We start from the raw sequence: 56654 nt of genomic DNA on the forward strand, positions 1-56654 counted from the left end.
GGCGGCGGTCCCGCCGGCCCCGGCGGCACCACCCCCCGCCGCCCCGGCCCCGGCCCCCGCGCCCGTACCGGCCGCCCGTCCGGCGCCGGCCGCCTCCGACACGGCACGCCCGCCGGCGGACGTGCTCGGCGAACTCGACGCGCTGGTCGGCCTGGAGAGCGTGAAGCGCGAGGTCCGGGCGCTCACGGACATGATCGAGGTCGGCCGCCGCCGGCAGCGGGCCGGGCTGAAGGCCGCCTCGGTCCGCCGGCACCTGGTCTTCACCGGCTCCCCCGGCACCGGCAAGACGACGGTGGCCCGGCTGTACGGCGAGATCCTGGCCTCGCTGGGCGTCCTGGAGCGCGGCCACCTGGTCGAGGTCTCCCGGGTGGACCTGGTGGGCGAGCACATCGGCTCCACGGCCATCCGCACCCAGGAGGCGTTCGAACGGGCCCGCGGCGGTGTGCTCTTCATCGACGAGGCGTACGCGCTGGCCCCCGAGGACTCGGGCCGGGACTTCGGCCGGGAGGCCATCGACACGCTGGTGAAGCTGATGGAGGACCACCGGGAGGCGGTGGTGGTGATCGTCGCCGGCTACACCGCGGAGATGGAGCGCTTCCTGACCGTCAACCCCGGTGTGGCGTCCCGCTTCTCACGGACGATCACCTTCGGCGACTACGCGCCCGAGGAACTGCTGCGGATCGTCGAGCAGCAGGCGGAGGAGCACGAGTACCGGATCGGGGACGGCGCCGCCGAGGCGCTGCTCCACTACTTCCGGTCCGTACCGCGCGGCCCGGCGTTCGGCAACGGCCGTACGGCGCGCCAGACGTTCGAGGCGATGGTCGAGCGGCACGCGGGGCGGGTGGCACAGCTGACGCACCCCAGCACGGACGATCTGACGCTGCTGTACGCGGAGGATCTGCCGGCGCTGCCGTAGGGCACTCCTGCGAGCGGGCGGGACCGCCGGGGACGTGCGGTGTCAGAAGTCCGGGACGTCCACTCGGCTCAGGAAACGTCCGGGCCAGGAGTACAGCGCGCCGCCGAAGGTGAGGTTGCGGGTGTAGACGCCCTCCAGCAGGACCGCCAGCCCGAGGTCCAGCCCGTCGCAGGCGCCGTCCCCGGTGCCCGTGATGCGCCGCGGGTGCCGCTCCGCCGAGCGCGTCATCGCGACGACGGCCCCCTCGCGCCGCAGTTCGTGGCGGAGCCGGCCACCGAGCGACCGGTACCGGTAGGAGCGCCCGGCGATCTCGATCCGCAGGGCGCGCCGGCCGGCCGCGACCGCGAAATGACGGCGTTCGACCCGGGCCGTCCACCCGTCGGCGGTCAGCGTCGTCCGGGCGAGGCGGGGCCGGTCACGGAAGTCGACGCCGGTGAAGCTCATGGGTGCGATCGTCTCTCCCGACACCCAGGCGGTGAGGGTGTCCCGGGTGAGGTCCTCCTCCGCCGGGCAGACCAGTTCGACCGTCCCGGACCCGGGCACGGTACCGGTCCATGTGTGCGTGGCCCGCTTCCGCAGACGGCCGCGGGCGGAGCCCGCGTGGACGAGTTCGAAACGGACGGTGTGCACGGCGTCGGGCCAACCTCTCGACAAGTGAGGCGGTGAGGTTACCTTCCGTCCGCCACGGGCGCGGAATCGAATGGTCAGCGCCTCGGCGGCGCCTCTACCCTGCGTTCCATGGGCACCGACATCTACGGCGGCATCGAGGTCCGCGACCCGTGCGCCGACGAGGACTGGTACGAATGGCCGGCCTGGCAGCGTGCCATGGACCTGTCCCCGCTGTACTTCGGCCGGGACTACGCGTCCTTCGCCTCTCTCTTCGGTGTCCGCGACGACATCGGCTGGGACCCGGTCGCCGCCCGCAGGGGGCTGCCCCCGGACGTGTCGTCCGAGATGAAGGAGGAGTTCGACAAGGCCGTCGGTACCGACCCCGTGGTGCACAGTCCGACCTGGGTGACCTGGGGTGAACTGGACCGGGCCGACCTGGACGCCGCTCCCCCGGGCGTCCGGGGCGTCCTCCTGCTGCGCCACGACCGTTCCCCGGCGCTCGAAATCCGTTACTGGATCACCGACCACTGGCCGTCCGGTGCCGTGGAGAAGCTGGGCGCTCCGCCGTCCCCGCGGAGCCCCGCCGACACCCCGTTCGGCGAATGGCGGCTGGGCTCCACACGGCTGACCTACGAGAGCTTCACCCGCCGGGACGCCGTGGGCCCGGGAACCGGCTGGGAGCATGTGTTCGCCGTCATGAAGGCACTCGCCGGGCGGTTCGGCGACGAGGGCGTCCGGCTGGTCGTGTACTTCGACTGAGGCCGCGGCTTCGGCAGTGGGCCGGTTCCGGGCTACGGGAACGTCTTGCGCCACCCCTGCCGGAGGAGGCGGTCCACCGCCCGGTCCAGCATGGCCCGGCCTTCCCCTGGGACCCACCAGAACGACCAGTTGACGTCGATCGTCAGCTCGATGAACTCGTCGTACTCCGGGCCGTCGGAGGGGCCGTCGGAATCCACCGTGCCGGGTGACTTGCCGACCCTCAGCAGGAACGGACACCACACGCCGATCCCCGGGGCGGTCACCCACACGCGACCGTCGGCACATTCGAAGGGGACGGAGACACGGCGCGCCTTGTTGTCGTAGTCGTCAATGCGCAGTTCGTCGTTCCCGAGATGCCGGTCGGGTTCGGGCAGCCTGGCCCAGGTGTGGCGTACGCGTATCTCCACCCAGGCCGGGCGCTTGCCCTCCGGTGCCTCGCACGGCTCGTCCAGTACGCGGTCGACAGCGCCGGGCATCGACCGCTCGTCCAGCGCCGCCACATCCATGAGCTGTGGATCCACATACATCGAGCAGTCGGGGGACGGCGCCTGCGGCGTTCTCAGGAACCAGTTCCATCGCGGTGGCCTGCCCTCGCTCCAGCCGTACTCGACGTCCACCCATGTTCTGGTCATATCGAGTGTCACGGGTCTGATGAGTCCCGCGCACAGCTCGGCCAGCGCTCGGACCGCATGGTGAGCGGTCGGTCGCTCTCGCTCGATCGGCTGCCGGCCGGGTACGGGGTCCCACTGAAATCCGTACTCCAGCACGATCGTTCGACTGTCGTCGAAGATGAAGTGCTCAGTCGGCTCCGGGCGCTCCGACGGCTTCGTGTCTCGCATGGACGTCGATTGTGCGGCAGCGGACAGAGCGGCGTGTCCGCCCCGCGTCAGAACAGCGCCTCGGGACCGGCCGGTTCGTCCCGTTCGGCCGGCCGCACCTCGGCGGTCGTCCGTGCGCCGGCCGGTGCCGGTTCCAGTTCCCAGCCCGCCAGCCGCCGCGCGTCCACGAGCACCGGACGGCCGTCCGTCGTCTCCAGGTAGACGTCGGGCCCGGCGACGGCGAGCACCCGTCCGGCGACGGTGCGTCCGGGCGAGAGGTCGACGACGCCGTGGCCGGGGCCGATGCGGTCCAGGTGGAAGGCGGCGTCGTGGTGTACGGGCGCGAAGGGGCGGACGTCCAGCGAGTCCGGCAGGCCGGGCAGGGTGCGGGCGCGCGCGTGGAGCGCCGCGAGTTCGGCCGCCCGGCCGTCGGGCGGGGGCAGCGGGTGGCGGGCGGCGCGTTTGGCGGCGTAGGGGAAGCGGTCGGGGATGCCGAGCGCGGCGCCCAGGACGGCCTCCGTCCGGCGGGCGGCCATCAACGGCCCGCGGCCGAGCAACGCGTGGGAGAGGGCGGCCTGTTCGAGGAGCCGGACGCCCTGCCGCTCGGTGGCCGTGATTCCGGCCTTGACCAGGCCCGGGGCGAACCAGGCGAGGTAGACGTCGTACGGGCGCGGGTCGTCGGCCATCGTGTCGGCGGCGACGGAGCGGGAGCGGTCCAGCCGGGCGCAGTCGGCGCACTGCGCGGAGACGGCCCCTGCCGCGGTCCCGGCGGCGGTCGGGCAGGGCGTGTACCGGCCGGCGCGGCGGACGCCGGTGCAGTGCCGCCGGCCGCCGGTGGTGAAGGCGAGCTGCCGCCCGGGCGGCAGCGGGGACGGACGGTCGCCGCGCTCCGGGTGCAGCCAGGACAGCGCGGGTCCCGCCGCGCTCCACCGCAGCCCGGCACAGAGCCATCCGGGTCGCCCCATGGTCTCCGTCGTCCTCCCGCCCTTTTGCCGCGCCCCTGACCCGTCCCAGCCTGTCACGGCGTCGGGGAGACGGGGACGACGGCCCTGGGCGGAGACGACGCACGGGCGGGCCGCGCTCCTCTGACCTCCTCCCGGGACCGTCCCTCCGCCGAATGGCGCCATCCGGGCGTCCCACCTTGCTCGTTCCGCTCCTCCCTTCACACTGGAACCGTGCTGCCGTCATCGCTGTCGGCGGCACACCGTCCGGGCCGTGCGGGCCGTGCGGCTCCCGGCCTTCCCAGGAGGAAGCCCCGTGGCTCTGCCCCGCGCCCTCGCGCCCGGTCTGCCGGAGCTGCTCCGCAGCCGCTGCCGGTCGACCGCCCCGGTGCTCTGGGTGGCCGTGGTGTTCGGGGTGCTCCAGCCGGCCGTGGTGCCGCTGTGGCTTCCCCTCGGCTGGGACGAGGCCGTCTACGCCAGCCAGGTCAGCCCCCGCGTCCCCGCCGCCTACTTCAGCGCCCCCCGGGCACGCGGCATCAGCTGGCTGGCCGCGCCGGCGGTCCTGCTGAGCGGCTCCACCGTCGTCCTGCGGGCCTGGATGCTCCTCGCCGCCACGGCCGGTCTGGCAGCGGCCTACTGGCCGTGGCGCCGCCTGCTCGGCGAGGCGCGTGCCGCGCTGGCCGCCGGGCTGTTCGCGGGCCTGTGGATCGTCGGGTTCTACGCCAACGAGGTGATGCCCAACCTCTATGTGGCCTACGGGACGACCGCGGCCGTCGGCTGGTTCCTGGTCGCGGCCGAGGGCGGCGGCCGGGGACGGGCACTGCCGGCCCTCGCCGTGTCCGTCGCGTGCACCGCGCTGTTCCGGCCCCCGGACGCCGTGCTCCTGGCCGGTGTCCTGCTCGTGGCCGCGGTCCTGCCCGCCCTGCGGCGCGGCGTTCGGCCGGCGGCCGCCGTCGCGGCCGGTCTGGCCGTGGGGCTGCTGCCCTGGCTCGTGGAGGCGTACACGGAGTTCGGCGGGCCCTGGGCGCGGCTCCGGCAGGGCAGCGCCGTCCAGGGCGGCATGGTCTGGACGAACGCCGTCGGCATGCACCTGAAGGCCCTCAACGGGCCTTTGCTGTGCCGCCCGTGCGACATCGAGTGGACCCACGGTCCGCTCGCCCTGTGGTGGCTCGCCACCCCGGTCGTCACGGTCGCCGCGCTGGTCATGGCGCGGCGCGGGGGCGTGCGTACGGCGCGGACGGGCCGGCTGGGCCGCCCGCCGAGCCCGTCGAGCCCGCTGAGCCCGCGCACGGTGCCGATGACCGCCGTCGCCCTGCCCGCCGCCTGTGCGGCCGTCGTTGCGGCGCAGTACCTGTTCCTCGTGGGCTACGCCGCGCCACGTTTCCTCCTGCCCGCCTACGCCCTGCTCGCCCTGCCCGCCGCCTGCTTCCTCGCCGGGCTGTGCACGGCCGCGTCCGGCCGCCGCCGTCCGGTCCTGGCCGTGCTGCTCGCGGCGGGGATCGCCGCGCACCTGCTCTCGCAGTACCTGGTGCTCCAGCGCAGGACCGCCGACCAGCGGGAGCTGCGCGCGGCCACCGGACAGGCCGCGCGGTGGCTGCACGGGGTGGGGCTGCGCCCGCCGTGCACGCTGGTGGGGCCGGAAGTGGTGCCCCTGGCGTTCCACGCGGGCTGCGCCTCCGAGGCCCTGAGCGGCAACAACGCCTCCATCACCGAAGAGGCACTGCACCGGGCCACCCGGACCCGGCACGTGGCCGCGGCGGGCCACAGCCCCCATCCGCCGCCGTACGCCCGGTCCTGGGCACCCCGCACGGTCCGCACGCCGGACGGAACGGTCTGGTACGTCTTCGTCGCTCCGGCGCCGCGCTGACCGCTCGCGCCGTGTCGGCGCGGTGGGGTGGGAGCGGTGGCGGTGGTGTGAGGAGCGCTGGGAAGGCCGTCCGCGCCCTCACGGCGCCATGCGACGGCGGACGGGCGGCGCGAGGTGACGGTGCGGAGGGCCCCGGCCCGAGGTCCCGGCGCAGCGCCCTCGCGACCCCGTGCCACGGGCGGCAGGGTGGAAGCCGCGCGGCGTGGGATGGCAGCGCGGAGGACCGGCCGTGGTCCCGACGCACCGGCCGGCCGCGGAGCCCAAGCCGGATCCCGGGCAGCGGGGTTGCCGACCGCGCCGCCACCGAACGTGCGTTCAGCCTGTCCGATGGTGCGGTGACGAGGCCCGGGCCCCCGACGGCTCCGCCATGACCCCTGCCAGGACCGCCAGGAAACGAACATCGCAGAGTGCCGGCCCCGGGCAGCCCCGGCCGGGCCCTCGAAGGCTGTGTCACCGGGAAAGGGGTGAGCCCTGGCGGCGACAGCCGCCTACAGGCGGTGAGACCGGAGCCCCCTCAGCCCGCCTCCGTAACTCCCCGCGCACCCCGCGCGGTCCGCGCCCCGCCCCCGGTCACTCCCGCGATGAGGGCCGCCATGGCGGCGAGCGCCGCGACGGTGGTCAGCGCGGCGGGGAGGGAGAACCGGTCGGCGAGGAGGCCGATGGCGGGCGGGCCGAGGAGCATGCCGCCGTAGCCGAAGGTGGACGCGGCGGCGACCCCGCCGGGCCCGGTGAGCTCTCCGGCGCGGCCGATGGCGACGGGGAAGATGTTGGCGAGCCCCAGGCCGGTCAGGGCGAAGCCGACGAGCACCGCCCACAGGGCCGGGGCCAGGGAGGCGAGCAGCATGCCCGCGGCGGCGGTCGCCCCGCCGAGGACGAGGGTCCGGGTCCGGCCGAGGCGTTCGAGCAGGGCGGTGCCGGACAGCCGGCCCGCGGTCATCGCGAGCGCGAAGATTGAGTAGCCCACCGCGGCGGTGCCCACGCCGACGCCGACGTCCTGCTGGAGGTGGAGGGCGCCCCAGTCGGCGAGCGCCCCCTCGCCGTAGGAGGAGCACAGGGCGATCAGGCCGAGGACGACGACCAGGCCGCGCCCGCGCACGGGCGGCTTCGGGCCGGCCGGCGCGGCGCTCCGGGCGGCCTCCGGCGGCCGGGGCGCCGGGTGGGAGAGCAGGGCGCGCCCGGCGACGGCGGTGACGACCAGGCCGACAACGGCGAGCAGAAGAAGGTGCCCGGTGACGGGCAGCTGCCCGGCGACGAGGCCGCCGAGCCCCGCGCCGAGCATCCCGCCGACGCTGTAGGCGGCGTGGAAGCTGGGCATCACCGGCCTGCGCAGCGCCGCGACGAGGTCGACGGCCGCGCTGTTCATGGCGACGTTGATGCCTCCGTAGGCGGCGCCGAAGACGAGCAGGACGAGGCCGAGGGCGAGCGCCGAGTGGGCGAAGGGCGGCAGGGCGATGCCGAGGCACATCACGGCCGCCGTGACGACGGTGACGGGGTGGCTGCCGAAGCGCCGGCACAGGCGTCCGGTCAGCATCATCACGGCGACGGCCCCCGCCGAGACGCCCAGCAGGGCGAGGCCGAGCGCACCGGCGGAGGCGCCGGTGCGCTCCTTGATCGACGGGATGCGGACCACCCAGCCGGCGAAGAGGAAGCCGTCGAGGGCGAAGAAGACGGTGAGTGCGGTACGGAGGCGGCGGAGCGACGGATCGGGCGGGGTGACACGCTGTTCCCCCCGAAGGGCCGTCCGTATTTTGTTTAGCGTCGGCACAAAGTCAGAATAGGGGTGTGACCCAGACTCGGACAACACGTTTGGAGCGCGGCCGCGCCGCCCTCGGCCCCGCCCTGGAGCTCGTCCACACCGGGCGAGCCCCCACGCGCGCCGTGCTCACCGCCGAACTCGGCGTGACCCGGGCGACCGCCGGTGCCGTCGCCGCGGAGCTGGAGGCGCTCGGCCTGATCCGGGTGGACGCCCGTCCGACGGCGACCGCCGGGTCGCAGGGCCGTCCCTCGCACCGGCTGTCCGTCGCACCCGACGGGCCCGTGGTACTGGCCGCGCAGATCCACGCGGACGGCTTCCGGGCCGCGCTCGTCGGCCTCGGCGGCCGGATGGTCGCCACCGCACCCGGCTGTATGACGGTCCCCGCCGACCCCGCCCACATCATCGACGCCGTCGTCGAGGCCGGTGCCGGGCTGCTGCGCGAGACCGGCCAGCGCTGCCTCGGCGCGGGCCTCGCCGTACCGTCCGCGGTGGCCGAGCCGGAGGGCACCGCCCTCAACCCGCTCCACCTCCTGTGGCCCGCCGGCGCGCCGGTCCGCGCGCTGTTCACCGATGCCCTGGCCAAGGCGGGCGTCCTCGGCCCCGGGGGCCTGCCCGTCACCGGCATGGCCGGCAACGACGTCAACCTCGCCGCCCTCGCCGAGCACCGCCACGGCGCGGGCCGCGGCGCCCGGCACCTGCTGTGCGTGGCCACCGGCCACCGCGGCGTCGGCGGCGCGCTGGTGCTCGACGGCCGCCTGCACAGCGGCAGTTCGGGGCTGGCCCTGGAGGTCGGCCACCTGACGGTCAACCCGGCCGGACTGCCCTGCCACTGCGGCAGCCGCGGCTGCCTCGACGTCGAGGCCGACCCGGCGGCCTTCCTCACCGCCGCCGGCCGCGAACCGGGCCCCGCCGGCTCCCTGCTGCACCAGGCGACGGAGCTGATCCGGACCGCGTACGACGACCCGTCCGTCCGCGGCGCCACCGAACTGATCGCCGACCGCCTCGGCCTGGGCCTCGCCGGCCTCGTCAACATCCTCAACCCCGACCGCATCGTCCTGGGCGGCCTCCACCGCGAACTCCTCGCCGCCGACCCCGACCGCCTCCGCGCCGTCGTCGCCGACCGCAGCCTCTGGGGCCGCAGCGGCAGCGTGCCCATCCTCCCCTCCACCCTCGACCACAACAGCCTCATCGGCGCGGCGGAGGCGGCGTGGCAGCCGGTGCTGGACGATCCGTTGGGGGTGCTGGGCTGAGGTGCGGGCGCGCCCGGCCGGCGCGGCCCCCGCCCCGGTCTTTCACATGAAGCCGAGCATCCCGGGCGAGTCGATATCCACGGTGATCACGCCGGGGGGATACGCCTCCTCCCGGTCGGTCAGCAGGATGGACATGCCCGCGAATTCCGCTCGCGGCATGGCGCAGTAGAGAGCGTGGCAGATGTCCGGACCGCCGTAGCCGTCGCGGACCATCACCCCCACGGTGATCGCCGCGATCGCGTCGAGGCTGTCGACGGCAACGGAGGACAGGGCAAGGACATGACGGGAGATGTCGTCGGCCGACTCCGCTTGCATCAGGCAGGTGGCGGGAACGATCAGCCGGTCTCCCCGCGATTTGGCCACGTTGCCCGCGAGCAGGTGCAACGCCTTGTGGCCCCGGGCGAGCGCCACTACGGCGCCCGTGTCGAGGATGATCACGCCGCATTACCCCGCGTGGCAGCCCGGACCTTCTCGGCGGCGATCTTGTAGATGTTGCCGAGAACATCGGGAGCCTCTTCGAACTCCTCGTCACTGATGTTGACGCCGAACAGACTGCGGATGACCTCCCGGTCGGCCGCCAGCCGCTCGGCGCGCTGAGCAGCAGTCGGCTGCTGATCGGCCAGCCGCTCCACCAACTGGCCGATACTCAACCCTTGTTCCTTCGCCAGCTCGGCGAGGCGGTCGCGCGTTGCCCGGGAGACTTGAATCGTCGTTGTCGCCATAGCGTCAATATAGCGACCCTACAGGCTTTGAGTCCGCCGATCGGCTTCACTGTTCAGCCCCAGAAATGGAAAGGCCGGAATCTGACGAGCACCGTGCCATGCCACCCCCGCCGGCCTACGCCGGCGACCGCTCCCGTGCCACCGCCGGGACGGCCCCCGCTCCCGCCGGCCGCAGCACCGCCGCCGGTTCCGCGAAGGCGGCGCCGCCGAGGGAGGTGAGCGTGGACGTCGGCCGCTCGAAGGCCACCGCCGGTTCGGCGCCGCGGTCCCGCCAGGGGTCCGGGGCGGGGGCGGAGGCGGGTACGAGCAGGGTGAACCAGACCGCCTTCCCGCCGTCGTGGCGCTGCTGCACGCCCCAGCTGGCGCTGAGCGCCGCGACCAGGGCGAGGCCGCGCCCATGGGTGCTGGTCTCGTCCGGAGCGCCGACGCGGGGCAGCCGGGGGTCGTGGTCCCGCACCGAGACGGTGAGCCGGTCGAGCATGAGGGCGATCTCGACCGTGCAGCGCTTGTCCGGTTCCGCGTGCTGGTGGACGTTGGTGAGGAGCTCGGTCACACCGAGCGCGGCCGGGTCGATGAGCGGATCGAGATGCCAGTAGCGCAACTGCGCAGATACGATTCTGCGCACCTGTCGGATCCGCTGCGGCAGGGCTTGGAGCTCGACGGTGCAGTGCTTGTTCACTCGGCTGATCACGGCTGCGACTCCCTGAAGAAGTAGGGCTAGCCTGATGCAGATACGTGTCGCGGTACGCGTCCGTTCCGGTCCGGCAGCACGGGGCCGGACCGCACGGCGGACACCGATCCGGAACGCGACCGTCGATGACCCTCAGTGATGCAGGTACGCCTCAAGGGTCGGCCTTCGCCGTCGCGCGCGCAACTCGTGCGCCCCCGTTGTGCACCCGTGGCGCCCCCGCCGCGCGCTCACTCCGGAGCGTCACCGCGCGCGGCCTCCACCGCCTCCAGGAAGCGGCGGACGACCGCCTCGGGGTCCTGTCCGGACTCCCCGAGGTCGAGCAGGTAGCGGTTGCCGTTGAGCGTGGCCCGGGCCCGGTCGCGGGCGGCGAACCACGGCTTCCTGGCCTGGACCGCGTCCACGGGCGCGCTGTCGATCTCCACTCCGTAGCTGGTCAGAAGCTCCAGGCGACCGTTGTGGATCTTCACCTGACCGGCCCGGGTGAGCGAGCGGAGAGACTTCTCGATCCGTACCCCTGTCGCCTTGAACTCCGGTCCCGCCACGGCGCACCGCCTCTCCGGCCGAATGGGTGTCTGCTGCGCAGTCTGCCCGCGGCCCGGCCCCCTGCACCAGGGGCCGTTGCGATCGTACGATCGCAGGGATCCGGTGGCGTCCGCACCGGAGCGACGGGTGACGGACCGCGACGGCCTGCCGAGCGGCACGAACGGCTCACCGCCCCGGGGAGGCTCCGGCGCGCCGGAACGGGACCCCGCCCCCGTTCCGTGCGACGAATCACCGGAGGCGCGAAAAGCGAACCGCCGGAGGCCCCCGCTGTCACCCCCGGGCGGCGGCCCGCCCCGGCGCGCCGTCGTCCGGTCCGCCGTCACCCGGCGCGCCCGCCGCGCCCGTGGCGCCGTCGGCGGCCAGGTGCCGGTCCAGGGCGCGCACGGCGTCGCGGAATGTCCGGCGCATGACGGGCCGCCCGAGGAGAACGAGGCAACGGAGCGGCAGCGGGGCGTCCAGCGCCAGGGTCCACCGGACGAGGGTGCCGCTCCCGGCGGGCGCGAGCCGCCAGTCCTCCAACACGGCCCGCAGCCCTGGCACGTTGGTGGCGTCGACCCGGTAGGCGTACCGCTCCGGCGCGTCGGCGGCCATCACCGTCTCCTCGAACCGGGCCCCGCCCATCAGCCGGATCTCCCGGCGGCGGCGCCCCGTGCCGTCGAGCGGCCGCGCCAGCGTCACGACGCGGTACCAGCGGGGCCACGCGGTCACGTCCTCGGCCAGGGCGCGGTAGACCCGCGCGGGCTCCGCCGCCGTCCGGGAGACGAAGGTCAGCCGCAGCGGCGCGCTCCCGGCGGAACCCGTCGCACCGGCGAAATCAGCGCCCACAGGGCGGAGTCTGCGCGCCATCGAGGAGCTCCCCAGGGGGTCGGCCGGCCGCGTACGCGCACACCTTAGCCCGCGTGTCACGGGTTGTCTGCGGCACGTTCACCGTGCGGGGAGAGGCCCGGAGAGACGCCCGGAACACCCCCCCACCGGCACCGCCCCCCATCGGCACCGCTCCCGTCAGGCCCGCCCGGCCGGAATCCGGTCCGCCGCGGCGACCAACCGCCGTGCCACCGGGTGGGTCCGTACGATCTCGGCGAGCGTGGTCGTCCCCCGGGTGACCCGGGCGAAGGCCCGCCAGGCCGGCCCGAAGCCGGTGACGGCGGCGTGGAACGCCCCCGGCTTGCGGGTGTACAGGGCGAGGATCCGGCGGCCCACGCCCATCTCGACCCCGAGCCCGGCCTTGATGGCGAACGCGTAGTTGAGGGCCTGGCGACGGGCGTCCACCGCGTCCTGCGCCTCGGCGATGCGCACGGCCCACTCCCCCGCCAGCCGTCCGGAGCGCAGCGCGAACGAGATGCCCTCGCGGGTCCAGGGCTCCAGCAGTCCGGCCGCGTCGCCGCAGACGATGACCCGGCCACGGGAGAGCGGCGAGTCGTCGGACCGGCAGCGGGTCAGGTGGCCGGAGGAGATGCTGGGCTCGAACCCGGCCAGCCCGAGGCGGGCGATGAAGTCCTCCAGGTAGCGCTTGGTCGCGGCGCCCTCGCCGCGGGCGCTGATCACCCCGACGGTGAGGGTGTCGCCCTTGGGGAACACCCAGCCGTAACTGCCGGGCAGCGGGCCCCAGTCGATGAGCACCCGGCCCGCCCAGTCCTCGGCGACCGGCGCCGGGACCGGGATCTCGGCCTCCAGGCCGAGATCGACCTGGTCCAGCTTCACCCCGACGTGTGCTCCTATACGGCCGGCGCTGCCGTCCGCGCCGACGACCGCGCGCGCCAGGACCGTCGTGCCGTCCCCGAGCACGACGGCGACCGTACGCCGGTCGGGCACCGCCGGGCCGTGCTGCTCGACGCGGGCCACCGTCATGCCGGTGCGCACCTCGGCGCCGGCGGCCTTCGCGGCCTCGACCAGGCCGGCATCGAACTCCGGCCGGTTGATGAGGCCGAAGAGCATCTTCTTGGACCGGCGGGTGCGCGTCAGCCTGCCGTTGAGGGAGAACGTGACGGCGTGCACCCGGTCGCGCAGCGGCAGTTCGAAGCCCGGCGGGAGCGCGTCGCGGGACGGGCCGATGATGCCGCCGCCGCACGTCTTGTAACGCGGCAGTTCGGCCTTCTCCAGCAGCAGGACGCGGCGTCCCGCGCCGGCCGCGGCGTGCGCCGCCGAGGCTCCGGCGGGACCGGCGCCCACCACGACGACGTCCCACACCGGCTCGCCGTCCCCCGGCACGTCGCGGCCCGTTTCCCGGGCTGTGTTGTCGCTGCTCACCTGTGCTTCCGCTCCCGCTCGTCCGCCGCCGCCGGCACCTCCGGCCGCACCGCCCGCATCCTACGGCCAGGCCGTGGGCCCACCCGCCGCCGGGAAGCCGCGGTGGCCCGCCCGGAGCGCCGTGGGACGCCATGAAAGGATCGACGGCGTCATCGCCCGTACGTACACCACAACGTTGTGCCTCCAAGGAGCGTTCCATGGACACCTCCCCGGCCCACCGGCCCGACTCCGCCGCCCTCGCCGCGACCGTCGCCTCCCTCCAGCCCCGCGCCCGGACCGAGCTGGCCGAACTGGTCGCCTTCCGGTCGGTGGCGGACGAGGCGCAGTTCCCGAAGAGCGAGTGCGAGGCGGCGGCGGAGTGGGTGGCCGGCGCGCTGCGGGGCGAGGGTTTCCAGGACGTCGCCGTACTGGACACGCCGGACGGTACGCAGTCCGTCTACGGCTATCTGCCCGGCCCGGCCGGCGCCCCCACGGTGCTGCTGTACGCGCACTACGACGTGCAGCCGCCGCTGGACGAGGACGCGTGGCTGTCCCCGCCGTTCGAGCTGACCGAGCGGGACGGCCGCTGGTACGGCCGCGGCGCGGCCGACTGCAAGGGCGGCTTCATCATGCACCTGTCGGCCCTGCGCGCCCTCAAGGCGCACGGCGAGGTGCCGGTCGGCGTGAAGGTGATCGTCGAGGGCTCGGAGGAGCAGGGCACCGGCGGTCTCCAGCGGTACGCCGAGGCGCACCCGGAGCTGCTCGCCGCCGACGCCATCGTCATCGGTGACGCCGGCAACTTCCGCCTCGGCCTGCCGACCGTGACCGCCACGCTGCGCGGCATGATGCTGATGCGCGTCGAGGTGAACACCCTGGAGGGCAACCTGCACTCCGGCATGTTCGGCGGCGCCGCCCCCGACGCGCTCGCCGCACTCATCCGCGCCCTCGACTCGCTCCGCGCGCCCGACGGCACGACCGTCATCGACGGCCTCGAGCCGCACGGCACCTGGGACGGCCTCCAGTACCCCGAGGACGACTTCCGCTCCGACGCCAAGGTCCTCGACGGCGTCGGCCTCATCGGCTCCGGCACCGTCGCCGACCGCCTCTGGGCCCGCCCCGCCGTCACCGTCCTCGGCATCGACTGCCCGCCCGTCGTCGGCGCCACCCCCTCCGTCCACGCGAGCGCCGCCGCCCTGATCAGCCTGCGGGTGCCGCCGGGCGTGAACGCGGGCGAGACGACGAAGCTGCTCGCCGCGCACCTGGAGAAGGCGGTGCCGTGGAACGCCCGCGTGACGACCGAAGTCGTCGGCCAGGGCGAGGCGTTCAACGCCGACACCACCAGCCCCGCGTACGTGTCCATGGCCGACGCCATGCGCGTCGCCCACCCCGGCGAGGAGATGCAGACCGCCGGCATGGGCGGCTCCATCCCCCTCTGCAACACCCTCGCCGCGCTCTACCCCGACACCGAGATCCTCCTGATCGGCCTCAGCGAGCCGCAGGCCCAGATCCACGCGGTGAACGAGAGCGTCTCGCCGGAGGAACTGGAGCGGATGACGCTGACGGAGGCGCTGTTTTTGCTGAACTACGCGGAGTCGAAGCGGTAGCCCCCTAACAGGGACAGGCACTTCGGCACATCGGGGCGGCTACGGGAGGCCAGTCGCCCCGGCTTGGTCCGGGCTCCATAGATCGGACCAAGCCGGAGTCAACCGCATCATCGTGCCCGAATTTCCACGGATCACCGATTAGCCCGATACACCTGCCACGCCAGGTAGGGGAAGAAAGCGTCCCGCATCCTGCGTCCGGCTCGAGGCAGTCTCCGAAAATCTCGAACCCGGATATCCAACTTGTACGGCCCCCCGAAGTTCCCGCTAGCCGGATCCCATCTCGACTCCGTGTCCGGAAGGGCAAAAACAAGGCACATCCACGAGGGCTGCGGCGAGGGCTCCGGATGATAGGGGACAACGAGGAATCCTGAGTGGCAGTCCTCGATCTCAGGGCCCTTTCTACTGAATCCGCCCCTGCGGGCAACCCCCACCATCTCATGCATCCTTCTTGCCGACGAGTACCTGAGACCAGCCGGCACAGGCCACCCCGAGGGCGACATGACCATGCGTGAAAAACGCCCATACATATCAGACTTCACTCGACTCATCCCAGCGGAAGATCGCCCAGCATAAGAATTACCGTCTCCCGGGTGATCCCTGGAGTGCGAGGATTATCCATTCGAGACAACGCCTCGGATATTCGATGATTCCCCTGGATTACCTGACCATCCGATACGGTAATAATGGACCCCAATTCATCGGGGTCATTTATAGCTTCAAGCAATTGCTCGTCTGTCTTACTGTGCAGCATTCTCATTTTCTCGGCATCACCGAGATCCGGCAAGCCGACACCTTCCAGGTCTTCCAACCTTACCGGAACCCTCTCGGCCCGCATCCTTGAATCGATTTCCTCGGGGGTGGGCGGCCTATCCCGAGAACCAAACAAGCGTCTCAAAAATCCTTTCTTCTCACCCTTCTCGCAGGACATCAGGCCCAGCGGGTCTGCCCATGTGTGCGGATTCTGTACGTAAGTAAGCGGATTCGGCCCTGGGCTCAAGCCCAGCGGGTCGGCAGTGACGTATCGAGCCGTCTCCGGGTCGTAGTGCCGTCGGAAGTTATAGTGCAGGCCTGTTTCCGGATCGAAGTATTGCCCTGGAAAACGAAGCGGCGTGTATGTCGTGCTCTGTGTGGGCCACGTGGTCGTCCCCCACAACGTGGCGCGCGAGCGCCATGCCGTCGCCCCCACCTCGTCGACCAGTTCCGTCGGCGTGCCGACCAGGTCCGTGACGATCGCGAAGAAGCGCCGGTCGATGTCGCGTTGCGGAGCGTCGGACGCCGAGATGCGTTCGGTCTGGGCCACAGGATGCAGGCCGTCGTGGTCCCAGGTGAGGGTGACGGGGTTGGGGAGGGCCGTGGAGGTGGTGGTCTGCTCGGCGAGGGTGGGGCCGTCCCAGGTGAAGTGGACGTGTTCCGCAATGTCGCCCGCCGGCGTGAGGCGCTGTTTGGCGATGCGGCGGCCGAAGGGGTCGTAGAGGTAGCGCCACGTGACCCCGTCCGGGGTGACGACCGCGGTCAGGCGGTCCTCCGCGTCCCAGGAGTACCGCCAGGTCTCCGGCTTCCGCGACAGGCGGGTCTTCTGGCGCAGGACGACGCGGCCTTGGGCGTCGTGTTCGTAGCGGATCCGTCCCGCGCGGACGATGCGCGTGCCCGTGTAGGTACGAGCCCCTCGCGCCTCCGTGCCTGGGTGTTCCGGGGGCCAGGAGGCCTGTGTCTGGTTGCCCGCGTCGTCGTAGGCGTAGCGCTCGGTCCAGCCTTGGGCGTGGACGGCGGTGACACGGCCCGCCGCGTCCAGGTCGAAGGTGCGGGTCCCCGTCGTCGAGTCGGCGATGCCGGTGAGGCAGCCGTCCGGGCGGTAGGTGAAGGCGCGGCGCTGGAGGGGATCGGTGCCGGGAGCGGACGTGAGTGTCTGGGCGGTGAGGCGGCCGGCCGTGTCCCAGTCGTGGGTGAGGGTGAGCCCCTGGCCGAAGTGGCGGGCGACTTCGCGGCCGGCCGCGTCGTGCTCCATCTCGAAGGTGTGGCCGGAGGCGGTCAGCTTGGTGCGCCGGCCCGCCGCGTCGTACGTCCAGGTCGTGACCGCGCCAGCCGGCGTCACCCGACGGGTGCGCCGGCCGAGCTTGTCGTAGGTGTACGCCAGGGTCCGGCCGTTGACGGTCTCGGATTTGACCCTGCCGAGGCGGTCGCGGGAGTGGACGAGCGTCACGTCCGGGCCGGCTGCCTCCAGGAGGCGGCCCGCCGCGTCGTGGGCGTAGGTGGTGACGTTGCCCGCGACGTCCTTCCGGGTGATCCGGCCCAGGGGGTCGTAGTGGTAGCCGATGGTCTCCCCGAGGCCGTTCGTCCGCTCGGTCAGTCGCCCCGCCGCGTCATGTGTGTACGTGAGCGTGCGGCCGTCGAAGTCCGTCTCCGAGGTCAGGCGCCCGGCCGGGTCGTAGGCGTAGGACCACGTCAGGCCCTGGGGGTTGGTGACGGTCCGGAGCCTGAGTTCGGTGTCGTGGGTGAAGGCGTGGCGGACGCCGTCCGGTGTGGTGCGGGCGGTCAGGAGGTCGAAGTAGGTGTACTCGTTGTGCGTCACGCCGCCCAGGGCGTCGGTGTGAGTGACGCAGTTGCCCTCGCCGTCGTACGTCCAGCGTTCCTCCGCCCCGTCCGGTGCGGTGCGTCGGGCGAGCAGGCCCTCGGTCGTCCAGGCGAGACGAGTGGTGGCGCCCATGGGGTCCGTGATGGCGACGGTACGGCCCAAGGCGTCCCGCTCGTAGTGTGACGTTCCCCCGAGGGGATCCGTCACCTCCGACAGGAGGCCCGCCGCGTCGCACCGCAGCCGGGTGACGTTCCCGAGGGCGTCGGTGACCGTCGCCAGGTGTCCGGCGTCGTCGTAGGTGTAGTGCGTCGTGGCGCCGGAGGGGTCGGTCAGCGAGAGGCGGTTGCCCGCCGTGTCGTACGACTGCCGCCAGATCGCGCCGTCCGGTTCGGTGATCGCCTCGGGTTGGCCGAGGGTGTTGTACGCCGCGCTGCTTCGGCTGCCGTCCGGCCGGACGACCGACAGCAGGTTCCCCGCGTCGTCGTAGGAGAACGCCGTGGTGTGACCGAGCGGGTCCGTGCGCGAGACCAGACGGTCGCGGCCGTCCCAGGCGTAGAGCGTCGTGGCGCCCGTGGCGTCCGTCTCGGCGACGAGTTGCGAGCGCGCGTCGAAGACATAACGGCTGGTGTGGCCCAAGGCGCTCGTGAGAGTGGTGACGCGCAGTCCGGTCTCCGGATCGGGCTCGCCGTACTCCAGGGTGCAGCGCAGGTGGCCCGCCTCGCCGGACTCGTACACGCAGCGGTCCCGGTCGTCGTACTCGTACCGGTAGGAACGTCCGTTGCGGTCCGTCCACGACGTGGGCCGGCGGCGGTCGTCGTAGGTGAAGCGGAGGGGCAGGCCGGAGGAGTTCACGACCTCCGTCAGGTTGCCGTCCGTGTAGCCGTAGCGCATCAGCTCCACTTCGCCCAGGTGCAGGGCGGTGACCCGGCCACCGTCCGTCGTGACGCGCACGCGGTAACCGGCATGGTGCGTGATGGCGGTCGGAACGCCCTCCTCCGTGTAATCGAAGGTGATCCAGTGGCCGTTGCGGTCGGTGATCTGGTCCAGCAGGGCGATGTCGTGCCGGTCGCCGCACGGGATCGGGGCGGAGAAGTGCCACGTCCGGTCACCGAGGCGGTCCGTGACCGTGTAGCCGCCCTCTTCCGTCGGTTCCAGTGGCCAGCGGGGCCCGTGCGACGGGAGGGTGGGGACGCCGGGAGCGGGGTGCGGGTAGGAGAGGATCGCGCCGTCGTCGCGGACGAACACCACGCCCTTGGCGTCGATTTCCAGCCGCTGGTCGACCGTGCCGGCCCAGGAGGGTCCCAGCCAGTGGCCCGCCCGGTAGCCGGACCCCACCCTTCGGGTGAAGGTCAGCGGGAGGGCACCGGGGAGACCGACGTCCGTCTGGGCGAGGAACATATGCCCCGAGGCCAGGTCGATCGGGTCGGTACCGCCGCAGTCGCGCTCGCCGTCCGCCTTCTTGGTGTTGTGCGGATCGGCCTCGGCCTGCTTGCGTGCCGCACCCGCCTCTCGTTCGGCGTCCTTCCCCAGCCTTTTGAGCCCTTGGGCGCCCGCGTCCTCCAGACCGTGCCGGGCCGCGTTCACCGCCGCGCGCCGCGCCGCCACTCCGCCGAGACCGGTGCCGCCGCTGGCCATCGCGGTCAGGGCGTCGAAGCCCAGCCGCCCGGCCGCCTCGGACGGGTCCTTGCCCCAGCCGGTGCCCAGGAGGGTCGAGGGTATCCGGTCGGGGTGGTTGGCCAGGGTCAGGATTCCGGCGCCCAGATCGGTCATGTGGTTGAGGTATTGCGCCGGATGCGTGACGTTGTACGGGTCGAGGGGCAGCACCGTCCGGACGAACTTCACCGTGTCCGCGGCACCTTTGGTCACTCCGCCCGCGAAGTGGGTGAGTTCGGTGGTGGATGCCGTCGAGAAGTCGTCGAGGTTCATCTCCATGCGGTCGGTGAACGCGGGCTTCTTCGGGGCGTGGGCCAGGGCACCCTTGACCGCCGTCGCCGCCGCCTCCGCCGCGCTGTTGCGCTGCGTGCGGGCGTTGGTCAGTATCTCCTGAGCGTGCCGCATCTTGTCCGCGCCGGCGTTGGGGCAGGAGCCGGGTGGCGTCGGACGGGGGCCCGGGTCCTTTCCGTCGTCGAGTTTCGCGTTGTATTCCTTGGCGGCCTGGTTGAAGGCTTCCGTCTGAGCCTTGTAGGCGTCGAACGCCTCTTTCTGCTCCCGCTTGCCTTCCTTGTAAAGGGTGATGGCATCCTTCGCCTTGCCCTGGGCCCAGGTGACCGTCTCCTCGTACCGGGTCAGGGCCTTGGCCGCGTCCTCGCACGCCTTCGCCGCGTGGGCCCACTGCGAGGGGTGCATGGCGAATTTCGCACGGAAGGCATCCGCACCCTTCCCCTTCCAGTGCTCGGAGTCCAGTCGCGCCATGCCGTCACGGACCCGTCCGAAGGCCGCCGCGAAGTCCGTCAAATGGGACGCCGAGGAGCGGATCTCCCCCGGTTTGCCGTGAACGAGCTCGTTGGCCTCCTCCGTCTGCCCGAGCTGCTGCTCATTGACGTGCGCGCCCATGCGGGAGGCGAAGTTGTCACCGAAGTCGTCCATGTCGTCGGCCAGGCCGTGCAGGCCCACCGCGTCGAGGCCGTCACCAACCTCGTGGGAAACGAATCTGACGCCTTTGCCTACCTGCTTCTTGCCTTCGTCCCAGAGCCCCTCGGCCTTGTCACCGACCTTGTCCACGCCCTTCTTGAGGCCGTGTCCGATGTCCCCCAGAAAGCTCATCAGCGCTCACCCACGCCGTAGACGCGCTTCATGACGCCCACCTCGTCCCGGTGGGATTCAACGGTGTCCTCGGCCAGGGCCACGCCGGTACGCAGCGAGTGGTCGAAGGAATCCTCGAAGGACTTTCCGCTGTAGTCCACGTGGGCGAAGTTCCCATGATCGGCGATCTCGTTCATCGACATCTTCTCGACCTGCTCGTCGGAGAGCGTCGGGTCGGCACCCAGCGCGGCGATCCCGACCTTCAACGTCCCCTTGATGTACTGGTCGTTCTCGTAATAGCTGCCGGCGGCCAGACCCACCCGGCGGGCGAACTGGTTCCCGTCGTGAACGAGAGACCGCACACCCCACTCCCAGCGTTCGCAGAAGGACTTCAGCGCATCCGCGAGGCCGTCGTGGCCCGTCTCCATTCCGGTCAGCCCGATGTCGGAGAATCCGCGGCCCGCCGCCGATTCCCCGATCATCCCGAGTTCCTTCAACTCGCCGAGGGCGGCCGTGAGCCCCTGGGCTATCTGTCCCAGTGCTTCGCGGTCCGCCTCCAGATCCGCACCGTTCACCGCGTTCCCCCTCCGGTGGTCACCACTGCCGTCTCGGGTACGACACCCGCCAACGGCGGCAGGAAGAACGGCCTGCTGCCGCCCACGTCCAAAGCCACTCCGGCCGGCTCTCCGACCTCTGGGATCACCACGTCCAGCAACCGGGCACCCCAGGTCGTCACGTAGTCCCACGCGGCTCCGTCGGGGTGCACCACCCCGGGCGGCTCCTTCGCCCGCGCCGCCGCGAACCGGGCCAACGAGGCCTCGTCACAGAAGGCGTGGATCCACCACACGCCCCCGTGCGGGACCGTCCACAATCCGCCACGCCCGTCGAGCGGTACGACGACCGTCGTGCGACGGAATGCCCCCAGGACTTCCGTCGGCTCTACTCCGCCCGCGTACAGGGCAGTTAACGCATCAGGCAATGTCAACACACCAGGCCCTCCCATCCCGAGAGAATACAGTGCGCACCGTTGACGTTATACAGAGTGACCATTTCTCTCCGGGATGAGGCGCGCGCCGACGCGCCCTGCCGTGTGACCGAGCCCACGTTCGCGCTGCCGCCTGTCACACGCACACTGTCCGAACCGTCAGTGTTCTGAGCGATTCGTCGCACGGAACGAGACCGCACGACCCATCCCGACACGACACACCCGAGCAGAACGGCAAGGATTGACATCCTCCCCCTCCTAAAGGAAGGGGATTCCTACGGCTCGCGCCGTGGGGTTTTCTGCTTCGTCGCCGACTGCCCGCCCGGAGTACTCCGTTGAGGTCTTACACCAGCTCCACAGACAGACACCGAGAGCCCCTCGGCCAGAATGTTCCTCGCCGCGTTCACGTCCCGGTCGTGGGTCGTCCCGCAGTCGCACGTCCAGGTGCGGACGTTCAACGGCATCTCGCTCTGCAAGGTGCCGCACACGGAGCACAGCTTGGACGAGGGGAACCACCGGTCCACGGCGATCACCTCACGCCCGTACCAGCCCGCCTTGTACTCCAGCATGGACCGCATCTCGGTCCAGCTCGCGTCCGAGATGGCTCGGGCGAGCGAGTGGTTCTTGACCATGTTGCGTACGGTCAGGTCCTCGATCACGATCGTTTGGTTTTCACGAACGAGTCGAGTGGTCAGCTTGTGCAGGAAGTCCCGCCTGCGGTCGGCGATCCGGGCATGGACCCTGGCCACCTTGCGCCGAGCTTTGGCCCGGTTGGCTCCGTCGCCCCGGGCCTTGCGCGAAAGGTTCCGCTGAGCCTTCGCCAGACGGGCACGGTCCTTGCGCTCGGACTTCGGGTTGGTGACCTTCTCCCCGGTGGAGAGCGTCACCAGACTGGTGATACCGACGTCGATACCCACAGCCTTCGCGGTCACGGGCATGGGCACGGGAATGTCGTCGCACAGCATCGAGACGAACCAGCGCCCCGCCGCGTCCTGCGACACAGTCACGGTGGACGGCGCAGCCCCCTCGGGGAGGGGCCGGGACCACACAATGTCCAGTGGACCGGCCATCTTCGCGAGGGTCAGGCTGCCATCACGGAAGCGGAATCCGGAGGTGGTGTACTCGGCGGACTTCCGCGACTTCTTCCGGCTCTTGAACGTCGGGTACTTGGCCCGCATGCCGAAAAAGTTGGTGAACGCCCCCTGCAAGTGCCTCAGCGTCTGCTGCAACGGAACCGACGACACCTCAGAAAGGTAGGCCAGTTCCTCGGTCTTCTTCCACACGGTCAGCATCGCCGAGGTGGCGTTGTAGTTGACCCGCTCCTGGCGCTGCGCCCAGGCCGCTACGGGCGGCGAGTGCCAGGTTGTAGACCTTCCGCACACACCCGAACGTGCGCGACAGCTCAGCCGCCTGCGCATCGGTCGGATAGAAGCGGTACTTGAACGCCCGCTTCACCCATGTCGTGGGCACGCTCACAAACTAGCCGCCCTGCGGCTTAAGATCAAACCTGCGGGTCAGAGCACTGCGGTCCGCCCTGGGGGCGAATCGCAGCTCGTTGCCCTGCTCCGCAGGAGTCCGATTCCTCCCCGCCCTGAAGGGCGGGGCTTCCTCGGAGGCACCCGATGAACAGCACGAACGACACCGAGTTCCTGGCGGAGCGCTTCGAGGAAAGCCGGTCACACCTGCGCGCGGTGGCCTACCGGATGCTGGGCTCACTCAGCGAGGCCGAGGACGCGGTGCAGGAGGCCTGGCTCAGGCTCAGCCGCTCGGAGACGGACGAGGTGGTGAACCTGGGCGGCTGGCTGACCACGGTGGTCGGCCGGGTCTGCCTCGACATGCTGCGCAGCCGTACCGCACGGCGCGAGGAGGCGATGGAGGACGGGCTGCGGCTGCCCGACCCGATCATCAGCAGCGAGGACGGCGTCGATCCCGAGCACGAGGCGCTGCTGGCGGACTCGGTCGGTCTGGCCCTGCTCGTGGTGCTGGAGTCGCTGGCTCCCGCGGAGCGGCTCGCGTTCGTGCTGCACGACATGTTCGCCGTACCGTTCGACGAGATCGCCCCGGTCGTGGGGCGTACGCCGGCCGCGGCCCGGCAGCTCGCCAGCCGCGCGCGCCGCCGGGTGCAGGGGTCGGCTCCGGTCCCCGACCCTGACCTCGCCCAGCAGCGCCGGGTCGTCGACGCCTTCCTCGCCGCCGCGCGCGGTGGCGACTTCGACGCGCTCGTGGCCGTCCTCGACCCGGACGTGGTGGCGCGGTCGGACAGCGGTTCGCTGCGTCCGTTCACCGTCGTACGGGGCGCGGAGGCGGTGGCCCGGCAGGCCTCGATGTTCGCCAAGGCCGCGGGGACGGCGCGCCCGGCCCTGGTCAACGGCGCCGCGGGCATCGTCGCGACGGTGGACGGGAAGCCCTTCTCGGTCCTGGCCTTCACCATCGTGCGGGACAGGATCGTCGCCCTCGACATCCTCACCGGGCCCGAGCGCCTGGGGCAGCTGGACCTGACCGTGCTCGGTCACTGAGCTCCGGGCAGCCGGATGGGGGCTTTGGGGACGTCGTCAGGGTGTCGTCAGGACGTCGTCAGGACGTCGTCGGGACGTCGTCAGGGCGTCGTCAGGGCGTCGTCAGGCGGTCGTCCGCGAGGTCGCGGGAGCCGTGCCGCCCGGTCCGGCTCCCGGCTCCCGGCCTTGCCCGCCCTCAGCACACCGGAGGCAATGGGCACGGACCGCCCGCCGCAGCGCTGCGGCGGGCGGGGTCGCGTCCGGCGCGGGCGCCCAGGACCCGTCTCCGTCACCCCACCGGAACGCCTGCCTCCAAGTTGAGCGGGCAGCCGCGTTCCCGGGCGCGCAGGGCCCAGCGGAGGCGGTTGAGCCGCACCGGCGGCAGGAGGGCGCCGGCCTCGTCCTCGGTGACGAACCGCCAGCCGCGCAGTTCGGCGCCCGGCAGCAGGAGGCGGCGGGCCTCGGCCTCGGTGAGCCGTCCGCCGTCGAAGAGGAGGCGGAGGCCGCCGAAACCGGGGGGCCGGGGCGGCTCCCAGTCGACGACCAACAGCCGGGGGACGTCGGGGAGTTCGATGCCGATCTCCTCGGCGACCTCGCGCATGCCGGCCCGCGCGGGCGCCTCGCCCGGCTCGACGATGCCGCCGGGGAACTCCCAGCCGGGTTTGTAGGTGGGGTCGACCAGCAGCACCCGGTCGTGTTCGTCGAAGAGCAGCACCCCGGCGGCCAGCGTCTCGGCCTTCGGCTCGGGGGTGTCGATGATCTGGCACGGCCCGGCGCTGCCGTCGCGCACGGCCTCGTCGACCCGTTCGGCGACCTCGCGCGGGGTCAGCCGGCCGGTGTCGACGGTGAACGCGTCGTCGCGCAGCCAGGTCAACGCCTCCCGGTAGGCGTCGACGTGGTCACGGGCCCACTGCCGGACGGCCTCGTTGCGGACGGGGTCGGCGGGGTCCTCCACCCGTCCGTCGATCCGTTTGCGCAGTATCGTTTCATCGCAGGTCAGGAGGATGTGCCGGACCGGGATCCGACGGGTGGCCAGCGTCCCGAAGATCTCGTCGCGGTACTCCTGCCGCAACAGCGTCATGGGGACGACGAGCACCCCGCCCACCTCGGCGAGCAGCGCCGCCGCCGTGTCGGCCACCAGGCGCCGCCAGATCGGCAGGTCCTGGAAGTCCTCGACCTCGCCCATCCTCCCGGGCGGCAGGAGGTGGTGCAGCGCCCCGCCGACGATCTCGGGGTCGTAGAGATGACTGTCCGGCATGAGCCCGGTCAGTTCCTTGGCGGTGCTGGTCTTTCCCCCACTGAATGCACCGTTCAGCCAGACGATCACGGTTCCCCCTCCTCCGGACGGCCCCCTTGCGATGCCCGGAACACCTTGCCACGGAAGGGTGTACGAGCGGGATGGGGCCCCAGGGCAGCGGCGCCGGGCGCCCGCTCCTCCTCCCACCGACTCGTGCGCGGCGCGGCGGCGGCGCGGGGGCGCACCGGACGTTCGCCGTTCGCCGTTCGCCGTTCGCGACAACCGCACACGCTCCCGGAACGGCAGCGGGCGTTCACCACCCGCACCGCGCGCCGGACGATACGGATTCCCGCCCGGTCCGGGTCGAAACCCGCCCTTCACGCCGGCCCCCTCGGCCGCATGCGGCACGAGCCGCATCCGACACGAGGCCGCATGCGACACGAGCCGCATTCGGCAGGAGCCGCGCGGGGCGAGACGGCCTCATCTCCCCACCGACGCGCCCCACACCCCCAGTTCCTCCGCCGCGGCCGCTGCCGCGCCCACCAGTCCGGCGTCCCCGCCCAGCCGGGCCGGGAGGACCTCCACGCCGGCGGCGAACGACAACGTCGCGTATTCGCGCAGGTATTGGCGGAGGGGCGCGAAGAGAACATCCCCGGCGCCCGCGACACCGCCGCCCACCACCGCGACGTCGATCTCGGTGAGGACGGCCGTCGCGGCGATACCGGCCGCGAGCGCCCGGGCGGCCCGCGCGAACGAGGCGAGGGCCAGGGGATCACCGGCCCGCGCCGCGAGGGCGACGCCCGCGGCGCCGGAGTCGCCGTCGGGACCGGGCCGCCAGCCGGATTCGAGGGCCCGGCGGGCGATGTTGGGCCCGCTGGCGATGCGCTCGACGCAGCCCCGGGCGCCGCAGGGGCAGGGGTCGCCGTCGAGATCGACGCTGATGTGACCGATGTGACCGGCGTTGCCCGTGGGGCCTGGATGCAGTCGACCGCCGAGCACCAGACCGCCGCCCACCCCGGTGGACACGACCATGCACAGGGCGTTGGCGTGCCCCTGGGCCGCGCCCAGCCAGTGCTCGGCCGCGGTCATCGCGACGCCGTCGCCGACGAGCACCACGGGCAGCCCGCCTGCCCGTCGGCCCACCTCGGCCACCAGCGGAAAGCCACGCCAGCCCGGCACGTTGACGGGGCTGACCGTACCGCGTGAGGCGTCCACGGGCCCGGCGCTGCCGATGCCCACGGCCCGTACCCGTGACCAGTCGGCGGAGGAGGTGAGTTCGGCCAGCACCTCCGCCACCGCGCCCATCACCACCGTCCCGTCGTCCTCCGCCGGGGTCCGCCGCCGGGTCCGGACGAGGAGCTGTCCGCCGGCGTCCACCAGCGCGCCGGCGATCTTGGTGCCGCCGATGTCGAGAGCGGCGACGAGATCGCCCGGTTCGGTGTGCGTGAGGGAGGGCATGGGGGACGGCATGGGGAACGATCTCTCCTGCTCCACTCGCGGCGCGGGCCGGCCCCGAGCGGCCGACCGTCGCTTTCCCGCCAGTCTCCGCCACTGTTGACAACGTTGTCCAGGGCCTATGCTCGATCGACGCACCCCGCACACGAAGGACGCGCCACGTGCCCGACACCGCCCGCAACCCGCGCCCCCGCTACGGAACCCGGCCGACCATGAAGGACGTGGCGACGCGCGCCGGCGTCGGACTCAAGACGGTGTCCCGGGTGGTGAACGGCGAGCCGGGCGTCACCGCGGAGACCGAACGCCGCGTGCGGGAGGCCATCGCCGCCCTGGGCTTCCGCCGCAACGACAGCGCCCGCGTGCTGCGCAAGGGCAGGACCTCGTCGGTCGGGCTCGTCCTGGAGGACCTCGCGGACCCGTTCTACGCCCCGCTCAACCGCGCCGTCGAGGAGGTCGCGCGCGACCACGGCGCGCTGCTCATCAACGGCTCAAGCGCCGAGGACCCCGAGCGGGAGCGCGAACTCGCCCTCGCGCTCTGCGCCCGCCGCGTCGACGGACTGGTCGTCATCCCGGCCGGCGCCGACCACCGCTACCTGGAACCGGAGATGGCGGCGGGCGTGGCCACCGTCTTCGTCGACCGTCCCGCCGGGCTGATAGCCGCCGACACGGTCCTCTCCGACCACGCGGGCGGCGCCCGCGAGGGCGTGGCCCACCTCATCGCCCACGGCCACCGCCGCATCGGCTTCATCGGCGACCAGCCCCGCATCCACACCGCGACCGAGCGGCTCCGCGGCTACCGCGCCGCGATGGACGCCGCCGCCCTGCCGGTGCACGACGCCTGGACCTCCCTCGGCCCCACCACCCCCCAGCGCGTCCGCGCCGAGATCGAGCGCATGCTCTCCGGCCCCGCCCCGGTCACCGCCCTCTTCACCGGCAACAACCGCGTCACCGCCACCGCCGTACGCGTCCTCGCCGAACTCCCCCGCCCCGTCGCCCTCGTCGGCTTCGACGACCTCGAACTCGCCGACCTCCTCTCCCCCGCCGTCACCGTCATCGCCCAGGACCCGGCCCGCCTCGGCCGCACCGCCGCCGAACTCCTCTTCCAGCGCCTCGACGGCTACGGCGCGGACGCCCGCCGCGTCGAGTTGCCGACGCGGCTGATCGCGCGGGGGTCGGGAGAACTGCGGCCCGCCGAGGATTAGGACCGCGTCCGGAGCTACGGATGCTCCCCCTCCGGAGTACGGAAGTACGCGGAGACCAGGCTGACCCGCAAGGCCGATGTCTTGTTCAGACTCGCCTCAACAGCACCCGGCTTCCGCGCATCCTTGAACATGACGTTCACCGAAAACTTGTACTTCTCGGAATTCGCGGTCAGTTCCAGGTACCCTGCCTTGCTCTTTCCAGGTCCGTACTCAAGGACCTTCCAACGATGCCGGGGCAGCTGTTCCCTGAGCCGTTGCATGGCACGCTCCATATCAGCCTCAGGAGCTCCCGAAAGAGACCAGGGGTGCGTGATCCGGTACAGCCGTTCCGGTTCCTGTTCACTCCGGGACGCTCCCGGCGGCACGTCCGTCAGCTCCCCCTTCAGGCCGATGATGTCCAGCACCTGACTGGAGAGCTCCTTGGCCTGCGCTGTTGATACACCAACCGACTGGATCTCCACAGGACGCTCCTCGCCTTCGCCCTTCGTCACACCACACCCCAATAGACACAACAGCAGGATCCCTGAGTACAGGATGAAGCTCCGACGAGTGGCACGCCCGGTGCGGGAAACCGGGTCAGTCACGCTTCACCTCTTCATAGTTTCCGGTGACCACAGCTGCCATGTTCCTCAAGCTCAGCGAGTCCTTGTCGAAATAAGAGCCGTGATCATGCGCATCCGTCTGCATGATATTGGCACCGAACTCTCTGTCCGACGGAACAAGCCCTCCCATCGGGCCACCAAGATCCACCAGCTTCCCTCCTGCCGGAACCTGGTCCTTGCCTATCGAAGCGGCTTCCGACCACACATGCCCGTGAGGCGCGCCCAGTTCGTCAGCGCTGCGCACCAGCATGCCCGGACTGGCCACAGCAATGATGTCGTCGGCTCCCAGATGGTGTTTCAAGGAGGTTGCACCGATGGCCGTGGATCCGTAGCTGTGGCCCATCACCGTGGTATGGCTCTTCTCCGGTCCTCCTTGCGCAGTCTGCACTCCGTCGAGGAAACCGCTCAGGTCGTCCGCTGCCCCGCGGGCGTACGCCTTGGACATGGCTTCTGGGAAGAAGTCACCCTTGTCGAAGGGCATGGCGCTCCTGGGGGCGTCATATCCCACCCATGCGATGGTCGACACAGATTCTCCGTCCGCAAGCGTGTGTGACTGGCGCCACAACTCACTCATCCGGTCCACTTCTTTACCGACGGCACTGAAACGCGACGAGGTGCCAGGCACGTAGACGGCCGTGTGCTGCGCCGTGTCCGGGTTGCCGCTCGCCACGACTGCGCGCCCCAGCCCCCGGTCGTCGAAGGCCATCAGGTATGCCTCCGGCAGGCCTCGGGTCCCGGTCTCGTCAAAACGCCGCTGGATCGATTTAATCCCCTTGATCCTGCCCTCCAGCGCCTCCTTCCTGCGGTTCCACTTGGACCACTCGCTCTCCTTGCCCTGGACTGGCAGCCCAGTGATCTGGTTGAGCTCGGGAGGGCCTTGCTTCGGCTCATGGCGCTTCAGTTCTTCCAGTTCCTTCATGGTCGATGCACGCGACTCAGCGAGCACGACACGGTTCGCGTCGTCCCGATCGATGGCCGGGAGACCGTCAAGCGCCCCGATACCGGCGGGGTACAGCGCCTTGTACTCGTCCCGCTCGGTCTGCGACAGATTTTTCCACCAAGCGGCATTGTCTCGGGGGCTCTTACCCTTGGGGATGTCCGATTCCGACACCCGCCGTGCCGCCGATCGGACATCCTTCATGTCCTGCGCTACGTCAAGCCAGTCCGTTTTACGAATGTCACCGCTCGTAGTGAGCTTGAGCAGAGCTTTGGCGTATCGCGCGTCTATTTCGGCGGCTTCCTTGAGCGCATCGGCTATGGTGTCGGCCACCTCTCGGGCCTTGGCCGCCAACGGATTGACAGGGCCGACCGGTATGACGAACTGCCCCGGACGAGCAGGTGCTTGCCGGACCGGGGCCGGGACGTCAGCAACCGACGCCCTGGGATAATCTACCGACCCATCCGGGTGAACTGTGAAGTTCAGCCCCTTCGCATGTTCAAGGGCTTGCTTCAGCTTCCTCTGAGGGCCCGCCAGTTCATCGGCCAGCCCATTGATCGCTGTCTCGATCAGCCCGCATTCAGCGCGAATATACTGGAAGTTGCGACTGAGTAACCCAGCCGACTCCACTGCGGCATTACCCGCTTCACTCTTCTGAGTATCACGGACCTGAGCCACCATGCCGTTGTCCACCCGCCGGGTTGCCTCGCCGGATCGTCTGCTGACGGCTCCCCAGCCTTTGGCCGTCGCCTTCAGCTTGGCTGTGTCCACATTCTGGAGCTGCTCCATCGACACCATGGTGACCTCTCAGCGCCTGAACGACTTCTCGGTCTGGACCTCGTTCTCATGGATATCCACCGCGACCTTTTTCATCGCTCCCTCAAGGTGTGCGCAGTAGCCCCGCACGCCGCCGAGCCGCTCGTTCCAGCCTTCCCGGAGAATCATCAGAGCGGACCCACTGGAGAGCCCGTCGACCGCACCCTTCAGCCCTTCAACAGCCTGGTCGAGCTCCTTCATCGCCGCATCGACGTCTCGCCGCAACCCGCCGGCCACGCCGGACGCCGACCTCCATGGCGACGGGCTGGCCTTGTACGTGTCACCCCCACCCTCGGCGGCCCCTGCGGAAGCAGCTGAGGCCAGATTCAAGCGGCCACTGTGCGGCGGCAAGCTCGGCGAAGCTGAATCCTTGCCATGGTCTGACCGTTCCGGACAAAAAGCACGCTCCCATTCCTCGGATAACCGCTGTCCCACCGCCATGTCCTCCCGTGTCTCCGCACGACGCACGATGCCGATCCGGAGTCGCGACTCGCGCCTCCGTCTCACGTCTCATATCACTCGGTGAAATCAACCTGTCACACTGATACACCTCAGCGCGAGGTAGCGCATGAGTACCAGTACTCACTTCGTCGCGCTCCCTGCCGCACCGGGGCGGCGCGCCCCGCCACCGCCCGCCCTGGCGGGTTTCCGGTACAGGGTGGCCCTTTGCCGGAAGCGGTGGGGGGAGGGGGGTGCTGATCATGGGTGTGCCGGACGGCAGTGGCTCGTCCGGCGGGTCCATCGTTCCACGGAAGATTCAGGAGGCCCCGCCATGGGCCATCTCTCGATCCCGCCCCTCCCCGAGCTGCGGAAGCGGCGGAGCGCCAAGTGGCGGACGTTCGACGACGACGTGCTGCCCCTGCCGGTGGCGGAGATGGACTTTCCGCTGGCGGAGCCGGTGGCGCGGGCGTTGCATGAGGCGGTCGACCGGTCGGATACGGGGTACGCGGCGCCGACGCCGGAACTGGCGCGGGCGGTCAGCGGCTATGCCCGGCGGTCCTGGGGCTGGGAGGTCGACGTCGAGCATGTGCGGACGGTGGTCGACGTCGGGATGGCCGTCGTCGAGGTGCTGCGCCGGATCGTCGCGCCGGGGGACAGAGTGGTCGTCAGTCCGCCGGTGTACGAGCCGTTCGCGTGGTGGGTGCGGGAGGTCGGTGGGCAGGTGGTCGAGGCTCCGCTGGCCGACGGTCCGGAGGGGCCGCGGCTCGATCCGGAGGCGCTGGAGCGGGCGTTCGCCGATCAGGCGGTGGCGTACCTGCTCTGCAACCCGCACAATCCCGTCGGCCGGGTGCACGGGCGCGAGGAGCTGGCCACCGTGGCCCGGCTGGCCGACCGGTACGGCGTGTACGTGCTCTCCGACGAGATCCACGCCCCGCTCGTCCTGCCGGGCGCGGAGTTCGTCCCGTTCCTGGACGTGTCGGAGGAGGCCCGCCGCTGGGGCTTCTCGTTCCTGTCGGCAAGCAAGGGCTGGAACCTGGCCGGGCTCAAGGCGGCCACCGTGGTCACCGCGGATCCGGCCCCGAAGCGGATCGTCGACCGCCTGTCACCGCATTCGCTGTACCGCACCGGGCACTTCGGGGTGCTGGCGACGGTGGCCGCGTTCGAGGAGGGAGGGCCCTGGCTGGACGGGGTGCTGGATGCCCTGGACCACAACCGGAAGCTGCTGGACGAGCTCCTGACCGACCTGCTCCCCGGTGTCCACTGCCGGCGCCCGGAGGCCGGCTTCCTGGCCTGGGTGGACTTCCGTGCCCTCGACTGGGGCGAGGACCCGGCGGAACGCGTCCTCAGTGACGCCCGCGTTGCGCTCAACTCGGGCCTGCGGTACGGGCCCTCCGGCGCCGGCTTCGCCAGACTGAACTTCGGCTGCTCGCCGGACGTCCTCACGGAGGCCGTCACCAGGATCGCCGCCGCCCGCCGAGCAGACCGCACCGGAGCGACGAACAGCCAGATGTCCGGCTGAGCAACAGCGCATCCCTCCACAGGGTCTGGCCCGAAATGGACCTGCGGGAATCCGGTGACCTGACATACCCGGCGGCCGAGGCCGCCCGCCACCCCGAGCCGTCGGCGGCCGATGACTACGGTGACCCGATGGACAGCACCAACGCTCGCAGGCTGACACCGCACTTCGAGCTCATGGAGAACCACCTCGCGTTCCTCGGCACCCAGCGAGGATCCCTGCACGTGACGGACACGGCCGTCGAGTTGACCGGAAAGGCCGACTTCCTGTCGTTCTGGGCGCCGCTGTGGGCGGACTTGGCGATACCGGAGCACGTCACCGAAGTACGTACCTTCCCCTGGAGCGGGGAGCCCCGGGGCGGGGACTCCTGGCATGAACGTCTCCTCTCCTCCGGGTTCTCCCCGGAGGAGGAGCTGCGCTATATGGAGGCCCCCGTCGCACCGTCCGAAACCGTCACCCCGTCCGGAAGCCCGCACCTCCCGGACGGGGTCTCCGTTTCGGTGGTCGCGACGGACGAGGACGCCCTGGCGTTCTCCGGCGTGCAGACGGAGGGATTCATTCCCCCGGATCTCCCGTCGCGCGACTGGTGGGTGAGGGCGCTTCCAGAAACAGCCCTGCGTCAGTACCGCGACCCGTCCCAGACGTTCTACCTGCTGCGCGACCGGGGCGAGCCGGTCGCCGTGAGCCTCACCGTGCGCTCGGACGGAGTGTGCGGCATCTACGCGGTCACCACCGTCCCGTCGCACCGGGGACGGGGCTTCGCCACGCTCCTGCTGGACGTGATCCGGCACGATGCCCGACGGCAGGGCGACATCCGGCTGACGCTCCAGGTGGAGGCGGACTCGGACGCGGAACGCCTCTACAAGAAGTGCCGTTTCACCACCGCTTTCGCTTCGACGGCGTACGTACGCCAGGGTGGTGACGCGTAACGGGCCCTGCCCACACCTCCCACCACCCCCGTGCCTGCCCCGCGCGCCGTCCGTACGCGATATACGCGATATACGCGATGTCAGTCGTCGGCGTGCGCGGCATCGGCGGCGGTTCCGGGGAGCGGGTCGCCGGTCTCCAGCAGGGACTTGAGGCCGGAGAGTACGAGCGGCCAGCCTTCGTGGATCATCTCCAGGACGGTACTGCCGGGCTCGAAGCCGTCGTGCACAACGGTCAGCTTGACGGTCTCGCCGAGGGGTTCGATCTCGAACGTCACCTTGGACCGGCGTTCGCCGGCGATCCGGCGGCGGAGTTCCTCGTCCACCCCGACGGCCCCTGCCCATTCCGGGGTGAAGGTGTGCCAGGTGTAGGACAGGCGGCGGAAGGGGTCCGAGTCGAGGACGACCTGTTCCGGGTCGGTGATGCGGGCCCCGCCCTGTTCCCAGACCACGGCCGACCCCTTCGTCCAGTCCGAAGCGAACTCCAGCCCCCAGTAGCGGCGGGTGAACTCCGGTTCGGTCAGCGCCTTCCAGAGCCGTTCCGGGGTGGTTCTGATGTAGGTCGTGTAAACGAACGCTCCGCTCTCCATGGCGGGTTCCTCCAGTGCTCTCTTGAGATCGGCGAGCGCGTGCGCCCGCCCGCGGTCGTACCGGCTGATCCAGCGGTCGGCGATGGCGTTGATCGGCTCGGCGTTGAGGTAGTGCAGCTTCTCCCGGCCCCTCCGGGCCGTGGTGACCAGATGGGCCGCCTCCAGCAGGGCCAGATGCTTGCTGACCGACTGCCGGGTCATGTCCAGTCCGGCGCACAGCTCCCGCAGCGTCTGCCCGTTGCGGGCGTTCAGGCTGTCCAGCAGCCGACGGCGGCTGGGATCGGCCAGCGCCTTGAAGATCTCGTCCATCCCCACCTCGACATGCAGCCATTTGGTTGCCTCTACCGTAGGCAGCCATTTAGCTGCATGTCAAGATGGGCGTTTTGCCTGAGGAAGGCCCGGCGTCACAGTTCGCGCTTGCGGTTGCGCCAGGCATGGATTCCGGGAAGCAGCGACGAATCCTCGCCGACGCCCCGCCCCGCCAGCACCCCCTCGACGTTGTCGAAAAAGCCGCGCGCGAAGCGACGCTGCCAGGCCCACAGGGCCGGCAGGCTCGCGAAGGACATCCCCATCGTGGCCGGGGCCATCGCGGTCGTCGCGGCGACAGCCACTCCCGTCCTGACCGTGGGCAGCTCCAGGACCACGGTCGACCGGCCGGGACCCGCGTCGATCACCTTGGCCGTGACCGGCCGGCCGCGCCGGGCATGGAAGATCACTTGCGCTGCCTCCGGGCTGGACTCCTCGACCGGATAGTGCAGCAGCTCGACGGCCCCCGTCAGGGCGTCGAACGCCCGGCGCCTGGTCGCCTGGACGGTCCGTTCGTAACGCTTCGTGGTGAGGACCGTGAACTCCTCGGCCGGATCCGCGTCCGGCCCGGAGGCCGGGACGACCGCGTGGGCCTCAAGCGTCTCCAGGAGACGCCCGAAGTCGTAGGCCCAGTCTTCCGTGGCCAGCCTGACGGCCTGGAGATACGTCATCGTCTTGAGGGAGGGCGGCAGCAGATGCGCGGGAGGCATCGTCGCGCCTTGGACGAGGACGGGAACCAGGGCGATGCCGTTCCGCAGGGCCGTCTCCAGCTCCACGCGGACCAGGTCCTCCGGGACGTCGAGCCGCCGTCGGCCGTCCGGACCCCGGGCGTCCAGCCACTGCGGCCCCAGAACGGCGATCACCGCCCGTGAGGCCGCGAGGGCGTCGTTCAGCTGGGATATGTAGTTCTGGGCGGACGTGTTCGAGTCGATGTCGAGGTAGACCCGGTTCTTCCCGAAGTACCCGCGCAGGTCCGCCGCGAGCCGCCCAGTGGAAGGCGCCGAGTCCGCGCGACGGTAGGAGATGAAGATCCCCCAGCGCCTGTGCTGCGGCATCTGCGGCGATTCGCCATGCGATTCCTGTGTCATCCGTCCCCCCGAGGCTCGATGACGGCTGCCGACGGTCACGAACTGCCGCGGGCCGTCAAGGGCAGCTTTTGAGACCATCACTTTTCGGGCAAGGGAGCGCGGAAGTGCGAGGGAGCGCGCAGCGCCGGGCGCGCGCATCAGCGACGATGCTCTCCCGTCACCGGGGCCCGCGGCGCAATCAGCGTGCGGGAGCCGGGGCGCGCGCACCGCCGCCGGGACCGGCGTGCGCCGACGGCCCCGGCTCGGCGGTGCGTGCGGGCACAGAAGCCCGGCGGTCGTGCGGGCACGGAGCCCGTCCGGCGTCCGTGGTCAGGACGCGGCCGCGTCCTCCGCCGGGGACGGCGGCTGCGGCGCCCCGGGAAGCGCGGCGTTCCGAGTGCCGACTGAGCGCCGCCCGCGATCTCGACGCCTGGTGTGAGGCGAGCCGGAGGACCTCCTCTCGGGAGGCAGGAAGCGGGAAGCGGCAGCGGGAAGCGGGCAACCGGAAGGCCGCCGGCGAGCGCGCCGGCAACGCCTGGGGACAGGCCGCCGGCATCCGCGGGCACGGCCCGGTCCGGCGCCGCGCCACGGCCCCGGGAGGGTGAACGGCCGTCCACGTCCGGCTCCCCCGGGACGTGAAGGGTTGGCCACAACCGACTCAACCATCCATTCCGGCACTTGACGCGACTCCCGTCGCCGACGGATCCTCCGATCGCCCCTGCCTCCCTTCCCTCACACTGCCCCCGCGCGGCCGCGACTCGGCGCCGCCTTTCACGCATCGCGAACCTTCCGCCGCACCACGAACCTTCCACCGCACCACATACCTTCCACCGCACCACGAACGAGAGGACCCTCACGTGTCCGCATCCAACGGACGTCTGTCCTCGGCGATCTCCCGCCGGGACGTCGGCCGCCTGGCCGGCGCCGTCGCCGCCGCCTCCATACTCCCCGCCGCCTCCTTACTGCCCGGCGCAGGGCAGGCCGTCGCCGCCGAATCCGGGCGCGCGGACCTGGTGTTCCACAACGGCGACGTCATGACGATGGACCCAAGACGGCCGAGAGCGTCGGCCGTGGCCGTCCGGGCGGGCCGGATCGTGTGCGTGGGCGGCGACGCCGAGGTCCGCGCCTTCGCCGGGAGCGGCACCGAGACGGTGAACCTGCGCGGCCGGACCCTGCTCCCCGGCATCAACGACACCCATCTGCACGCCGCCGTCTACCGGCTGAACCTCCCGCCGTACGCGCTCGACCTCGGCGCGGGCTCCGTGAAGTCCGTCGCCGACATCGTCGCCGCGGTGGCCGCCGAGGCCAAGCGCGTCCCCAAGGGGCAGTGGATCCGCGGCGCCGGGTGGAACCGCTTCCGGCTCGCCGAGCAGCGGGAACCGAACCGGGACGACCTGGACCGGGCGGCGCCGGACCATCCGGTCTTCCTCCAGGACAACGGCTACCACGCCAGCGCGGTCAACTCCCGTGCCCTGGAACTCGCCGGGATCACCGACGCCGGTCCCGACGGGCCCCGGAAGCCGGGGGTCGACTACGACGCCGCCGGACGGCCCACCGGGCTGCTCCACTACGGGGGCCAGGCGCTGGTCCAGCTCCTGCTCCCCTCCTGGAGCCGGGACCAGCGGAAGCAGGCCATCCAGGACGCGGTCGGCCGCCTCCACGCCGAGGGCATCACCAGCTACACCGATCCGGGCCTCGGGCCCGGCGGCGATGGACTCGGCGGCGGAACGCAGGGGCCCGAAACCCTCGCGGCCTACGTGGACCTGGCCCGGGCCGGGGCCCTCGACGCGCGCGTGAACGCGCTCTTCCTGCCCTGCTCGCAGTCGGGCGGATCGGCCGCCGCCGTCGGCAAGGCGCTGCGCGAGTTCACGCCGCCGACGGGCCTCGACCCCCGGCGGTTCGCCGTGCGCGGCGTGAAGCTGTTCTCCGACAGCGGCGGTGACCTGCTGGTCGAAGGGAACACCAACGAGGAACGGGCCGCCGAGCTGGCCGAGATGATCCGCGTCGCCCACGCCGCCGGCTACCAGGTGGGCGTGCACTGCTACAAGTGGACCTCCACCGTCGTGGACGGCTTCGTCGCCGCGATGCGCCGCCACCCGCGCCCCGACCCCCGGCACATCGCGATGCACGGCGCGTTCGTCACCGCGGACCTCCTCCCGACGATGGCCAGGCACCGGATCGGCCTCGGGCCGCAGGCGCAGAGCTGGTCGCACGCGATCCACGGCGCGGCGCAGGGTCCGGCGGGCGAGAACTTCCTGCCGTGGCGCTCGGCGGTCGACGCCGGCGTGCCGTTCCTCGGCAGTTCGGACACCCCCGTCAACTCGCCGAACTGGCGCGCGGGCGTCCAGGCCCTGGTCACCCGGCGCGGCAGCTGCGGCGAGGTGCACGGCCCCGGCCAGCGCCTGACCCTCGACCAGGCGTTGGCCGCCTACACCACCGCGGGCGCCTGGCAGGACTCCGCCGAGTCCTGGAAGGGATCCGTGACCCCGGGCAAGGTGGCCGACCTGTGCCTGCTCGACGGCAACCTGCGCACCACGGACCCGGACGGTATCGCCGGTGTCCCGGTGGCGATGACCGTCTTCGACGGCCGGGTCGTCCACGGCGCCTGACGGCGAGGGCGCGGCCGTCCCATCGTCCACGGCCGTCCCGTCGTCCATGGCCGTCCCCGTCGTCCACGGCGGGACGGCCGGACGGCCGGACGGGTGGCCCGCAGCGAGTACAAGAGGCCACCGCCGCATTGGCACGCTGTTCCTCCCCACCCGGCCCCGGCCCTGGTCCACCCGAATGGGACCTTGACGCTTGCGGCGAGGCCCCCCTTTCCTGTCCCCATGGCGGAATCGACACCGAGCGTTCTCGACGTGCTGACATCGTCGATGGGAGCCCTGCCCGCGTTCGACATCACGTACTTCCTGCCGTGCGGGACAGTGAAAGACAGGGTTCTGAAACATGACCTCCTGCATGTTCTCCTGATCGACAGGGCGTGGCCGGTCACCTTCCGATTCGAGGACGAATACTGCGCCGCCGTCGTCCAGGCGGTTCTGATGAAGGACAGCCGCGTGTCCGCACGCTCCGTGACGTGGAACGAGCCTCCCGCTGCCGCCTCCGTGCCCAGCCTGGACGAGATCTATGAGGTGACCATTCCCAGCGTGGTGGACTTCCTGAGATTCGCGCTGGTCCGGCTCGGCTTGCGTGTTCCGGACGACTTCAGACTGCCGGACGTGAATTTCGTCGGTGAGTACTACCGATTGGGCCTGCTCTTCGAGCACGAGTTCCGCACCGAGTTCGGCGAGGACTACGCGTCGGTACCGGCAGACGTGTTGAAGGACATGCCCTTCGCAGACGTGGCTCACAGCTTTCGACGGGCGACCGAGAAGCACGGCCGGATGCGGCGGCACCAGGTCCGGCAGAATCGCCTGGGCAGGACCTAGGCTGCCCGTTGAGATCGCCATGGGCCGGCGCTTCAAGGGCCACAGCCCGGGAGCCCGCTGTCCCGGCCTTCCCTTCGGGAAGCCGCGAGGGAGCGCCAAGCAGCACTGCACAGTGGTCCGGCTCCGTGGCATCCGGCCACGGAGCCTCCGCGAAAACCCGTTGGCGGACCACGGCGCCCACTGCTACTTTTCCGGAGGCCGTGCGAGAGAACGAGGAGGTGGTACCCGTGAACGCAGTATCGACATGGGTGCTCCCCTTCGGGGTCACGGTCGGGCGATAGGTCGTCCGGGAGCGCCGTTCACGAGCACTCCCGAAAGGCACGACCATGCGATTCACTTCCGTAGAGCGCCTCGACGACGGCGTCCTCGAACGCGAATTCACCCTCGGCGGGATCCCCGGCATGCTGTGGACGCCCACGTCCGTACCCGCACCGGCGCCGCTGATCCTGATCAGCCCCCCGCCCCTCGGACTGCGCAAGCTGTACCCCCGGCTGGCGGGACGGGCCCGGTACTACGCGGCGGAGTACGGCTTCGCCGCGGCCACCATCGAGCTTCCCGGGAGCGGGGAACGGCCTCGTTGGGCCGCAGCCGAGCAGGCCCGCGCCGACTTGCGCCGGGCGATGGAGGCCGGCGAGCCGGTCGGCGACGAGATCGTCGACGCCCTCATCCTCCCGCTGGTCGAAAAGTCGGTCCCGGAATGGCAGACCGCCCTGGACGCCCTCCTGTCGCTGCCCGAGATCGGCGGCCCGGTCGGGTACGAGGGGGGAGTGATCTCCATCGGCGTCCGGCTGGCGGTGGTCGAGCCGCGCATCGTGGCCGCCGGTTTCTTCGCCGGGAGTTTTGTGCCCGCCGCCATGTTCGGGGAGGCCCGCCAGGTCACCATTCCGCTGCAGGTCCTGCTGCAGTGGGACGACGAGGGGAACGACCGGCAGGTGGCCCTGGACCTGTTCGACGCCTTCGGCTCCAAGGAGAAGACCCTGCACGCCAATCCGGGCGGGCACACCGGCGTTCCGCAGTTCGAACTCGACGCCGGTGCCCGGTTCTTCGCCCGGCACCTGAAGTGAGGCCCGACCGTCAGGCCGACAGCAGACGGTAGGCGGCCGGCGGTAGCAGTAGCGGTGGCGGTGGCGGTGCAGGATTCAACTGGCCGGGAAGCATCTTGGTATATACCTGACATGGAGGAGAGGATCCCGGTTGTTGGCAGAACGTCCACGAATCTGGGAGTTGCCCATGAGTTCCCGTGCGACACGAATCGCCATCACAGCCGGGGCCGGCCTACTGGTCCTGGCCGCCGGGACCGCCACCGCACAGGCCCGGCCCGAGCCCGTGTCCAAGGAGAAGAGCTGCCTGGTCAACGTCGGTACGGGAGCCACCCGGTGCTTCGGCACCTTCCGTGAGGCCATCGCCGCCTCCACGGAGGGACGGATCACCGACGCTCCCCTGTCCGGCAAGGACGCCGCCAACGACCGGAAGCTGGCGGACAGACTCCGCAAGTCCTCCGCCGAGAGCGGCAGGTTGAACGCCGAACTGGCCATCCTCTACGAGCACTGGAACTTCGGCGGCACGTCCATCATCCTCAACGGCGGCGCGTGCCGGAGCGGCAACGGCCGTGACTACACGGGTGAGTTCACCGACTGGGCCGACAGCATCAGCTCGGTCATCCCCGTCGCCTGCTGGATCGAGCTCTGGGCCGATCCCCACCAGACCGGTACGCACCAGGAGTACCGCGACTCCACGCCGTACGTGGGGGATGCCATGAATGACCGGGCGAGTTCGTACGCCCTCCTGTAGGACCTGTCCCGCAGGACCTGGGGGCGGAGCCGCTCACGGCGCCCACAGCGGCTCCGCCCCGTGCGTCACGATCGGTGTCAACCGATCGGAGCAGTGCGTTCGGATCCTCCCCCGGGGAGCCCGGGCCGCCTTCGGCACCACGATCGCCGCCACCGACGGCGACCTCACCCTCCGGAGATGGGCACCCGGCCCGCCACTCCCTCCAACTCCCCCCGCGTCAGCCCCGTGAGCCGCGCCACCTCCGCCGCGTCGACCGCCCCGCAGTCGACCCCGCGCAGCAAGTACCCGGCGAGCGCGCGGGCCGTCGCGGGCTCGTCCAGGACGCCGCTCCCGGCGCCCGCGCCGCCCCCGCCCGTGTACGCGAGCAGCCGGGACGCCGCCGTCGCCAGACCCTCGCGACAGAAGCCGTAGACCGCCGCGTACCGGGTCGGCAGGTGGGCGGGGTGCATGTCCCAGCCCTGGTAGTACGCGCGCGTCAACGACCGGCGCACCAGCGCGTAGTGATGGCGCCAGGCCGCACGGACCTGCGCGCTCGTGCCCACCGGCAGGACGTTCGTCGAGCCGTCCGAGAGCCGGACGCCCGTACCGGCCACCGCGACCTGCATGACGGCCTTGGCGTGGTCGGCCGCCGGGTGGTCGGGGGCCTGGTGGGCGGGGGCGACGCCGCAGGCCGCGCTGTAGTCGAAGGTGCCGTAGTGCAGGGCGGAGACCCGGCCCTCCCCCGCGTCCACCAGCCGGGCGACCGTGGCGCGCCCGTCCGCTCCCAGGATCACCTGGGTGGTCTCGATCTGGACCTCGAAGCGGATCCGGCCCGCCTCCAGGCCGTGGGCCTTCTCGAACTCCCCGGCCAGTTCCGCCATGGCCGTGACCTGCTCGGCGTAGGTGACCTTGGGCAGCGTGAGGACCAGCCCGGCGGGCAGACCGGCGCCGCCCCCGGCCGTGACCAGGCCCGTGAGGAAGACGTCTAGCGTGCGGACGCCCCGGTCCCGGACGGCCGCTTCCATGGACTTGGCGCGGATCCCGACGAACGGCGGGGCACTGCCGTCCGCCACCGCCGCCGCCACCAGCTCCGCCGCGCGGGCGGCCGCTTCGTCCTCCTCCGCGTCGGAGCGCCGGCCGTAGCCGTCCTCGAAGTCGATCCGCAGGTCCTCGACCGGCTCGTGGGCGAGCTTCGCCCGGACGCGGTCGTGGACGGCGACGGCGGATTCATCCGGCAGCCCCAGGGCGGCGGCCAGCGCGCCCGCGTCGGGCGCGTGCGCGTCGAGCGCGGCCAGGGCCCGTTCGCCCCACGTACGGACGGTGTCCGCCGCGAAGGCGTCGGCGGGGACGTAGACGGTGTGGACGGGCTGGCGCGTGCCGGGGTCTCCGGGGTAGCGGCGCGCGAGGTCGGCGTCGACCCCGGCGAGGCCCGCCGTCAGACGATCGGTCAACGCGCTCTCGAAGGTCGTCGCCACGCTCCGGTGCACAGGACCCCACCCGCCGTTCCGCCGCCAGGAGTTCAACAGTTCGTTGAAGCTAGCCGCGCCCCCGGCCGACGGTCAACACCCCGCCACGACAACGAGAACGGGCTCCCGCACGCCGTCGCGCGCGGGAGCCCGTACGGCTCTCGGGAGGGGATCAGCCCTTGCGGGTCTTGACCTCGTCCGTCAGCTGCGGGACGACCTGGAAGAGGTCGCCGACGACGCCGTAGTCGACCAGCTCGAAGATCGGCGCCTCCTCGTCCTTGTTGATGGCGACGATCGTCTTCGAGGTCTGCATGCCGGCGCGGTGCTGGATCGCGCCGGAGATGCCCGCCGCGATGTACAGCTGCGGGGAGACCGACTTGCCGGTCTGGCCGACCTGGTTGGTGTGCGGGTACCAGCCGGCGTCGACGGCGGCGCGGGAGGCGCCGACGGCGCCGCCGAGCGAGTCCGCGAGGGCCTCGATCAGCGGGAAGTTCTCGGCGCCGTTGACGCCGCGGCCACCGGAGACCACGATCGCGGCCTCGGTCAGCTCGGGGCGGCCGGTCGACTCGCGCGGAGTGCGGGAGACGACCTTGGTGCCGGTCGCGAGCTTGCCGAAGGTGACGGACAGCTGCTCGACCGTGCCCGCGGCCGGGGCGGCCTCGGGAGCGGCGGAGTTGGGCTTGACGGTGATGACCGGGGTGCCCTTGGTGACGCGGGACTTGGTGGAGTACGAGGCCGCGAAGACGGACTGCGTGGCCACCGGGCCCTCGTCACCGGCCTCCAGGTCCACGGCGTCGGTGATGAGACCGCCGCCGATACGGAGGGCGAGGCGGGCCGCGATCTCCTTGCCCTCGGCGGAGGACGGGACGAGGACGGCGGCCGGGGAGACGGCGTCGTACGCGGCCTGGAGCGCGTCCACCTTGGGCACGACGAGGTAGTCGGCGAACTCGGCGGCGTCGGCGGTCAGCACCTTGACGGCGCCGTGCTCGCCGAGCACCTTCGCGGCCTCGTCGGCGCCGGCGCCGAGGTGCACGGCGACGGGCTCGCCGATGCGGCGGGCGAGGGTCAGCAGTTCGAGGGTGGGCTTGCGGACGGCACCGTCCACGTGGTCTACGTAGACGAGGACTTCAGCCATGGCGTGCTCTCCTGCGAGAAGTGTGAGGGCGGTTGAGGAAGGGCCGGGCTCAGATGAACTTCTGGCCCGCGAGGAACTCGGCGAGCTGCTTGCCGCCCTCGCCCTCGTCCTTGACGATGGTGCCGGCCGTGCGGGCCGGACGCTCGGTGGCGCTGTCCACCTTGGTCCAGGCGCCGTCGAGGCCGACCTCGTCCGCCTCGATGCCGAGGTCGGAGAGGTCCAGGGACTCCACCGGCTTCTTCTTCGCGGCCATGATGCCCTTGAAGGACGGGTAACGCGCCTCGCCCGACTGGTCGGTGACGGAGACGACGGCCGGGAGGGAGGCCTCCAGCTGCTCGCTCGCGGCGTCGCCGTCGCGGCGGCCGGTGACCGTGGTGCCGTCGACGGAGACCTCGGAGAGCAGGGAAACCTGCGGGACGCCCAGGCGCTCGGCGAGGAGGGCCGGGAGCACGCCCATGCCGCCGTCGGTGGAGGCCATGCCGCAGATGACCAGGTCGTAGCCGACGTGCTCGACGGCCTTGGCGAGCACCAGGGAGGTGCCCAGGGCGTCGGTGCCGTGCAGGTCCTCGTCCTCGACGTGGACGGCCTTGTGCGCCCCCATGGACAGCGCCTTGCGGAGCGCGTCCTTGGCGTCCTCGGGGCCGACGGTGAGCACGGTGATCTCCGCTGCGTCTTCGGAATCCGCCTCGTCGGCGATCTGCAGCGCCTGCTCGACCGCGTACTCGTCGAGCTCCGAGAGCAGGCCGTCCACGTCGTCGCGGTCGACGGTCAGGTCTTCGGCGAAGTGCCGGTCGCCGGTGGCGTCGGGCACGTACTTCACACAGACAACGATCCTCAAGCTCACGCCGGCTCTCCTACTGCATCGTCTCTTCGTAGCTGCCTTGACAGGCAGCATAGGCGCCTTCGGGGGGCGGATCCCGGTCGGAACGGGTGCCGCCTCGACCGGAATGTTACTCGTCAGTACATCGAGCGTGTTCCCCGAGCGCAAGGCCGTCGAACTGTGATCTGCCCAACGCGCGGGGACGGGACGTATCAGTCCCTTAAACCGTTGAAGCGTCCCTGGTGGTAGAGGAGGGGAAGGCCCGCCCCGGCCTCGTCCCCGGCCACCGCTTCCGCGAGGACGAGGCGGTGGTCGCCGGCGGGCACCCGGGCCACCACCCGGCACACCAGCCACGCCAGGACACCTTCCAGCAGGGGCACCCCCTCCGGGCCGGCGCGCCAGCGCGTGGGGGCGGCGAAGCGGTCGACGCCGCTGCGGGCGAAGGCGGCGGCCAGCTCCCGCTGGTGTTCGCCGAGTATGTGCACGCCGACGTACTCGGCCTCGGCCATCACGGGCCAGCTGGAGGATCCGGTGCCGACGCCGAAGGAGACCAGCGGGGGCTCGGCGGCGACGGAGGTGAGGGAGGTCGCGGTGAACCCGGCTGGGCGTGCGCCCCGCGCGGTGATCACGGCGACGCCGGCGGCGTGCCGGCGGAAGACCGAGCGCAGCAGCTCGGGGCCGGTGCTGCGGAAGGTGCGGAGTTCGGGCGAGACCGACATGGACTGTCCCTTTCAGGTCGAGCCGGAGTGGTGCGGTCGCGGTGACTCACGGGCTCGGACAGCGCGCACCGGCCACTACCGGAACGTCCACGTACGTGTCTAACTGCGAGAGAAGTCCAGGCCACATGGCGTCACCTTGACGAGAGGCGAGGAGCGGAGTCAAGGGCCGCCGGACGGATGCGAGACGGATCACGGTGATCTCCGTCACGCGGGGCCGACCGCGGCTCCGAGTGCGGCGATGACGTGCGCCTTGCGCGGCTCGCCGACGGCTCGGCGCACGACGCGGCCGTCCGCGTCGAGGACGAGGACGGTGGGGGTCGCGGCGATGTCCAGCGCCCGGACGAGCCCGAGCCGCGACTCGGCGTCGATCTCGACGTGGGTGACGCCCTCGACCATCGCCGCCACGTCCGTCAGGACTCGCCGGGTGGCGGCGCAGGGGCGGCAGAAGGCGCTGGAGAACTGCACGAGGGTGGCCCGCTCCCCCAGCTGCGCCCCGAGTTCGGCGGCGCTCAGCCGCACGACGCCCTCTCGTCGCTCTTCCCTCACGCCCGTCCTCCCGCTTCGGCCCCGCTCCCCCGCGGTGGCACCGCCCTGTCCAGCGCCGCCTCCGCCGAGGGAATTCCCGCCGGAACGATCGCTACCGCCCGACCGTACCCGGCATATCGGGCGACGTGATGAGGATCTCCCGGCGGAGACCCGCCTGTGACTGGCCCACAGGCCGGACATTCGGGCACGATCTGCCGGAAGCCGCCACCCTACGGCTGCGTAACCTCGACGGGAGCACACTCCCCAGCCCCCGAAGGATATTTCCGATATGGCAGAGCTCGTCTACCCCCCGGTGATCGGTGCCGTCCGCACCATGTTCAAGGCCGCCGATCTGCGCCTCGACGTCCAGGGCACCGAACACGTTCCGCAGCGCGGCGGGGCGGTGCTGGTGAGCAACCACATCGGCTACCTCGACTTCCTCTTCTGCGGGCTCGCCGCCCGGCCGGCCAAGCGGCTGGTGCGGTTCATGGCGAAGGAGTCGGTCTTCCGGCACAAGGTGTCCGGGCCGCTCATGCGCGCGATGAAGCACATACCCGTCGACCGCTCCGCGGGGCTCGGCGCGTACAAGCACGCCCTCGGCGCGCTGCGCTCGGGCGAGATCATCGGGGTCTTCCCGGAAGCGACGATCTCCACCTCCTTCACCCTGAAGACCTTCAAGTCCGGCGCGGCGCGGCTGGCCCAGGAGGCCGGCGTCCCCCTGCTGCCGATGGCTCTCTGGGGCACCCAGCGCCTCTGGACCAAGGGCCGCAAGCGGGACCTCGGCCGCAGCCACATCCCCGTCTCCATACGGGTCGGCGCCCCCGTCGAGGCCGACCCCGCCGAACCGGCCGAGAAGGTCACCGAGCGCCTGCGCGCCCGCGTCCAGGAACTCCTGGAGGCCGCCCAGCGCGCCTACCCCGTCCACCCGAAGAACCCCGCCGACACCTGGTGGGTCCCCGCCCACCTGGGCGGCACGGCTCCGACGCCGGCCCAGGCGGCGCTGGAAGGCGCGTAGTCCGGGGAAAGCCTTGCCGCCCCGCGCGGCATACCCACCGGGCGGGTCTCCGACTGACGGCCGGCCCACGACGCGGCCCTGCGCGCACGCTTCAGCGATCTGGCTTGCGACCGGATGCGGGGCACCGGGGCGGATCACACGAAGGCCCCGCACCGGACGGTGCGGGGCCTTCTCCGTCGGCATGTGCACGGAATCCCCTACCAGCACGAACACGCCTGCATCCGCTGCCCTGCCCTCCAGATCGACCCCCCGCCGGCGGCCACGCCTCACCGAGATCATCCGGAACCTCCGCGATCGCATCCGCGAAGCCCGCGGTAACCGATGGCTCGGAGAAGTCGACGGACTTCAGGTCGGTCTCGACGCCGCCACCGCCAAGCTCAACGGCCTGAGCCGGGCCCCGGCCGACGGTCGGCCCCAACGGGTCGACCTCGGCATGCCGCTCTTCACCGATCAGACGATCTCGATGCTCAGCTGGAAGCCCAGTTCCTCGAAGCCCAATGCGGCTGCAACGCGCCGGGAGGCGGGAAGCCGTGCACGCCATTGCGGTAGCAGCCCGGCAGCGAGGGCATGTGCGACCGCCGCTGAACCCGTCACCCGCGCCAGCCCCCGCCCCCGCGCTGCCGGCGCGGTCAGCACGCCAATGTGAGCGGTACGACTCGGCCAGGCTCGATAGCCGGCAGCAGCAACTTCCTGACCCTGCTCGCGGACCACGAACGCGCGAGACGTGATCTCGTCCAGCGCGGCCTCCCCAGCGTCTCCCTCGCCGGCCGTCTTCTCCAGACGCCGCAGATCCGGGTGGTCGGCCGGCAGTTGCTCCGCCGCCAGCGCACCGGATTCGACCGGGCGAAAACCCTCCGGAGACACATACGACAACACCGCCGGCCCCAACACCCTCGCAACAGGCAGGACCGTCCGGATTGAAGTGCCGTCCACGACAGCCTCCACCGACAGTCCCGCCAGTGCACCCCGAACGATCACTGCGGCGCTCTCAGTCGGCACAGTCACGATCGCCGATCCACCGAGAACCACCACCCCCAGCCAGCCGGCCGGGCACAGCCCCGACTCCGGGGAGACCACCACGTGCACACCACCCGGCGGCGGGAACGACACCGGTACCCGGGCAAGGTCTTCCCACAGAGCCCGAGCTCTGAGCAACGATGGATCTATTGACATGGCTCCGATCCTGCCAGGCGAAGTCAGCCTCCGACCTGGCAATTGACCCGCCGGCCAGTCCCAAGGCGCAGGAAAGACACTCGCTCAGGACAGCCACGTCGCGTCGCCGCCCTGGTCCGGAACAGGACGACTCCCGCAGGCGCGGAAGCCGCGGGGGCAACTGCCCTGTCAGTCAGCCACAGCCGGAGTGGCAGCACAGCCCGGCGCGGCAACCGCACGGCGGACACGGCAGGACCAGATCCCCCAACTGCGCGGAACGGCAAGGCGCTGCACTTCTTCGAACGTGTACCGCACTGCTACGGTGCGTCATCAACGGCTGTCAGGCGGCAGCGCGTCATGGCATCCGTGTCCTTGTTCTCCCCTCTCGTGCCCTGCCCTTGCCTCGCGTTGGAGCGTTGATGCCTTCCTCGGGCGGTCTGTCTCGGTCCCGGAGCGCCGAAGCGTTGTGCTTGCCCGCTCAGCCTGCTCTGCGGCGGTCGACGGACACGGCCGGACACTTTCCGGAGCATCGTGTGGCACCGCCGCCGCCGGATTTCCTGCTCCCCCACGGGCCGTGGGGGCTGCTGGAAGCCGCGCACCGGTGGAACGGGTTCAGCCGCGAGGCGTGGCACCGCATGCTCCGGGGGCTACGGGTCGGCCCGGCATCGGCGTATCTCAGCCGGCGGGCGCTCGCGATGGACTTCGCCCGCTGGTCGGCCTCCTGTCTGGCCCATGGACTGACGGCAGGCGGCTTCCGGAAGGAAGCGGCCACCGTGTTCCAAGCCATCGGCGACTACGCCACCCCGGCCCCGTGGCAGTACATCACGCACCACCCGGAGCGGTGGCGGGAGGAGTTCGAGGCGACCCGCAGTGCCTGCCTGCGGCGGCTCAACTCGCCGCCGGACGCGGGAAGACGGCCGTGAGCGCCTGCTGGCTCCGCGGGCGGGCTCCGCCCGTGCCGCGCCGACGGCCCGGCAGCCGGCCCGGCCCCCTCCCTCCCTTCTGCTCTTCTCTGTGCGGAGAATCTCGATGTGTGCATCAGCCAACGCACCATGGCCGCAGTCCGAGCCGCCGGACGACGACGAACGGATACTCAAGGAGCTCGGCTACACCCAGCAACTGCACCGGCGCATGGGCGCCTTCGGGAACTTCTCCGCTTCCCTGTCGGTCATCTCCATCATGTCCGGGACGCTGCTGCTCTTCGGCTTCGGTCTGAACAGCGGTGGTCCCGCGGTGGTGATGTGGGGGTGGCTCGCCGTGGGGCCGCTGGTGCTGTGCCTGGCCGCGGCGCTGGCCGAGATCACCTCCCGCTATCCCACCAGCGGCGGCCTGTACTACATGGCCCGCCAGCTCGGCGGTGAGCGGTGGAGCTGGTACACCGGCTGGCTCAACCTTCTGGGGCTGCTCGGCGGGATCGCGGCCCAGGACTACGGCATCGCGACCTTCACCGCCGCCTGGGCGAACCTGCAGTTCGGCTTCGAGCCGACGCCGAATTCCCTGCTGGTGATGTACGCGGTCATCCTCGCGCTGCACGCGGTCATGAATCTCTTCGGCACCCGGCTGATGAACGTCCTCACCTCCCTGAGCGCTTGGTGGCACCTGGCCGGGGCCGTCGTCATCATCGGCGCCCTGACGCTCGTCCCCTCCCACCACCGGTCGGCCGGCTTCGTGTTCTCCGAGTTCACCAACAACACCGGCTGGTCGAGCCCTGTGTACGTGATCCTGCTGGGCATGCTGCTGCCGTGCTTCGCCCTGGCCGGCTACGACACCTCGGCCCACCTGAGCGAGGAGACCAGCGGCGCTTCCGTGGCCGCGGCGCGCGGGATCGTCCGCTCGGTGGCCGTGTCCTGGATCGCCGGCGGAATCCTGCTGGCCGCCCTGCTGTTCGCCATCCAGGACTACACCGGGACGCTGGGCAGCGAGACCGGGGTGCCGGTGGCGCAGATCTTCCTGGACTCCCTGGGCGTGGCGACGGCGAAGGCGCTGATGCTGGTGATCATCGTCGCGCAGTTCCTGTGCGGCTACACCGTCACCGCCTCCGCCAGCCGCATGATCTACGCCTTCGCCCGGGACGGCGCCCTGCCCGGCGCTGCCCGCTGGCAGAAGGTCAGCCGCCGTACGGCCGTCCCGGCCAACGCCGTCCGGCTGGCGGTGGTCATCGCCTTTGTGCTCGCCCTGCCGTCCCTGTATTCCGCCACGGCGTTCTCGGCGGTGACCGCGATCTCCGTCGTGGGTTTCACCCCGGCCTACGCCATCCCGGTGCTGCTGCGCCTGCGCCACCCGGACCGGTTCACCCCCGGGCCCTGGCACCTGGGCCGCTGGAGCCGGCCGATCGGCTGGGTGGCCGTGCTCTGGGCGGCGGGAGTGACCGTGCTGTTCCTGCTGCCGCAGTCCAGCCCGGTCACCTCCACGACCTTCAACTACACGCCCGTCGCCCTGCTGGTGGTCCTCGTCATGGCCGCCCTGTGGTGGCGCTTCGGACGGAGTTCCTACGGTGTGCCCCGTTCCGGCACGGCGAACGCCCACGACCAGATCGAAGAGGCCGAAAACATCATCTGACGGGACCGGAACCGCATGCCGCAAGTAGAGTCCCCACTGGCACAGAGGCACCGCAGGCATCCACCACCCGTCATGGAGACAGAGACACCGTGACCGTTCCCGCGGAATCCATCGAATCGGTACAGCAACTCACCACAGGCTGGCGGACCATGGTGCTCGACCGCGACCCGGACGCGGACGTACGCGACCTGCCGGGCATCGCCGTCCGCTGGGCCGACAGCAGGTTCGGGTTCTGGAACTGCATCACCTTGACCGAGGCGGACGCGGGAGCAGAGCTCCTCAGGCAGCGTCTGAACCAGGCCGTGGACATCATGCGGACCAAGAGGCACCCGGGCCTCCTGTGGCTATTCGAGGACCTTCTCGACGACGAGGCCCGCTCCGCGCTGGAGACGACGGCCGAGCAGGCCGGCCTCCAGTACGCCTTCCCCGGAACGGGCATGGCCGGCGACCTGCTCCCCATCCCCGAGCCGGTCCACCCCGACCTGACGTTCGCCCGCGTCGGCACCGACGAGCAGCTGCGGGCCTACGCCGACCTCCAGTCACGCGCCTACGGGTTCCCCTTGGAGGAGGGCCGCGAGGGCCTGGTGGGATCGGCGCTCTGGAAGAACGGGCTCCACGCCTACCTGGCCCTGCGCCGGGACGAACCGGTGGCGTGCGCCGCCGCGATCGAAGCGCGAGGCCGGCTGTTCATCACCTTCGTCGCCACGGACCCGCGGTGGCAGCGCAAGGGCTACGGCGAGGCGGTCACGCGCAAGGCGCTGTACGAAGGTGCGCGGGCCACCGGGCTGACCCGCGCCACGCTGCACGCCACCGCGGCAGGAGCCCCCGTGTACCCGCGCATCGGGTTCAAGCCGAACACGCGAATCCACTTCTACGGCCTGAAAGGCTGATCCGGTGAGGCAGCTCTCGTCGGACCGGACAGGCGACTGACGAGAGCTGCCACCGCCGGGCCACAGCTAACCCCGCGCCATCTCCTCCTCGACGAGCTGGACGAACGCGTCCACGTTCTCCTCCGTGGTGTCGAAGGAGCACATCCAGCGGACGTCGCCCGCCGCCTCGTCCCAGAAGTAGAAGCGGTACTGCTTCTGCAGCCGCTCGCTCACCTCGCGCGGCAGCCGCGCGAAGACCGCGTTGGACTGGACGGGGTGCAGGACCTCGACGCCGTCCACGCCCCGCACGCCCTCGGCCAGGCGGGCGGCCATCGCGTTGGCGTGGGAGGCGCTGCGCAGCCAGAGGTCGCCCGTCAGCAGGGCCTCGAACTGGACGGAGACGAAACGCATCTTGGAGGCGAGCTGCATCGACAGCTTGCGGAGGTGCTTCATCGCCTTGACCGCGCCGGGGTTCAGCACGACGACGCACTCGCCGAACAGCAGACCGTTCTTGGTGCCGCCGAAGGAGAGCAGGTCGACCCCGGCGTCGGTGGTGAAGGCCCGCAGCGGGACGCCGAGGGTGGCCGCCGCGTTGGCGATGCGCGAGCCGTCGAGGTGGACCTTCATGCCCCGCTCGTGGGCGTGGTCGCAGATCTCCCGGATCTCCTCCGGGGTGTAGCAGGTGCCCAGTTCGGTGGTCTGGGCGAGGGAGACGACCTGCGGCTGGGCACGGTGCTCGTCGTCCCAGCCCCATGCCTCGCGGTCGATGAGCTCGGGGGTGAGCTTGCCGTGCGGGGTGGGCACGGTCAGCAGCTTGAGCCCGCCGACGCGCTCGGGCGCGCCGCACTCGTCGACGTTGATGTGGGCCGAGTCGGCGCAGATCACCGCGCCCCACCGTTCGGTGACCGCCTGGAGGGCGACGACGTTGGCGCCCGTGCCGTTGAAGACGGGGAACGCCTCGGCGGTGGGCCCGAAGTGGGACCGGAACACATCCTGGAGGTGCGCGGTGTACTCGTCCTCCCCGTACGCGATCTGGTGACCCCCGTTGGCGAGGGCGAGGGCCGCCAGGACCTCGGGGTGCGCGCCGGCGTAGTTGTCGCTGGCGAAGCCGCGGGCGTGCGGGTCGTGCCGGCGTATCGCGTCGGTCTCGGTCACGTGTGGGGAGTCAGCCACAGACGGGTTCCGTTCACTTCCTGGGCGGGCTTTCCCCAGACGCCGACGATGGCCTCGGCCAGGTCCTTGACGTCGGTGAAGCCCGCGAACTTCGCGTTCGGGCGCTCGGCGCGCATGGCGTCGTGCACCAGTGCCTTGATGATCACTACGGTGGCGGCGGCCGCCGGGGCGCCGCCCGCCGCGGGGTCGCCGCCGGCCTTGCGGAACGCGTCCCCGAGGGCGAGCGTCCAGGCCTCGGCCGCCGCCTTGGCCGCGGCGTACGCGGCGTTGCCCGCGGTGGGCTTGCTGGCGCCGGCCGCGCTGATGAGCACGTACCGGCCGTTCCCGCCGCGTGTGAGCGGGCCCTCGAAGGCCAGCGAGGTGTGCTGCACGGTCCTGACGAGCAGCTTCTCCAGCAGCTCCCAGTCGGCGAGGTCGGTCTCGGCGAAGGTGGCCGAGCCGCGCCAGCCGCCCACCAGGTGGACCAGGCCGTCGATGCGCCCGAATTCCTTCTCGGTGCGGTCGGCCCAGGCCCGGGTGGCCTCCAGGTCGAGCAGGTCCACGGTGTCGCCGATGACGGTGGCGCCGCCGTGGGCGTAGCGGGCCGCGTCCACCGCCTCGGCGAGGCGTGCGGCGTCCGCGTCGGCGGCGACGACCGTCGCCCCCGCCTCGGCCAGCCGCAGCAGTGCCGCCCGGCCCGCCGGGCCGGCGGCTCCCGCCACCGCCACGACGGCACCGTCCAGCCGGCCGTTGCCATTGGTCGGAGTGCTCATGGTCGTCGCCTCCTCGTTCCCCTCGCTCACGCGGCCACCTTCTCCAGGCTGTCGGCCGTGATGCCCTTGGTCGAGGCGATCACGGTCCGCAGCTTCTTGGCAAGGGCCTCATAGAACATGCTGAGCGGGAACTCGTCCGGAAGCACGTCGTCCACGAGCTTGCGCGGCGGCAGGCTCAGGTCGAGGGCGTCGGGGCCCTTGGCCCACCGGGATCCGGGGTGGGGAGCCAGGTACGCCGAGACGAGCTCGTAGGCGGCGAACCAGTGGACGAGCTTGGGGCGGTCGATGCCGTCGCGGTACAGCTTCTCGATCTCGCCGCACAGCTGGTTGGTGATCTGCGGGGCGCGGTCCCAGTCGATGTGCAGGGTGTTGTCCGTCCAGCGTACGACGTCGTGCCGGTGCAGGTAGGCGAAGAGCAGCTGCCCGCCGAGGCCGTCGTAGTTGCGCACGCGCTCGCCCGTGACCGGGAAGCGGAACATGCGGTCGAAGAGCACGGCGTACTGCACGTCACGGCCCTGCGTGTAGCCGTCGGCCTCCAGTTTCACGGCCTCCTTGAAGGCGGTGAGGTCGCAGCGCAGCTCCTCCAGGCCGTACATCCAGAACGGCTGCCGCTGCTTGATCATGAAGGGGTCGAACGGCAGGTCGCCGTGGCTGTGCGTCCGGTCGTGGATCATGTCCCAGAGGACGAACGCCTGCTGGCAGCGGTGCTGGTCGTCCAGCATGGCGGCGATGTCGGCGGGGAGCTCCAGGCCGAGGAGGTCCACGGCCGCCTCGGTGACGCGGCGGAAGCGGGCGGCCTCGCGGTCGCAGAAGATGCCGCCCCAGGTGAAGCGCTCGGGGGCCTCGCGGACGGCGATGGTCTCCGGGAAGAGGACGGCCGAGTTGGTGTCGTAGCCCGCGGTGAAGTCCTCGAAGGTGATGCCGAGGAAGAGCGGGTTGTCGTAGCGGGTGCGCTCCAGCTCGGAGAGCCATTCGGGCCAGACCAGGCGCAGCACGACCGCTTCGAGGTTGCGGTCCGGGTTGCCGTTCTGCGTGTACATGGGGAAGACGACCAGGTGCTGACGGCCGTCGGCGCGGCGCTCCGCGGGGCGGAAGGCCAGCAGCGAGTCCAGGAAGTCCGGCACGCCGAATCCGGAGTCTGCCCATTTGCGCAGGTCGGAGACGAGGGCGGCGTGGTAGTCGGCGTCGTGCGGGAGGAGCGGCGCGAGCTGCTCCACGGCGGCGGCGACCCGCTCCGTCTCGGCCCGTACGGTCTCCCCCGGCGGCGCGCCGTCGGCGCCGAGGTCGATCGAGCCGTCCGCGGACTGCCACGGACGGATGGTCTCGACGGCGTCCTTGAGCTGCTTCCAGGCGGGATGCCCGGTGACGCTCTCCGCGGACGCCGCGGACGTTCCGTCGACGGCTATCGGCCCGGACGCAAGAATTTCCGTCATGACTGCCCCTTCTCGGGAGAACCTGGCGTTAAGACACCGTATCCATGCGCCGTTCTCCTCCTCAAGGGGTGCTGCTGCAAATTATCCTGCGGGGTCCGGGAGCGGGCCGCTGTTTTTCCTGTCGGACGCTGCCGAATGCGAGCGGTTGCCGGATGGTGAACCTCCGCCTCCGTTCGTTGCGGGGGCGCTGCCGTCGCCCCCGCCGCGGAGACCTACGGGAGGTCCTTCACCAGCAGCTCGAACTCCAGGTCGTCCCGACGCGGTATGCCGAACCGCTCGTCGCCGTACGGGAACGGGCTCATCCGTCCGGTCCGCCGGTAGCCGCGCCGCTCGTACCAGGCGATCAGCTCGTCCCGCTGCCGGATGACCGTCATATGCATCCGCTGTACGCCCCACTCGGCCCGCGCCACCCGCTCGGCCTCGGCGAGCACCACCTTGCCGAGCCCCGCGCCCTGCGTCGCGGGCCGCACGGCGAACATGCCGAAGTACGCGTGGTCGCCGCGGTGTTCGATGTGGCAGCAGGCCACGGGGCCGTCGGTGTCCTCCAGCAGCAGCACCCGGCTGCCCTCGGCGGCCACCACGGCACCCACACCCTCCTCGTCCGTGCGCCGGCCGTCCAGGAGGTCCGCCTCGGTGGTCCACCCGACGCGGCTGGCGTCCCCCCGGTAGGCCGATTCGATCAGCGGGACGAGCGCGGGGACGTCGGCGGCGGTCGCGGTGCGGATCACCGGTCGGTCCTGGGCGGGGTGTGCGGTCTCCGTGGCTTCCATGGCGTTCCGGGGTTCCTTTCCTCGGGGTCGTGCGGGGGCGTGCGGGTCCTGCGGGGGGCTGGTGGGCCCTGCCGGCCGGCGGAATGCGGTGGGGGCACGGCGCGATCCGGCGGGCCGCGGGCGGCCGCTCCCGAGACTAACCGCAGGCGGATGCGTACAGTCGGACGGCATGGTGCACGTACTGAGCAGCAGGGTGTTGCTGAGGCCGACCGATCCGGACCGCTCCCGGGAGTTCTACGGCGGGGCCCTGGGCCTCGCCGTCCACCGGGAGTTCGGCACCGGGCCCGAGCGCGGCACCGTCTACTTCCTGGGCGGCGGGTTCCTGGAGCTCTCCGGCCGCTCGGCCGCGCCGCCCGCCCCCGGGCTCTCCCTGTGGCTGCAGGTGGCCGACGCCGCCGCCGCGCACGAGGAGCTGCTGACGCGCGGTGTGGAGATCCTCCAGCCGCCGGAGCGGATGCCCTGGGGACTGGTGGAGATGTGGATCGCCGATCCCGACGGGGTCCGGATCGTCGTGGTGGAGGTGCCGGAAGGGCATCCGCTGCGCTACCGCCCCGGTATCTGAGGGCCCCGGGATCCGAGGGCGGTCATCCGGCGTTCCCGCCGTGCAGGGCGCACATCCGCGCCATCGCACTCTCTCCGTGCGCCCGTGCGCTCCCGTACGACCCTCCCGACGCGGGCATCCTGCCCAGGGGGGCGTAGGCCGGGAGGTGTGAGAGAGGTGCACGGACCGCCACTGGTCGGGTGGCTGCTGGTGGCGGTGGGTACCGCGACGGGGGTGTACTGCCTGCACCGGGCCCGGTCCGGCGGGGCGGGAGAGCGCGGGGCGGCCCGGGGCGACGCGCTGATGGGGCTCGGTATGGCCGCCATGGCGGTGCCGGTGGCGACGCCGGCGGTGGCCCGGCCGTGGGGAGCGGTGCTGTTCGCCGCGGTGTTCGGTGCCGCGGGGCTGCACGCGCTGGTCCTGGCCCGGCGCCGCGCCGACTCCCACCATCTGCACCACGCGGTGGGAGCGTTCGCGATGGTCTACATGGCGCTCGCCATGACCGGCACATCCGCCACCGGCCACGGCGGCGGGCACCGGCCGGCCGGGACGCCGCTGCTGACGGGGCTGTTGCTGGTCTACTTCGCGGTGTACGTGGTACGGACGCTCGCGGCGATCGTGCCGGTGCCGGCCGCGCTGCCCGGAGAGCCGGCCTGGCGGAGCCGCGCCGCCACCGGTGCCGCCAGTGCCACCGGGGCTTCCGGTGCCTCCGGGACGGGCGGGCCGTCGCCGGTGCGCGGCCGGGCGGAGCTCACCGGCGCGTGCCGGGTTTCCATGGGGATAGGGATGCTGGCGATGCTGCTGACCATGTGAGGGGCGGGTGGGGCGCCGGGAGCGGGCCCGTATTCAAGGGGCGTGGGCCGGACCACTGCACGCCGGGCCGCGGTGCCACTACTGTCTGACCCAGCACAGGATCCCACGCTGCCGTGGACGACTCCGAGGGAAGGCACACCCATGCTCGTCCCGCTCGCGCTGCTGGCCGTCGGCGCGCTGCTCGCGTCGTTGGCGCCCCGCGTCCTGGCCCGCGCCGACTGGCCCGACCGCGAGCCCGTGCTGGCCCTGTGGGTGTGGCAATGCGTCGTGGCCGCCGTGCTGTTGTGCTGCGTGCTCGCCATGGCGCTGAGCGCCGCCGCGGCCTGGGAGGCCGTGCGCGGCAACGTCTTCGCCCCCGCTCCGAGCGGCGTCGTCGAGGCCTACGCCCTCGGCGGTTACGGCTCCCTCGCCGCTCCCCTGGCCACCGTCCTCGCCTGCGGCGCCGTCTGGACCGCCGCCATGCTGACCCGGGAGATCCGCGGCGCCCGGGCCCGGCGGCGGCAGCGCCGCGCCGCCCTCCTCGTCCGCTCGCCGCGGCTGCCCGGCGAGGAGCCCGGCGGCGACCGGCTCGTCCTGCTGGAGTCCCAGCGTCCGGACGCCTGGCTGCTGCGCGGCGGCCCCTCCCCGCAGTTGGTGATCACCACCGGTGCGCTGCGGCGGCTCGACGACTCCCAGCTCGACGCTCTGCTGGCGCATGAGCAGGGGCATGTGCGGGCCCGGCACGACTGGTTGCTCCACTGCTCCTCCGCTCTCGCCAACGGCTTCCCCCAGGTGCCCGTCTTCGCCGCCTTCCGTGACCGGGTGCATCACCTCGTCGAGCTCGCCGCCGACGATATGGCCTCCCGGCGCTTCGGGCGTCTCACCACCGCCCTCGCCCTCATCGAACTCAACGAGGACCGGGGGGTGTTCGACCCCTGCGTCCGCCGCATGTCCCAGCTTCCCGGCCGCGTCGACCGGCTTCTGGCGCCCTCCCCTCGGCTCACGCCCGCCCGGCGGTTGCGGCTGACCGCTGCGGCGGCGCTCGTGCCGTTCGTGCCGGTGGTCGTGACCTTCGTGCCGGGGCTGCGGGCGCTGGGGTAGGCGCCTGCGGCGGGCTGTGTCCCGGTCCCGCCCTTTCACCGTT

50 protein-coding genes and 1 pseudogene are annotated in these 56654 nt (G+C 71.6%); 20 read left to right on the forward strand and 31 right to left on the reverse strand.

Annotated features, from left to right (window positions below; translation table 11 throughout):
* Positions 1 to 916, forward strand: a 916-nt coding sequence (locus HN013_RS03440) for an AAA family ATPase (RefSeq protein WP_171162814.1), incomplete at its 5' end; no start/stop codon positions are given.
* Between the two features lie 42 nt (positions 917 to 958).
* Here the strand turns inward: HN013_RS03440 and HN013_RS03445 are convergent.
* A complete protein-coding gene (locus HN013_RS03445) occupies positions 959 to 1546 on the reverse strand; it encodes a hypothetical protein (protein ID WP_171162816.1) in 588 nt (195 codons plus the stop codon).
* Positions 1547 to 1654: 108 nt separating this feature from the next.
* On the opposite strand from HN013_RS03445, the gene HN013_RS03450 reads away from it, so the two are divergent.
* Positions 1655 to 2284, forward strand: coding sequence for a hypothetical protein (locus HN013_RS03450; protein WP_171162818.1), 630 nt, complete (start codon positions 1655 to 1657; stop codon positions 2282 to 2284).
* Between the two features lie 32 nt (positions 2285 to 2316).
* On the opposite strand, the gene HN013_RS03455 is transcribed toward HN013_RS03450, so the two are convergent.
* The gene (locus tag HN013_RS03455; RefSeq protein WP_171162821.1) at positions 2317 to 3123 is read right to left on the reverse strand and encodes a hypothetical protein; all 807 of its coding nucleotides are present in this window, start codon (positions 3121 to 3123) and stop codon (positions 2317 to 2319) included.
* A gap of 47 nt (positions 3124 to 3170) precedes the next feature.
* Entirely contained in the window at positions 3171 to 4067 is an 897-nt protein-coding gene (locus HN013_RS03460; protein ID WP_171162823.1) for a DUF2797 domain-containing protein, read from the reverse strand.
* A gap of 292 nt (positions 4068 to 4359) precedes the next feature.
* On the opposite strand from HN013_RS03460, the gene HN013_RS03465 reads away from it, so the two are divergent.
* Positions 4360 to 5910, forward strand: a complete 1551-nt coding sequence (locus HN013_RS03465) for a hypothetical protein (RefSeq protein ID WP_171162825.1) — start codon at positions 4360 to 4362, stop codon at positions 5908 to 5910.
* A gap of 514 nt (positions 5911 to 6424) precedes the next feature.
* Here the strand turns inward: HN013_RS03465 and HN013_RS03470 are convergent.
* Complete coding sequence (locus HN013_RS03470; protein ID WP_171162827.1) at positions 6425 to 7675, reverse strand: MFS transporter; 1251 nt, start codon at positions 7673 to 7675, stop codon at positions 6425 to 6427.
* Positions 7676 to 7692: 17 nt separating this feature from the next.
* Here HN013_RS03470 and HN013_RS03475 point away from each other — a divergent pair, with 17 nt between their 5' ends.
* Positions 7693 to 8916 carry an ROK family protein gene (locus tag HN013_RS03475; RefSeq protein ID WP_171162829.1) on the forward strand — a complete coding sequence of 408 codons (1224 nt, stop codon included), beginning with the start codon at positions 7693 to 7695 and terminating at the stop codon, positions 8914 to 8916.
* Positions 8917 to 8958: 42 nt separating this feature from the next.
* On the opposite strand, the gene HN013_RS03480 is transcribed toward HN013_RS03475, so the two are convergent.
* The 6 genes from HN013_RS03480 to HN013_RS03505 all read right to left on the reverse strand — a co-directional run bounded on the left by HN013_RS03480 (position 8959) and on the right by HN013_RS03505 (position 13119).
* Positions 8959 to 9354, reverse strand: coding sequence for a hypothetical protein (locus HN013_RS03480; protein WP_171162830.1), 396 nt, complete (start codon positions 9352 to 9354; stop codon positions 8959 to 8961).
* Positions 9351 to 9638, reverse strand: coding sequence for a hypothetical protein (locus tag HN013_RS03485; protein WP_171162832.1), 288 nt, complete (start codon positions 9636 to 9638; stop codon positions 9351 to 9353). Before HN013_RS03485 ends, HN013_RS03480 begins: the two co-directional genes overlap by 4 nt.
* A 115-nt stretch (positions 9639 to 9753) precedes the next feature.
* The gene (locus HN013_RS03490; RefSeq protein WP_171162834.1) at positions 9754 to 10329 is read right to left on the reverse strand and encodes an ATP-binding protein; all 576 of its coding nucleotides are present in this window, start codon (positions 10327 to 10329) and stop codon (positions 9754 to 9756) included.
* Between the two features lie 227 nt (positions 10330 to 10556).
* Positions 10557 to 10871 (reverse strand): hypothetical protein, encoded by a 315-nt coding sequence (locus tag HN013_RS03495; protein ID WP_171162836.1) that lies wholly within the window; start codon positions 10869 to 10871, stop codon positions 10557 to 10559.
* A gap of 271 nt (positions 10872 to 11142) precedes the next feature.
* Positions 11143 to 11718 (reverse strand): SRPBCC family protein, encoded by a 576-nt coding sequence (locus HN013_RS03500; RefSeq protein WP_171162837.1) that lies wholly within the window; start codon positions 11716 to 11718, stop codon positions 11143 to 11145.
* 156 nt (positions 11719 to 11874) lie between these two features.
* The gene (locus HN013_RS03505; protein WP_171162839.1) at positions 11875 to 13119 is read right to left on the reverse strand and encodes a geranylgeranyl reductase family protein; all 1245 of its coding nucleotides are present in this window, start codon (positions 13117 to 13119) and stop codon (positions 11875 to 11877) included.
* Between the two features lie 197 nt (positions 13120 to 13316).
* On the opposite strand from HN013_RS03505, the gene HN013_RS03510 reads away from it, so the two are divergent.
* On the forward strand, positions 13317 to 14702 hold the full coding sequence (locus HN013_RS03510; RefSeq protein WP_171162841.1) for a dipeptidase: 1386 nt from the start codon (positions 13317 to 13319) through the stop codon (positions 14700 to 14702).
* A 544-nt stretch (positions 14703 to 15246) separates the two neighbouring features.
* Here the strand turns inward: HN013_RS03510 and HN013_RS03515 are convergent.
* The 4 genes and pseudogenes from HN013_RS03515 to HN013_RS03530 all read right to left on the reverse strand — a co-directional run bounded on the left by HN013_RS03515 (position 15247) and on the right by HN013_RS03530 (position 22477).
* Positions 15247 to 20037: a putative T7SS-secreted protein gene (locus tag HN013_RS03515; RefSeq protein ID WP_249374703.1), complete on the reverse strand. Its 4791-nt coding sequence runs from the start codon at positions 20035 to 20037 to the stop codon at positions 15247 to 15249.
* On the reverse strand, positions 20037 to 20591 hold the full coding sequence (locus HN013_RS03520) for a hypothetical protein (RefSeq protein WP_171162843.1): 555 nt from the start codon (positions 20589 to 20591) through the stop codon (positions 20037 to 20039). The genes HN013_RS03515 and HN013_RS03520 overlap by 1 nt, the downstream gene beginning before the upstream one ends.
* Complete coding sequence (locus HN013_RS03525) at positions 20588 to 21001, reverse strand: SseB family protein (RefSeq protein WP_249374704.1); 414 nt, start codon at positions 20999 to 21001, stop codon at positions 20588 to 20590. The genes HN013_RS03520 and HN013_RS03525 overlap by 4 nt, the downstream gene beginning before the upstream one ends.
* Before the next feature lie 275 nt (positions 21002 to 21276).
* Positions 21277 to 22477, reverse strand: a pseudogene (locus tag HN013_RS03530) (RNA-guided endonuclease InsQ/TnpB family protein).
* Positions 22478 to 22623: 146 nt separating this feature from the next.
* Here HN013_RS03530 and sigJ point away from each other — a divergent pair.
* Positions 22624 to 23517: an RNA polymerase sigma factor SigJ gene (sigJ, locus tag HN013_RS03535; RefSeq protein ID WP_171162845.1), complete on the forward strand. Its 894-nt coding sequence runs from the start codon at positions 22624 to 22626 to the stop codon at positions 23515 to 23517.
* Between the two features lie 268 nt (positions 23518 to 23785).
* Here the strand turns inward: sigJ and HN013_RS03540 are convergent, their stop codons facing one another.
* Complete coding sequence (locus tag HN013_RS03540; protein ID WP_171162846.1) at positions 23786 to 24823, reverse strand: NUDIX domain-containing protein; 1038 nt, start codon at positions 24821 to 24823, stop codon at positions 23786 to 23788.
* A gap of 390 nt (positions 24824 to 25213) precedes the next feature.
* Positions 25214 to 26203 (reverse strand): ROK family protein, encoded by a 990-nt coding sequence (locus HN013_RS03545; protein WP_171162848.1) that lies wholly within the window; start codon positions 26201 to 26203, stop codon positions 25214 to 25216.
* Positions 26204 to 26400: 197 nt separating this feature from the next.
* Here HN013_RS03545 and HN013_RS03550 point away from each other — a divergent pair, with 197 nt between their 5' ends.
* Positions 26401 to 27390: a LacI family DNA-binding transcriptional regulator gene (locus HN013_RS03550; protein WP_212763939.1), complete on the forward strand. Its 990-nt coding sequence runs from the start codon at positions 26401 to 26403 to the stop codon at positions 27388 to 27390.
* A 14-nt stretch (positions 27391 to 27404) separates the two neighbouring features.
* Here the strand turns inward: HN013_RS03550 and HN013_RS03555 are convergent, their stop codons facing one another.
* From HN013_RS03555 to HN013_RS03565, 3 genes are read right to left on the reverse strand one after another with little or no spacing between them, the layout of a single operon-like run.
* A complete protein-coding gene (locus HN013_RS03555; RefSeq protein ID WP_171162810.1) occupies positions 27405 to 27974 on the reverse strand; it encodes a hypothetical protein in 570 nt (189 codons plus the stop codon).
* A complete protein-coding gene (locus HN013_RS03560) occupies positions 27967 to 29718 on the reverse strand; it encodes an alpha/beta hydrolase (protein WP_171162851.1) in 1752 nt (583 codons plus the stop codon). Before HN013_RS03560 ends, HN013_RS03555 begins: the two co-directional genes overlap by 8 nt.
* Before the next feature lie 18 nt (positions 29719 to 29736).
* Positions 29737 to 29946: a hypothetical protein gene (locus HN013_RS03565; protein ID WP_171162853.1), complete on the reverse strand. Its 210-nt coding sequence runs from the start codon at positions 29944 to 29946 to the stop codon at positions 29737 to 29739.
* A gap of 571 nt (positions 29947 to 30517) precedes the next feature.
* On the opposite strand from HN013_RS03565, the gene HN013_RS03570 reads away from it, so the two are divergent.
* Together HN013_RS03570 and HN013_RS03575 are read left to right on the forward strand one after the other, a co-directional pair.
* The gene (locus HN013_RS03570; protein ID WP_171162855.1) at positions 30518 to 31705 is read left to right on the forward strand and encodes a MalY/PatB family protein; all 1188 of its coding nucleotides are present in this window, start codon (positions 30518 to 30520) and stop codon (positions 31703 to 31705) included.
* Between the two features lie 128 nt (positions 31706 to 31833).
* Positions 31834 to 32631, forward strand: a complete 798-nt coding sequence (locus HN013_RS03575) for a GNAT family N-acetyltransferase (RefSeq protein ID WP_171162857.1) — start codon at positions 31834 to 31836, stop codon at positions 32629 to 32631.
* A gap of 80 nt (positions 32632 to 32711) precedes the next feature.
* Here HN013_RS03575 and HN013_RS03580 read toward each other — a convergent pair whose 3' ends face one another.
* Positions 32712 to 33527 (reverse strand): metalloregulator ArsR/SmtB family transcription factor, encoded by an 816-nt coding sequence (locus HN013_RS03580; protein WP_171162859.1) that lies wholly within the window; start codon positions 33525 to 33527, stop codon positions 32712 to 32714.
* A gap of 95 nt (positions 33528 to 33622) precedes the next feature.
* Positions 33623 to 34579: a toll/interleukin-1 receptor domain-containing protein gene (locus HN013_RS03585; RefSeq protein WP_171162861.1), complete on the reverse strand. Its 957-nt coding sequence runs from the start codon at positions 34577 to 34579 to the stop codon at positions 33623 to 33625.
* Positions 34580 to 35448: 869 nt separating this feature from the next.
* Between HN013_RS03585 and HN013_RS03590 the strand changes: the two genes are divergently transcribed.
* The 4 genes from HN013_RS03590 to HN013_RS03605 all read left to right on the forward strand — a co-directional run bounded on the left by HN013_RS03590 (position 35449) and on the right by HN013_RS03605 (position 39810).
* Positions 35449 to 37200: an amidohydrolase gene (locus HN013_RS03590; protein ID WP_312018487.1), complete on the forward strand. Its 1752-nt coding sequence runs from the start codon at positions 35449 to 35451 to the stop codon at positions 37198 to 37200.
* Between the two features lie 219 nt (positions 37201 to 37419).
* The gene (locus HN013_RS03595; RefSeq protein WP_171162863.1) at positions 37420 to 38019 is read left to right on the forward strand and encodes a hypothetical protein; all 600 of its coding nucleotides are present in this window, start codon (positions 37420 to 37422) and stop codon (positions 38017 to 38019) included.
* Between the two features lie 326 nt (positions 38020 to 38345).
* The gene (locus tag HN013_RS03600; protein ID WP_171162865.1) at positions 38346 to 39083 is read left to right on the forward strand and encodes an alpha/beta hydrolase; all 738 of its coding nucleotides are present in this window, start codon (positions 38346 to 38348) and stop codon (positions 39081 to 39083) included.
* A gap of 166 nt (positions 39084 to 39249) precedes the next feature.
* Positions 39250 to 39810 (forward strand): hypothetical protein, encoded by a 561-nt coding sequence (locus tag HN013_RS03605; protein ID WP_171162867.1) that lies wholly within the window; start codon positions 39250 to 39252, stop codon positions 39808 to 39810.
* A 164-nt stretch (positions 39811 to 39974) separates the two neighbouring features.
* Here HN013_RS03605 and HN013_RS03610 read toward each other — a convergent pair whose 3' ends face one another.
* The 5 genes from HN013_RS03610 to HN013_RS32635 all read right to left on the reverse strand — a co-directional run bounded on the left by HN013_RS03610 (position 39975) and on the right by HN013_RS32635 (position 44655).
* A complete protein-coding gene (locus tag HN013_RS03610; RefSeq protein WP_171162869.1) occupies positions 39975 to 41276 on the reverse strand; it encodes a DUF6986 family protein in 1302 nt (433 codons plus the stop codon).
* Between the two features lie 151 nt (positions 41277 to 41427).
* Positions 41428 to 42390, reverse strand: coding sequence for an electron transfer flavoprotein subunit alpha/FixB family protein (locus tag HN013_RS03615; RefSeq protein ID WP_171162870.1), 963 nt, complete (start codon positions 42388 to 42390; stop codon positions 41428 to 41430).
* Positions 42391 to 42439: 49 nt separating this feature from the next.
* On the reverse strand, positions 42440 to 43234 hold the full coding sequence (locus HN013_RS03620; protein ID WP_171162872.1) for an electron transfer flavoprotein subunit beta/FixA family protein: 795 nt from the start codon (positions 43232 to 43234) through the stop codon (positions 42440 to 42442).
* Between the two features lie 188 nt (positions 43235 to 43422).
* Positions 43423 to 43929 carry a flavin reductase family protein gene (locus HN013_RS03625; RefSeq protein ID WP_171162874.1) on the reverse strand — a complete coding sequence of 169 codons (507 nt, stop codon included), beginning with the start codon at positions 43927 to 43929 and terminating at the stop codon, positions 43423 to 43425.
* 204 nt (positions 43930 to 44133) lie between these two features.
* Positions 44134 to 44655 (reverse strand): thioredoxin family protein, encoded by a 522-nt coding sequence (locus HN013_RS32635; protein ID WP_171162876.1) that lies wholly within the window; start codon positions 44653 to 44655, stop codon positions 44134 to 44136.
* A gap of 88 nt (positions 44656 to 44743) precedes the next feature.
* Here HN013_RS32635 and HN013_RS03635 point away from each other — a divergent pair, with 88 nt between their 5' ends.
* Entirely contained in the window at positions 44744 to 45469 is a 726-nt protein-coding gene (locus HN013_RS03635) for a 1-acyl-sn-glycerol-3-phosphate acyltransferase (protein ID WP_171162879.1), read from the forward strand.
* Between the two features lie 450 nt (positions 45470 to 45919).
* Here the strand turns inward: HN013_RS03635 and HN013_RS03640 are convergent, their stop codons facing one another.
* Positions 45920 to 46642, reverse strand: a complete 723-nt coding sequence (locus HN013_RS03640; RefSeq protein WP_171162881.1) for a GNAT family N-acetyltransferase — start codon at positions 46640 to 46642, stop codon at positions 45920 to 45922.
* A 512-nt stretch (positions 46643 to 47154) separates the two neighbouring features.
* Between HN013_RS03640 and HN013_RS03645 the strand changes: the two genes are divergently transcribed.
* The 3 genes from HN013_RS03645 to HN013_RS03655 all read left to right on the forward strand — a co-directional run bounded on the left by HN013_RS03645 (position 47155) and on the right by HN013_RS03655 (position 50070).
* On the forward strand, positions 47155 to 47544 hold the full coding sequence (locus HN013_RS03645) for a hypothetical protein (RefSeq protein ID WP_171162883.1): 390 nt from the start codon (positions 47155 to 47157) through the stop codon (positions 47542 to 47544).
* 106 nt (positions 47545 to 47650) lie between these two features.
* Positions 47651 to 49180 carry an amino acid permease gene (locus HN013_RS03650; RefSeq protein WP_171162885.1) on the forward strand — a complete coding sequence of 510 codons (1530 nt, stop codon included), beginning with the start codon at positions 47651 to 47653 and terminating at the stop codon, positions 49178 to 49180.
* Between the two features lie 89 nt (positions 49181 to 49269).
* Entirely contained in the window at positions 49270 to 50070 is an 801-nt protein-coding gene (locus HN013_RS03655) for a GNAT family N-acetyltransferase (RefSeq protein ID WP_171162887.1), read from the forward strand.
* Positions 50071 to 50136: 66 nt separating this feature from the next.
* Here the strand turns inward: HN013_RS03655 and HN013_RS03660 are convergent, their stop codons facing one another.
* From HN013_RS03660 to HN013_RS03675, 4 genes are all read right to left on the reverse strand, one after another.
* Positions 50137 to 51204, reverse strand: a complete 1068-nt coding sequence (locus tag HN013_RS03660) for a low specificity L-threonine aldolase (RefSeq protein ID WP_312018490.1) — start codon at positions 51202 to 51204, stop codon at positions 50137 to 50139.
* Positions 51201 to 51974, reverse strand: coding sequence for an SDR family NAD(P)-dependent oxidoreductase (locus HN013_RS03665; protein WP_171163293.1), 774 nt, complete (start codon positions 51972 to 51974; stop codon positions 51201 to 51203). Before HN013_RS03665 ends, HN013_RS03660 begins: the two co-directional genes overlap by 4 nt.
* A 26-nt stretch (positions 51975 to 52000) precedes the next feature.
* On the reverse strand, positions 52001 to 53407 hold the full coding sequence (locus HN013_RS03670) for a DUF6421 family protein (protein ID WP_171162891.1): 1407 nt from the start codon (positions 53405 to 53407) through the stop codon (positions 52001 to 52003).
* A gap of 212 nt (positions 53408 to 53619) precedes the next feature.
* A complete protein-coding gene (locus HN013_RS03675) occupies positions 53620 to 54177 on the reverse strand; it encodes a GNAT family N-acetyltransferase (protein WP_171162893.1) in 558 nt (185 codons plus the stop codon).
* Between the two features lie 169 nt (positions 54178 to 54346).
* Here HN013_RS03675 and HN013_RS03680 point away from each other — a divergent pair, with 169 nt between their 5' ends.
* The 3 genes from HN013_RS03680 to HN013_RS03690 all read left to right on the forward strand — a co-directional run bounded on the left by HN013_RS03680 (position 54347) and on the right by HN013_RS03690 (position 56611).
* The gene (locus tag HN013_RS03680) at positions 54347 to 54739 is read left to right on the forward strand and encodes a VOC family protein (RefSeq protein WP_171162895.1); all 393 of its coding nucleotides are present in this window, start codon (positions 54347 to 54349) and stop codon (positions 54737 to 54739) included.
* 156 nt (positions 54740 to 54895) lie between these two features.
* A complete protein-coding gene (locus HN013_RS03685; protein ID WP_171162897.1) occupies positions 54896 to 55531 on the forward strand; it encodes a DUF5134 domain-containing protein in 636 nt (211 codons plus the stop codon).
* Positions 55532 to 55672: 141 nt separating this feature from the next.
* A complete protein-coding gene (locus HN013_RS03690; RefSeq protein ID WP_171162899.1) occupies positions 55673 to 56611 on the forward strand; it encodes a M56 family metallopeptidase in 939 nt (312 codons plus the stop codon).
* Positions 56612 to 56654: the final 43 nt, after the last annotated feature.

It is taken from the genome of Streptomyces sp. I05A-00742 (assembly GCF_013055795.1).
GTDB lineage: Bacteria > Actinomycetota > Actinomycetes > Streptomycetales > Streptomycetaceae > Streptomyces.

What these genes read in the sequence shown, in the direction of transcription:
- HN013_RS03450 (WP_171162818.1), top strand. Translation starts at nt 1,655, where the DNA reads ATGGGCACCGACATCTACGGCGGCATCGAGGTCCGCGACCCGTGCGCC.
- HN013_RS03455 (WP_171162821.1), bottom strand. Translation starts at nt 3,123, where the DNA reads ATGCGAGACACGAAGCCGTCGGAGCGCCCGGAGCCGACTGAGCACTTC.
- HN013_RS03460 (WP_171162823.1), bottom strand. Translation starts at nt 4,067, where the DNA reads ATGGGGCGACCCGGATGGCTCTGTGCCGGGCTGCGGTGGAGCGCGGCG.
- HN013_RS03485 (WP_171162832.1), bottom strand. Translation starts at nt 9,638, where the DNA reads ATGGCGACAACGACGATTCAAGTCTCCCGGGCAACGCGCGACCGCCTC.
- HN013_RS03500 (WP_171162837.1), bottom strand. Translation starts at nt 11,718, where the DNA reads ATGGCGCGCAGACTCCGCCCTGTGGGCGCTGATTTCGCCGGTGCGACG.
- HN013_RS03510 (WP_171162841.1), top strand. Translation starts at nt 13,317, where the DNA reads ATGGACACCTCCCCGGCCCACCGGCCCGACTCCGCCGCCCTCGCCGCG.
- HN013_RS03515 (WP_249374703.1), bottom strand. Translation starts at nt 20,037, where the DNA reads ATGAGCTTTCTGGGGGACATCGGACACGGCCTCAAGAAGGGCGTGGAC.
- sigJ (WP_171162845.1), top strand. Translation starts at nt 22,624, where the DNA reads ATGAACAGCACGAACGACACCGAGTTCCTGGCGGAGCGCTTCGAGGAA.
- HN013_RS03545 (WP_171162848.1), bottom strand. Translation starts at nt 26,203, where the DNA reads ATGCCGTCCCCCATGCCCTCCCTCACGCACACCGAACCGGGCGATCTC.
- HN013_RS03550 (WP_212763939.1), top strand. Translation starts at nt 26,401, where the DNA reads ATGAAGGACGTGGCGACGCGCGCCGGCGTCGGACTCAAGACGGTGTCC.
- HN013_RS03560 (WP_171162851.1), bottom strand. Translation starts at nt 29,718, where the DNA reads ATGGAGCAGCTCCAGAATGTGGACACAGCCAAGCTGAAGGCGACGGCC.
- HN013_RS03565 (WP_171162853.1), bottom strand. Translation starts at nt 29,946, where the DNA reads ATGAAGGAGCTCGACCAGGCTGTTGAAGGGCTGAAGGGTGCGGTCGAC.
- HN013_RS03570 (WP_171162855.1), top strand. Translation starts at nt 30,518, where the DNA reads ATGGGCCATCTCTCGATCCCGCCCCTCCCCGAGCTGCGGAAGCGGCGG.
- HN013_RS03575 (WP_171162857.1), top strand. Translation starts at nt 31,834, where the DNA reads ATGGACAGCACCAACGCTCGCAGGCTGACACCGCACTTCGAGCTCATG.
- HN013_RS03580 (WP_171162859.1), bottom strand. Translation starts at nt 33,527, where the DNA reads ATGGACGAGATCTTCAAGGCGCTGGCCGATCCCAGCCGCCGTCGGCTG.
- HN013_RS03585 (WP_171162861.1), bottom strand. Translation starts at nt 34,579, where the DNA reads ATGCCGCAGCACAGGCGCTGGGGGATCTTCATCTCCTACCGTCGCGCG.
- HN013_RS03595 (WP_171162863.1), top strand. Translation starts at nt 37,420, where the DNA reads ATGGCGGAATCGACACCGAGCGTTCTCGACGTGCTGACATCGTCGATG.
- HN013_RS03600 (WP_171162865.1), top strand. Translation starts at nt 38,346, where the DNA reads ATGCGATTCACTTCCGTAGAGCGCCTCGACGACGGCGTCCTCGAACGC.
- HN013_RS03605 (WP_171162867.1), top strand. Translation starts at nt 39,250, where the DNA reads ATGAGTTCCCGTGCGACACGAATCGCCATCACAGCCGGGGCCGGCCTA.
- HN013_RS03615 (WP_171162870.1), bottom strand. Translation starts at nt 42,390, where the DNA reads ATGGCTGAAGTCCTCGTCTACGTAGACCACGTGGACGGTGCCGTCCGC.
- HN013_RS03625 (WP_171162874.1), bottom strand. Translation starts at nt 43,929, where the DNA reads ATGTCGGTCTCGCCCGAACTCCGCACCTTCCGCAGCACCGGCCCCGAG.
- HN013_RS32635 (WP_171162876.1), bottom strand. Translation starts at nt 44,655, where the DNA reads ATGTCCGGCCTGTGGGCCAGTCACAGGCGGGTCTCCGCCGGGAGATCC.
- HN013_RS03635 (WP_171162879.1), top strand. Translation starts at nt 44,744, where the DNA reads ATGGCAGAGCTCGTCTACCCCCCGGTGATCGGTGCCGTCCGCACCATG.
- HN013_RS03640 (WP_171162881.1), bottom strand. Translation starts at nt 46,642, where the DNA reads ATGTCAATAGATCCATCGTTGCTCAGAGCTCGGGCTCTGTGGGAAGAC.
- HN013_RS03650 (WP_171162885.1), top strand. Translation starts at nt 47,651, where the DNA reads ATGTGTGCATCAGCCAACGCACCATGGCCGCAGTCCGAGCCGCCGGAC.
- HN013_RS03665 (WP_171163293.1), bottom strand. Translation starts at nt 51,974, where the DNA reads ATGAGCACTCCGACCAATGGCAACGGCCGGCTGGACGGTGCCGTCGTG.
- HN013_RS03670 (WP_171162891.1), bottom strand. Translation starts at nt 53,407, where the DNA reads ATGACGGAAATTCTTGCGTCCGGGCCGATAGCCGTCGACGGAACGTCC.
- HN013_RS03675 (WP_171162893.1), bottom strand. Translation starts at nt 54,177, where the DNA reads ATGGAAGCCACGGAGACCGCACACCCCGCCCAGGACCGACCGGTGATC.
- HN013_RS03680 (WP_171162895.1), top strand. Translation starts at nt 54,347, where the DNA reads ATGGTGCACGTACTGAGCAGCAGGGTGTTGCTGAGGCCGACCGATCCG.
- HN013_RS03690 (WP_171162899.1), top strand. Translation starts at nt 55,673, where the DNA reads ATGCTCGTCCCGCTCGCGCTGCTGGCCGTCGGCGCGCTGCTCGCGTCG.